General features: G+C 53.9%; 43 protein-coding genes, 1 tRNA gene and 1 CRISPR repeat array (1 of these 45 running past the window's edge). Of the genes, 11 read left to right on the forward strand and 33 right to left on the reverse strand.

Annotated elements, in window-relative coordinates; all coding sequences use genetic code 11:
* Positions 1 to 287: 287 nt before the first annotated feature.
* The 5 genes from QZ170_RS02645 to QZ170_RS02665 form a co-directional block, all read right to left on the reverse strand.
* Complete coding sequence (locus tag QZ170_RS02645; protein WP_297176678.1) at positions 288 to 2,366, reverse strand: RagB/SusD family nutrient uptake outer membrane protein; 2,079 nt, start codon at positions 2,364 to 2,366, stop codon at positions 288 to 290.
* A gap of 24 nt (positions 2,367 to 2,390) precedes the next feature.
* Positions 2,391 to 5,588: a TonB-dependent receptor gene (locus QZ170_RS02650; RefSeq protein WP_297176681.1), complete on the reverse strand. Its 3,198-nt coding sequence runs from the start codon at positions 5,586 to 5,588 to the stop codon at positions 2,391 to 2,393.
* 704 nt (positions 5,589 to 6,292) lie between these two features.
* Positions 6,293 to 7,297: an NADP-dependent oxidoreductase gene (locus QZ170_RS02655; protein ID WP_297176684.1), complete on the reverse strand. Its 1,005-nt coding sequence runs from the start codon at positions 7,295 to 7,297 to the stop codon at positions 6,293 to 6,295.
* A gap of 17 nt (positions 7,298 to 7,314) precedes the next feature.
* The gene (locus tag QZ170_RS02660) at positions 7,315 to 8,175 is read right to left on the reverse strand and encodes an alpha/beta hydrolase (protein ID WP_297176687.1); all 861 of its coding nucleotides are present in this window, start codon (positions 8,173 to 8,175) and stop codon (positions 7,315 to 7,317) included.
* 47 nt (positions 8,176 to 8,222) lie between these two features.
* Positions 8,223 to 8,819, reverse strand: coding sequence for a Crp/Fnr family transcriptional regulator (locus tag QZ170_RS02665; RefSeq protein WP_297176689.1), 597 nt, complete (start codon positions 8,817 to 8,819; stop codon positions 8,223 to 8,225).
* 780 nt (positions 8,820 to 9,599) lie between these two features.
* Here QZ170_RS02665 and QZ170_RS02670 point away from each other — a divergent pair.
* Positions 9,600 to 11,420, forward strand: coding sequence for an alkaline phosphatase family protein (locus tag QZ170_RS02670; protein WP_297176693.1), 1,821 nt, complete (start codon positions 9,600 to 9,602; stop codon positions 11,418 to 11,420).
* A 115-nt stretch (positions 11,421 to 11,535) separates the two neighbouring features.
* Here the strand turns inward: QZ170_RS02670 and QZ170_RS02675 are convergent, their stop codons facing one another.
* From QZ170_RS02675 to QZ170_RS02685, 3 genes are read right to left on the reverse strand one after another with little or no spacing between them, the layout of a single operon-like run.
* On the reverse strand, positions 11,536 to 12,477 hold the full coding sequence (locus tag QZ170_RS02675; protein ID WP_297176695.1) for a phosphoribosylaminoimidazolesuccinocarboxamide synthase: 942 nt from the start codon (positions 12,475 to 12,477) through the stop codon (positions 11,536 to 11,538).
* A gap of 44 nt (positions 12,478 to 12,521) precedes the next feature.
* Positions 12,522 to 13,493 carry a PhoH family protein gene (locus tag QZ170_RS02680; RefSeq protein ID WP_297176697.1) on the reverse strand — a complete coding sequence of 324 codons (972 nt, stop codon included), beginning with the start codon at positions 13,491 to 13,493 and terminating at the stop codon, positions 12,522 to 12,524.
* Complete coding sequence (locus QZ170_RS02685) at positions 13,490 to 16,213, reverse strand: 4-alpha-glucanotransferase (protein ID WP_297176700.1); 2,724 nt, start codon at positions 16,211 to 16,213, stop codon at positions 13,490 to 13,492. Before QZ170_RS02685 ends, QZ170_RS02680 begins: the two co-directional genes overlap by 4 nt.
* Before the next feature lie 389 nt (positions 16,214 to 16,602).
* Here QZ170_RS02685 and QZ170_RS02690 point away from each other — a divergent pair, with 389 nt between their 5' ends.
* From QZ170_RS02690 to QZ170_RS02700, 3 genes are read left to right on the forward strand one after another with little or no spacing between them, the layout of a single operon-like run.
* Entirely contained in the window at positions 16,603 to 16,893 is a 291-nt protein-coding gene (locus QZ170_RS02690; protein ID WP_297176703.1) for a DUF4492 domain-containing protein, read from the forward strand.
* Positions 16,894 to 16,918: 25 nt separating this feature from the next.
* Positions 16,919 to 18,499 (forward strand): cytochrome ubiquinol oxidase subunit I, encoded by a 1,581-nt coding sequence (locus tag QZ170_RS02695; RefSeq protein ID WP_297176706.1) that lies wholly within the window; start codon positions 16,919 to 16,921, stop codon positions 18,497 to 18,499.
* A 42-nt stretch (positions 18,500 to 18,541) separates the two neighbouring features.
* Entirely contained in the window at positions 18,542 to 19,726 is a 1,185-nt protein-coding gene (locus tag QZ170_RS02700; protein ID WP_297176709.1) for a cytochrome d ubiquinol oxidase subunit II, read from the forward strand.
* Between the two features lie 123 nt (positions 19,727 to 19,849).
* Here QZ170_RS02700 and mnmA read toward each other — a convergent pair whose 3' ends face one another.
* The 4 genes from mnmA to cas9 all read right to left on the reverse strand — a co-directional run bounded on the left by mnmA (position 19,850) and on the right by cas9 (position 29,457).
* Complete coding sequence (gene mnmA / locus QZ170_RS02705; RefSeq protein ID WP_297176712.1) at positions 19,850 to 21,031, reverse strand: tRNA 2-thiouridine(34) synthase MnmA; 1,182 nt, start codon at positions 21,029 to 21,031, stop codon at positions 19,850 to 19,852.
* A 2,887-nt stretch (positions 21,032 to 23,918) separates the two neighbouring features.
* Positions 23,919 to 24,492: direct repeats of the CRISPR family, unit length 46 nt; unit sequence GTTGTGATTAGCTTTCAATTCAGTACCTTCGTATCGCTAATGCAAC.
* Positions 24,493 to 24,581: 89 nt separating this feature from the next.
* Positions 24,582 to 24,944 carry a CRISPR-associated endonuclease Cas2 gene (gene cas2, locus QZ170_RS02710; protein ID WP_297176715.1) on the reverse strand — a complete coding sequence of 121 codons (363 nt, stop codon included), beginning with the start codon at positions 24,942 to 24,944 and terminating at the stop codon, positions 24,582 to 24,584.
* Positions 24,941 to 25,849 carry a type II CRISPR-associated endonuclease Cas1 gene (gene cas1, locus QZ170_RS02715; protein ID WP_297176718.1) on the reverse strand — a complete coding sequence of 303 codons (909 nt, stop codon included), beginning with the start codon at positions 25,847 to 25,849 and terminating at the stop codon, positions 24,941 to 24,943. The genes cas2 and cas1 overlap by 4 nt, the downstream gene beginning before the upstream one ends.
* Before the next feature lie 17 nt (positions 25,850 to 25,866).
* Positions 25,867 to 29,457, reverse strand: a complete 3,591-nt coding sequence (cas9, locus tag QZ170_RS02720) for a type II CRISPR RNA-guided endonuclease Cas9 (protein ID WP_297176720.1) — start codon at positions 29,455 to 29,457, stop codon at positions 25,867 to 25,869.
* Positions 29,458 to 29,902: 445 nt separating this feature from the next.
* Here cas9 and rpsO point away from each other — a divergent pair, with 445 nt between their 5' ends.
* Entirely contained in the window at positions 29,903 to 30,172 is a 270-nt protein-coding gene (gene rpsO / locus QZ170_RS02725) for a 30S ribosomal protein S15 (RefSeq protein WP_297176723.1), read from the forward strand.
* Positions 30,173 to 30,304: 132 nt separating this feature from the next.
* Here rpsO and holA read toward each other — a convergent pair whose 3' ends face one another.
* Positions 30,305 to 31,306 (reverse strand): DNA polymerase III subunit delta, encoded by a 1,002-nt coding sequence (gene holA, locus QZ170_RS02730; protein ID WP_297176726.1) that lies wholly within the window; start codon positions 31,304 to 31,306, stop codon positions 30,305 to 30,307.
* Positions 31,307 to 31,368: 62 nt separating this feature from the next.
* Between holA and QZ170_RS02735 the strand changes: the two genes are divergently transcribed.
* From QZ170_RS02735 to QZ170_RS02755, 5 genes are all read left to right on the forward strand, one after another.
* On the forward strand, positions 31,369 to 31,824 hold the full coding sequence (locus QZ170_RS02735) for a type I restriction enzyme HsdR N-terminal domain-containing protein (RefSeq protein ID WP_297176729.1): 456 nt from the start codon (positions 31,369 to 31,371) through the stop codon (positions 31,822 to 31,824).
* 26 nt (positions 31,825 to 31,850) lie between these two features.
* The gene (locus tag QZ170_RS02740; RefSeq protein WP_297176733.1) at positions 31,851 to 33,140 is read left to right on the forward strand and encodes a DUF2851 family protein; all 1,290 of its coding nucleotides are present in this window, start codon (positions 31,851 to 31,853) and stop codon (positions 33,138 to 33,140) included.
* 665 nt (positions 33,141 to 33,805) lie between these two features.
* Positions 33,806 to 34,510 carry a succinate dehydrogenase/fumarate reductase cytochrome b subunit gene (locus QZ170_RS02745; RefSeq protein WP_297176736.1) on the forward strand — a complete coding sequence of 235 codons (705 nt, stop codon included), beginning with the start codon at positions 33,806 to 33,808 and terminating at the stop codon, positions 34,508 to 34,510.
* A 50-nt stretch (positions 34,511 to 34,560) separates the two neighbouring features.
* Positions 34,561 to 36,504: a fumarate reductase/succinate dehydrogenase flavoprotein subunit gene (locus tag QZ170_RS02750; RefSeq protein WP_297176739.1), complete on the forward strand. Its 1,944-nt coding sequence runs from the start codon at positions 34,561 to 34,563 to the stop codon at positions 36,502 to 36,504.
* A gap of 21 nt (positions 36,505 to 36,525) precedes the next feature.
* The gene (locus tag QZ170_RS02755) at positions 36,526 to 37,281 is read left to right on the forward strand and encodes a succinate dehydrogenase/fumarate reductase iron-sulfur subunit (protein WP_297176741.1); all 756 of its coding nucleotides are present in this window, start codon (positions 36,526 to 36,528) and stop codon (positions 37,279 to 37,281) included.
* Positions 37,282 to 37,634: 353 nt separating this feature from the next.
* On the opposite strand, the gene QZ170_RS02760 is transcribed toward QZ170_RS02755, so the two are convergent.
* The 6 genes from QZ170_RS02760 to QZ170_RS02785 all read right to left on the reverse strand — a co-directional run bounded on the left by QZ170_RS02760 (position 37,635) and on the right by QZ170_RS02785 (position 41,802).
* The gene (locus QZ170_RS02760) at positions 37,635 to 38,096 is read right to left on the reverse strand and encodes an SMI1/KNR4 family protein (protein ID WP_297176744.1); all 462 of its coding nucleotides are present in this window, start codon (positions 38,094 to 38,096) and stop codon (positions 37,635 to 37,637) included.
* A gap of 152 nt (positions 38,097 to 38,248) precedes the next feature.
* The gene (locus QZ170_RS02765; protein WP_297176747.1) at positions 38,249 to 38,617 is read right to left on the reverse strand and encodes a hypothetical protein; all 369 of its coding nucleotides are present in this window, start codon (positions 38,615 to 38,617) and stop codon (positions 38,249 to 38,251) included.
* A gap of 303 nt (positions 38,618 to 38,920) precedes the next feature.
* Complete coding sequence (gene groL, locus QZ170_RS02770) at positions 38,921 to 40,555, reverse strand: chaperonin GroEL (protein WP_297176751.1); 1,635 nt, start codon at positions 40,553 to 40,555, stop codon at positions 38,921 to 38,923.
* 161 nt (positions 40,556 to 40,716) lie between these two features.
* Positions 40,717 to 40,986, reverse strand: a complete 270-nt coding sequence (locus QZ170_RS02775) for a co-chaperone GroES (protein WP_297176754.1) — start codon at positions 40,984 to 40,986, stop codon at positions 40,717 to 40,719.
* Positions 40,987 to 41,260: 274 nt separating this feature from the next.
* Positions 41,261 to 41,500, reverse strand: coding sequence for a hypothetical protein (locus QZ170_RS02780; protein ID WP_297176757.1), 240 nt, complete (start codon positions 41,498 to 41,500; stop codon positions 41,261 to 41,263).
* Positions 41,501 to 41,728: 228 nt separating this feature from the next.
* Positions 41,729 to 41,802 (reverse strand) — tRNA-Ala (locus QZ170_RS02785).
* Positions 41,803 to 42,150: 348 nt separating this feature from the next.
* On the opposite strand from QZ170_RS02785, the gene QZ170_RS02790 reads away from it, so the two are divergent.
* Positions 42,151 to 42,624, forward strand: coding sequence for a Dps family protein (locus tag QZ170_RS02790; RefSeq protein ID WP_297176759.1), 474 nt, complete (start codon positions 42,151 to 42,153; stop codon positions 42,622 to 42,624).
* A gap of 242 nt (positions 42,625 to 42,866) precedes the next feature.
* Here the strand turns inward: QZ170_RS02790 and rplT are convergent, their stop codons facing one another.
* From rplT to QZ170_RS02860, 14 genes are all read right to left on the reverse strand, one after another.
* Positions 42,867 to 43,211 carry a 50S ribosomal protein L20 gene (gene rplT / locus QZ170_RS02795; RefSeq protein ID WP_005469617.1) on the reverse strand — a complete coding sequence of 115 codons (345 nt, stop codon included), beginning with the start codon at positions 43,209 to 43,211 and terminating at the stop codon, positions 42,867 to 42,869.
* 115 nt (positions 43,212 to 43,326) lie between these two features.
* Positions 43,327 to 43,524, reverse strand: a complete 198-nt coding sequence (rpmI, locus tag QZ170_RS02800) for a 50S ribosomal protein L35 (protein ID WP_005469616.1) — start codon at positions 43,522 to 43,524, stop codon at positions 43,327 to 43,329.
* A gap of 98 nt (positions 43,525 to 43,622) precedes the next feature.
* Positions 43,623 to 44,225, reverse strand: a complete 603-nt coding sequence (infC, locus tag QZ170_RS02805; protein ID WP_297176764.1) for a translation initiation factor IF-3 — start codon at positions 44,223 to 44,225, stop codon at positions 43,623 to 43,625.
* A 37-nt stretch (positions 44,226 to 44,262) separates the two neighbouring features.
* Positions 44,263 to 46,227, reverse strand: a complete 1,965-nt coding sequence (gene thrS, locus QZ170_RS02810) for a threonine--tRNA ligase (RefSeq protein ID WP_297176767.1) — start codon at positions 46,225 to 46,227, stop codon at positions 44,263 to 44,265.
* 870 nt (positions 46,228 to 47,097) lie between these two features.
* On the reverse strand, positions 47,098 to 48,417 hold the full coding sequence (locus tag QZ170_RS02815; RefSeq protein WP_297176770.1) for an MATE family efflux transporter: 1,320 nt from the start codon (positions 48,415 to 48,417) through the stop codon (positions 47,098 to 47,100).
* Between the two features lie 91 nt (positions 48,418 to 48,508).
* Complete coding sequence (locus tag QZ170_RS02820) at positions 48,509 to 49,972, reverse strand: potassium/proton antiporter (protein ID WP_297176772.1); 1,464 nt, start codon at positions 49,970 to 49,972, stop codon at positions 48,509 to 48,511.
* Between the two features lie 320 nt (positions 49,973 to 50,292).
* On the reverse strand, positions 50,293 to 51,006 hold the full coding sequence (locus QZ170_RS02825; protein ID WP_297176775.1) for a hypothetical protein: 714 nt from the start codon (positions 51,004 to 51,006) through the stop codon (positions 50,293 to 50,295).
* Between the two features lie 65 nt (positions 51,007 to 51,071).
* Entirely contained in the window at positions 51,072 to 51,824 is a 753-nt protein-coding gene (locus QZ170_RS02830) for a hypothetical protein (RefSeq protein WP_297176777.1), read from the reverse strand.
* 43 nt (positions 51,825 to 51,867) lie between these two features.
* Positions 51,868 to 52,599, reverse strand: a complete 732-nt coding sequence (locus QZ170_RS02835; RefSeq protein ID WP_297176780.1) for a hypothetical protein — start codon at positions 52,597 to 52,599, stop codon at positions 51,868 to 51,870.
* A 546-nt stretch (positions 52,600 to 53,145) separates the two neighbouring features.
* Positions 53,146 to 53,328: a hypothetical protein gene (locus QZ170_RS02840; RefSeq protein WP_297176782.1), complete on the reverse strand. Its 183-nt coding sequence runs from the start codon at positions 53,326 to 53,328 to the stop codon at positions 53,146 to 53,148.
* Between the two features lie 61 nt (positions 53,329 to 53,389).
* Positions 53,390 to 53,725 carry a hypothetical protein gene (locus QZ170_RS02845; protein ID WP_297176785.1) on the reverse strand — a complete coding sequence of 112 codons (336 nt, stop codon included), beginning with the start codon at positions 53,723 to 53,725 and terminating at the stop codon, positions 53,390 to 53,392.
* 862 nt (positions 53,726 to 54,587) lie between these two features.
* On the reverse strand, positions 54,588 to 55,091 hold the full coding sequence (locus QZ170_RS02850) for a T9SS type A sorting domain-containing protein (protein ID WP_297176788.1): 504 nt from the start codon (positions 55,089 to 55,091) through the stop codon (positions 54,588 to 54,590).
* Positions 55,092 to 55,305: 214 nt separating this feature from the next.
* The gene (locus QZ170_RS02855; RefSeq protein WP_297176791.1) at positions 55,306 to 55,842 is read right to left on the reverse strand and encodes a hypothetical protein; all 537 of its coding nucleotides are present in this window, start codon (positions 55,840 to 55,842) and stop codon (positions 55,306 to 55,308) included.
* Positions 55,843 to 56,594: 752 nt separating this feature from the next.
* Positions 56,595 to 57,671 carry the 3' end of a polymorphic toxin type 23 domain-containing protein gene (locus tag QZ170_RS02860; protein WP_297176794.1) on the reverse strand. 5,034 nt of this gene lie beyond the right edge of the window, so the window shows 1,077 of its 6,111 coding nt (coding positions 5,035–6,111); its start codon lies beyond the right edge, outside the window — the gene reads right to left on this strand; its stop codon occupies positions 56,595 to 56,597.

Genomic DNA, 57,671 nt, shown 5'->3' on the forward strand with positions numbered 1-57,671 from the left:
CGTTCCCTCGTTTGCGGTTGCAAAGGTATATCAAATACCCAATACCAACCAAATCCTAACAAGAAAAAGTCTAAAACACTCCCCTCAGAGTTGCACACACTTCCCCCTAAATAAGACACTTACAACGATGGAAAAAATTTTGCGCCGACCTACCCAATACCCCCACCTAGCCCCTTCCTCATCCCCACCCAAGACAGCAGTAAAGACAAAAAGCGACGCCCTAGGTCGAGGATTGACCTAGGGCGTCGCCCTTTCGGTTGCATCTCTAGTAGCCCTGAGGGGGTGGACTACTTGATCGCATAGGGGTTATTCGTATTCGTTGGCCAGTTGATATTCTGGTAGAAGTACGTAGCATCGATCTGGTTGTTCGGTGCACAGAGCTCTAGGGTCTGGATAGAGACCGGATAGAGGTAGTGAGCCTGATAGAAGGTATACCCATCGAACATATCGTTGTTATTTTCCTTCGAGATGATCTGATAGGGGCGATGGTAGACGCCAAGAGACTGCCGAGAGATATTGGACTTAGAGGTACCATCGGCGATGACTCTCGTCGTCGTAGGATCAGGTACCTGTACCTCCTTCTCCTTGCCATCGGGGCCTGTGACCTTCACCTTCTTCGTTCCCCAGAAGTAGCGATACTTATGGATCTGTGTCCAGAAGTTCACACCCTCGATCACGTAGTTCTTGACCTGGTCCATAGCGCACCAGCGTACGAGGTCATCGTGGCGGATACCCTCACCGGCGAACTCACAGCGACGCTCACGGCGAATACTATAGAGTGTAGGATCGACGGCCTGTCCCTGCGAGAAGGCTCCCCAGTCGTAGGAGGGTCTGCTGACGTTGGCCTCCACAGACATATCCGTAGCAGCGATGGTCGCATCTATAGTCCCAGTGATGCCAGCACGAGTACGGAGCTGATCCCAGTACTTACGAGCATCAGCATCTAGGGTCTTATTGAGCTCATAGGAAGCCTCGATGTAGTTGAGGTAAGCTTCGGAAGCTCTGAGGATGGGCACTCCAGAGACGTCATTCATCTCTGAGCCGTGACGCATCGCAGGGTCGTAGTTGTAATACTTACGCTGAGCATAGCCCGTGACGTCTCTGACCTCAGGCTTGTCGATCATGTTTGCACACTCATACTTATTGACCACCTTCTTGGCCTCGTCATAGGTACGAGCATCGGACTCTGCGAAGAGGAAGAGCTGAAGGCGCTCATCACGATCCTTCTTCACATTATCGATCGTCTCATCATTATAGGCAGCGGTATTACGCTTGTAGTAGGGTGTACCATCCTTCATCAGGAAGGACTCTACGAGACCACGTGTCCAGCCCGAGTTCGTCCCAGAGATTAGCTGGTGAGAGACGAGGTGGAGGATACCCTTATCCTTGCTATACTGTCTCCACAGCAGGATCTCAGAGAACCCGTCTAGGCTCCTAGAGGCGAACATCTCGTAGTAGGGATTCCAGCCGCTGAAGGTCGGGAGGTTAGGATTGATCTGGTGCGAATTGGCCGTAAGGGGCACAGCATCAGCCACGACCTTAGCAGAGGCCATAGCCTGCTCGAGGAAGAACCTCACCTCAGCATCCTGATCGAAGGTCTTACCCTTGTTCCACTCCTTGTCCTTACCAGGCCAAGTGGCATCACCTGGGACACGACCTGTACCTCGGTGGTGCTTCTCGAAGGTTCCTTCGTAGAGCGCCACACGGCTCTTGAGTAGCTGAGCAGCGTTCTTGGTCAGACGCTGGTTCATTGGGAAGGTAGGCTTCAGATACTTGATAGCCGAGTCTAGCTCACTGAGGATAAAGCGGGCTACCTCATTACGAGGACGTCTCTGTGAGGCCTTCTGTAGGGTCTCCTGCTCTATAGGCAGAGTCTGTGTAATGATAGGGAAGTCCCCGTAGGCCTGCAGAGCATCATAGTAGAGCAGGGCACGGATGGCATAGGCCTCTCCGATATAGTGGTTGATATCGTCCTGATTCCCGACGATCTTACCTGCGTAGAACTTGGGTAGGACTTGCTCCATATACCAGTTCACGTTACGGATCGAGGCGATCGAGGGCTGACCCGTACTCTCTACCTTCCACACCGTGTTGCTGAACATCGTACGGTTAGGATTGGTCGTAGCCTGATTATCCGTCCCATTATCATGGGTAGCTATCCCTGCGTTATAGCCTCCACTACCATGCCCAGGGAAGAGGGAGGCATAGTAGTTGATCGTGAAGGTGCCGATCTGCTCGGCGGTCGTGTAGTAATCTCCAGGGGCCACCTGATCCAGAGGCTCACGGTCGAGGATGTTACATGAAGAGAGCGCGAGAAGGCCAGAGGCGAGGATGAGCGTCCGTCTCCAATGATTATGTAGTCTCATAATGCTTGTTCGATTAGATACCGATTAGATATTGACATTGAGTCCGAAGGAGATCGTACGCTGTAGTGGGTAGATCTTACCTGGTCCCCAGTCACCCCCCGTAGCTTCGGGGTCGAAGATCTTAGGTAGCTTGGTGAAGGTCACGAGATTATCCGCTGAAGTATAGACACGCAGACGGCTTACTCCGAACTTCTTCGACAGGGTGGCTGGGAGCGTATAGCCTAGCTGGATATTCTTGATACGTAGGTAGGCAGCATTGACGACGTAGCGAGACTGCGTCTGCATGTTCTTGCCACCCTGACTGAAGAGGGGACGTGGGAAGCGAGCATTGAGGTTAGCCCCGTTGGGGTCACCCTCGGGACGGAAGAAGTCCCAGTGTTCCTTGAAGCCCACCGACTGCCACTGACCCAAGTTGGTAGCTCCAGTCGAATAAGGAGAGTTGTCGAACCAGTCACGACGACCAATACCCTGTAGGAAGAAGCTAAAGTCAATACCCTGCCAAGTAAGATCGGCGTTGAAGCCGAACTTATAGCGGGGGACGTCATAGCCGAGCTTACGTAGGTCTCCGTGGTCCGCGAGTGTGTTAGCACCGCCGTTGACCTTGCCGTCCCCATTGAGGTCCTGGTACATGATGTCCCCGGCCTGCCAGTTGCTGCCCCATGCGGGCTGGTTGGACTTGAGGTGCTCGTTCATCTCGTCGTTGGTCTTAGCGATGCCTCGGGTCGTATATCCCCAGAACTCACCCATACGACGACCCGAGTACCAGGTCGAGAGTGTCCCCGTGGGGTTGTAGTACTGCGTGACGGTCTGGATGTCATCCGAGAGGACGAGGCGTAGGCCGTAGCTCACCTTGCCGATCTGGTCACGCCACTTCAGCTCAGCTTCCCATCCCTTAGATACGAGCGTCGCATTGTTCACCTGAGGCTGACCGACACCGAGGGTGAAGGGCAGGGGTGCAGGAGGGCCGACCATATCCCGGGTCGTACGGTTGAAGTACTCGAGGTTCCCCTGCAGTCTATTGTTGAAGGCAGCGAAGTCGAGACCGAGGTTCCAAGACTCGATACGCTCCCATGTGAGGGAGTTCGAGACGATACCTGGAGCACCCGAGGTATTCTGTCTTTCTCCTCCGACGAGCCAAGCAGAGTTAGCCGTACCGACAGGCTGTGAGAGGAACCAGGGATAGAGCGCCTTTACCTCGGTATTGCCCAGAGTACCCCACGAGCCACGAAGCTTCAGCATCGATACCGTGCTCTTGAGTGGGGCGAAGAACTTTTCGTTGGCGATGTTCCATCCAGCAGAGAAGGAGGGGAAAGTAGCCCAACGCTTGTCGCCGATGAAACGAGAAGAGCCGTTGGTACGTACAGATACCTCTAGGAGGTAGCGCTCATCATAGGCGTAGTTCAGACGAGCGAAGCCCCCCATCGTAGCCCAGTGGTTGTAGCCCGAGTAGAGAGTAGGCTTGTCGTTCGTCGCTGTATTGATCGTGGGGACGGCGTTCGAGATCAGATCCTTCTTCGTACCACTGAGGTCGTGATACTTATTGACCTCGAGGTCGAGACCAGCGATGAGCTTGACATCATGCTTCTCAGCGAAGAGGCGGCTGTACTCGGCGTAATAGCGTCCGTTGAAGTAGTCATTCTTCCAGGTGCTCTCGCCGACGCTCGTCTTCCCGTCGTCACCGCCTTCGCGCGAGGTGAGGCGAGGGATCCCCTTGTTATCGTAGCTGTAGATAGCTAGGACGTCCCAGTGATTCTGGTTGTAGGTCGTATTATAGTTGTTCTCAGCACGCAGTAGGAGTCCCTCCATAGGACGTGCCTCTAGGACGAGCTGCTGATTGATACGATCCTTCTGGTTACGGTCTATCCCGCCATCACGCATCTGTATCGTCTCATTCCCAGGGATGAGATGACCATTGACGTCACGCACGGGGTTGGTCGGCCAGCGACGAGCGATATTGTGGAAGAAGAGACCCGTCATGTAGCTTGGGCGAGAGTATTCTTCACGAGACCAGCGGTTGGTATAGGAGATAGTCAGCCAGGGAGTAATATCGGTACTGATCTTGGCGGTGAGGTTGTAGCGCTTGAAGGTGTCACGCCCATAGCGGATCAGCCCCTGTCGGTCGAGCAGAGCACCACTGAGGTAGTAGTTCGTCTTACCACTCCCACCAGAGATGGAGAGGTTGTGCTCCTGAGTGGGGACGTTCTTGCGGTACATCTCGTCGAACCAGTTGGTATTGGCCCAGGCGCCCGTGTAGAGATCCCAGGCATTGGTGCGGTCGTTCCATGCTGTCCCAGAGCGGTACTTCTCTTCGATCGTCCCGTTCTTGTAGTCGATGATGCGCTTCATGATCTCGTCGGTGAAGACGGTACCGTTCCCGGAGTTGGTACCAGCGATATTGAAGTACTTAGCGAACTGCTCCGAGTCCATCATCTCAGGCACCTGTGTAGCGGTGGAGAAGCGGACGTCCCCTGAGTAGGTGACACGTGCACGTCCCTCACGACCACTCTTGGTCTTGATGAGGATCACCCCGAAGGCTGCTCGTGAGCCGTAGATCGAGCTGGCAGAGGCATCCTTTAGGATCGAGATGCTCTCGATATCGCTAGGTGCTAGGGCATTCATATCACCCTCCGAGCCGTCGATCAGGACGAGCGGGCTAGAGTTCGACCCACTACCGATGGTACCTGCACCACGGATATTGAGGGACATGGTGCTATTGAGCGCCCCACCCGAGTTGCCGACGGAGAGGTTAAGCCCAGGGATCATCCCCTGTAGAGCCTGCCCAATATTCTGTACTGGACGAGCAGCTAGGGACTTGGAGTCGATGGAGGAGACGGCGCCCGTGAGGTTCACCTTCTTCTGCGTACCATAGCCGACGACGACGACCTCCTGGGTCACCTGTGCGTCATCCTCTAGGACGACATCGATAGTCGTGCGTCCTGAGACGGGGATCTCCTGCTTCTTCATCCCGACGTAGGAGAAGATGAGGGTAGCTGTCCGAGGGACCCCCTGTAGGGTGTAGCTCCCCGAGGCTGTAGTCGTAGTCCCCATTGTGGTCCCCTTGATGCGGATAGAGACCCCAGTGAGGGGCTCCTTCTCGACATCAGTGACGACCCCCTTGATGGTAATCGTCCCCTGTGCCCAGGCGATCAGCGGACTACTTAGGAGCATCGCCAGAGTCAGTAGTACGACCCTAGCGGTAAAGTACTTGTAGAAATACTTCATCTTCGTAAGTAAGTGTTATTGAAACGTGATTATTGGTTAGATTCATTCCTTCGGATCTCGGAGGCGTATGGGGATAGGGGCTGCGCCATGGTCCCCACTACGTCTACACTATATATAGTGGTATAGGTCTTCATCGGTAATATACGGATATACTCTGGGGGGTATGCCCAGATAGCTCGTAGGCCATGCTACGAAGAGCGGAGGATCTCCAGGGGATCTCCCCCTCTCTAGGATCCATCCTATGGTCGGGGCGACACCCGCCCCACTGATACCTATTCAATAGAAGTATATTATTTACAATCTTCGTGGGGAACTATCACGCCCCAACAAAGGCAAAGTTATACACAAAAGTCGAAAGAACAAGGAATAATCCGCCCACTTACTTAATAAATTATTTAAGTAAATCAACTTACTGAAACATAGACTACTGTACAACCATTCCACAAGATGTTTAGATACATGCCTGAGGGGTTCATTCAGCAAATAGACCTAGTCCGACAACCATTACTCAATGATCGAACAGACAACCTTACCATACTTTTTTATCCTTTCCCCCGACCTACCCTCAGTCTCCACCCCACATCCTCACCACGTTTTTGGCTTGCACCGACCCTCTTCAGGCTGACAGAAAGGGATTGGGTTAAACGATAATCGTCTTGCCCCCTCAAGCTAGGGACAAGACGATCATCTCAGATTCATACGACCTACCGATCTAGGGTCAGCACTGTTTTACCTGAGGAGCTGGATCGATCTATATACATCAATGCATCGTTTGCCTGCTCCAAGGTGAAGACTTTATCTATCGTGGGACGGATACCTAAATGCTCTACCAGTCTCGTGATCTCTTTTAGCTGAACACCCGAGGCCTTCACAAACAGAAAATCATACACAGCACCTCTACGCTTGGCCTGCCTATCTAGGCCTGCCCCGACGGCAGTGAGTAGCCACTGCTTCCACTTCGGGAGACCAAAGGAGCGAGCGAAGCGACCATTAGGCAACCCATTGAGAGATACTATATGTCCTCCTTGGGTCAAGAGATCCATTTGCTTGGATAACTCACCCCCGCCCACTGTGTCTATCACGTAATCTACGTGCCTTAGCTCCTTCCGATAGTCGTCCTTCCGATAGTCGAAGTACTGATTAACCCCAAGAGCCAAGACTCGTTCTCGACTAGCAGCATTGCCACTGGTATACACAGTGAGTCCCATAGCCTTGGCTAGAGGTATAGCCATAGCACCAAAGCCTCCCGAACCTCCAGCGATAAATATCGACTTACCCCTCTGCACCTGCATCAGCTCTAGCGCTTGGTAAGCAGTGAGAGCCGTAAGAGGAATACTCGCGGCCCCTATATAGTCGAGCCCCTCGGGGATAGGTGCTAGGACAGAGGCTGGTGCGGCGACCCACTCAGCGAAGGCACCCGCCTGAGCCGTAGGCATGAGCCCATAGACTCTATCTCCTATGGATAGGCCTTGCACCCCTTCTCCCACAGCCTCTACTGAGCCAGCGAACTCATGTCCCATCGTTAGGGGTAGCTGATGCGGTATAAGTAGCTTGATGCCTCCTCTTGTGATTTTATTATCCAGCGGGTTCACCCCTGCTGCCTTGACTCGCACAAGCACTTCGCCGGCTTGTATCACAGGCTTTACCACCTCGACAACCTTGGCACGTATGTCCTGCTTGTTGTACTTAAATATCTGAACGGCTTTCATCTTATACTCCTATCTTATCAATCTACTAAATAAAAGGCTATTGCCTGATGAACAAACGACTCTGCTCTCTGGAAGATAGCTCCATGACCAGCCCCATCATATATAGATAGTGAGGCATTGGGCAGACGCTCTGCTAGCTCATAACTACCCTCTGTAGGGAGCATTCGATCATTATCTCCATTGACCACCCAAACCCGATGGTTAATCCCCAAGAGATCTTGCTTCTCTGCCTTGGCCCATCTACGCACCGCTTTGAGCTGCGCTAACAATGCCGACAGTCCGACAGCTCGGTCTCGATCCTGACGCTCAGCCGTCCGAGAGATGAAGGCTTGACCTGCCTCCCGAGCCTCTGCACTTACGGGGAAAAAGAGATAGTAGCGAGGGTCTCGACCTGTCAAGCCCCCTCGAAGCATATCATAATAGGTGATGCGAGCCACTCGCCCAGTCCCCCGATTACCCCTTGGAGACGTCCCTGCTAAGATGACATGAGCCACTAGGTCCGGTGCTATACGTAGTAGTTCTTGTGCCACAAAGCCCCCGAAAGATAGCCCCAGGAGATGTACTCGGTCGTAGCCTAGAGCTCTAATGAAGGCAGCTGTATCACGTACTACCTCTTCTATATTGTCCGCAGTTGAGCCCCCAGATCCTCCGACTCCTTTATAGTCAAAGCTTATGACTGTAAAGTGTTGGGCTAGGCTGTCCATGATCAGAGGATCACAGTTATCCAGGTTTGCAGCTAGGTGATTCAGATAGACAATAGGTATACCAGCCTCATGTCCTATTCGCCTGTAGGTATATCGGATACCTGAGGCCTCTATGTAAAGTGTAGGTGTCGTCTTGTAACCTACGTGCATCACGTCTTTAGTCTTCTCGTTCATGATGCAAAGGTCGGGAAATTAAGTGGGTACCACCTGACAAATATTTGTCATTCTACAAGGAGACGCTTGCGTATCATCGTTAGACTTTGCCTACTTATCCCAAGATAGCTAGAGAGGTCTGTCACAGATATACGAGACAAGACACTACCAAACTCCCGAATAAAAAGTCTATAACGCGCCTCTGAACTATGTGTCAGCAGGGTCTGTAGGTGCGCAAAGGCTCTAGCATACTCTACTTCTATTAGCCTACGTAAGAATCCTTCGGCATCATCTCTACACCTACACAGCTCTCTCAGATGGTCATAGCTAGTCGCTATGGCGACAACGGGCTCCAAGGCTTGGAAACAGTAGGCTGAGAACATCTCACTCTCAAGGCTCGTGTAGTGCGTAGCGAACTCCCCCTCTTTGATGAAGTTCACAGTCACATCTCTCTCCACATCTGGATAATATGCTTTTACCAGACCTTGGACTACGAAGAAAGCACGTACCTGCCTCTCCCCCGCCATGATCAAGTGTTCACGTGTGGCAAAGTGCACCACTTGCCCACCTAGAGATAGCTCCTCGATGAGCCCTTCTGAGAGCGTTGGACACAGACCTAGTAGTCGCTCCCTATAGTATGTATAATATTCACTGTGCTCTGCCATCGAAGCTTCTTTCCATAACGACAACACAAAATTCGGTATTTCTCTCCATTTCTACAGTCATAGAGCTGAGCCGACGCATGAGCTCGCTGGGTATTCACCTCTCTTTGGCTTCTTAGGGGGCATTTCATTCCCAAGGGAAGTCTCTTAGCCATATCTCTGGAGTGCCTAGGTGTTAGCCCCGAGAACTGCACCCATGAGAGCCCTAGAGCGAACATACTTAGAGCGAAGGTGTGTACACGCGTGTACACTCTTGTATACACGTGGGTACACTGATGTATACACACGTGTACACTTTTCCCTCCTAGATAGCAGGTATATCCTTGGGTAGTCTATACCTAGGATAGAGATGTTTCTACCTTCAGTACATGCTCCTCGACTACTTGGTCCTAGACCACTAGTGATGTCATAGCTCTGCCCTGAGTCATAGCGAAGGGAGGAGTGTCTCCCCCCTCTCCTTGCTACTTCATCGTCTACACCCCATATCGTTGAAGCCTAGGCTTGGGATCTGGGCTTAGCTTGCCAAAGGCGGGATACACGACCAGCACAATACATACCATCGACATACCGCCCCAATGCCTATATAGCTACCCAACGAATGCCTCTCCAGAGGGTAGCCCGGAGAACACCTATGCACAGACCTCTTACACAGGACTTGGTCCGAAGACAAGGCGAATAGACTCTTTAGAAGAGACGACACGAGCCAGGATACCCTGCAAATACCCTACTTTTGTACTATATATAATGTATCCTTACGCTATGCGAAGACCTATAGATAGAATAATGATTGGGCGACTTGCGTATCTCCTGCAGTTCGTAGCCGTCACCTTCGGTAGCTTCCTACTGGGGAAGACACTCTTCATCCTCTACAATCACAAGCTCAGTGGCACGATGAGCCTAGGGGACTTCCTCGGGGTGCTCTTCCACGGAGCGAGCCTAGACTTGGCTGTCGTGGGGTATCTCATTGCCCTACCACTGCTCGTAGTGCTGGTGAGCTATGCCTTCACTTCATTCCCTGCCCGTAGAGTCTTGCTCGCCTATCATCTAATCATATCAGCCGTCCTTGCCCTCGTCTTCGTAGGGGACACTGCGCTGTATCCCTTCTGGGGTTTTAAGCTTGATGGCACGGTCTTCCTCTACCTAGACTCTCCGAAGAATGCCTTTGCCAGCGTCCCCCTAGGCTTCACGCTCCTTGGGGGGCTCATCGCACAGCTCTGGGCCTTTGGGCTCTTTACCCTCCTACAGAAGAGCACGCCTCGGAGATGGGAGCGGGGTAGCCGTCCTATACTCGGAGCTGTGGGAGTGCTCGCTCTCCTGCCTCTAACCGTCCTCGTGATCCGAGGTGGCCTAGGGCGCTCGGTGACCAATGTAGGACAAGTGTACTTCAGTCAAAATCAGTTCCTCAACCACGCTGCGGTCAATCCTGTCTTCAGCCTCTTCTCCTCACTGGACAAGGTGGAGGACTATGATGCCGAGTACAACTTCTTCAGCGAGCAGGAGCGAGCCCAGCTCGTAGCAGGGCTCTATCCCAAGGAGGCTCCTGCTGAGATCGAGCTCCTACGCACGCAGCGACCCAACATAGTCCTCATCATCCTCGAGAGCTTCGGAGCAAAGTATATCGAGAGCTTCGGAGGTATGCCCGACATCACCCCCAACCTCGACCGCCTAGCTCGTGAGGGAGTGGTCTTCAGCCAATGCTATGCCAATAGCTACCGCACAGACCGAGGGGTACTCTCCACCCTGAGTGGCTACCCGAGCTTCCCCACTCACTCGGTGATGAAGATGCCCGCCAAGAGCCGTACCCTCTCGGGTATCGCACGGGAGCTCCAGCGTGTGGGCTATGCGACCGACTTCCTCTATGGAGGCGATGCCAACTTCACGAACATGAAGGGCTACCTCCTCGGCTGTGGCTACGAGCGAGTGACCGATGATCGGGATCTCGACCGCAGTCTCCCTCGTCAGAGCTGGGGGGTACAGGACGGAGCGACCTTCGACTACCTCTATCGTGCGATCCAGCAGAGGGAGACAGACCGCCCCTGGCATACGGGCTTCCTGACCCTAAGTAGCCACGAACCCTTCATCGTCCCCTACCAGCGATTTGCGGAGGAGGTACCGAATGCCTTTGCCTACGTCGATGACTGCATCGGGCAGTTCGCCGACCGACTAAGGAAGACCAAGGCCTGGGATAACCTACTCGTGATCTGTGTCGCCGACCACGGCTACTCGACTGGGCCGAGCAAGGAGCGACACACCTCACGGATCCACCATATCCCCATGCTCTGGTTCGGTGGGGCGATCAAGGAGCCACGGCGCATCGACCACCTCATGACCCAGAGTGACCTAGCTGCTACCCTGCTGGCTCAGCTCGGGCTGTCGTATCGAGACTTCCCCTTCAGTCGGAATATCCTAGCAGCCAACTACACCTACCCCTTCGCCTACTATACCTTCAACGATGGCTTTGGCTTCATCGACTCCACGGGTGTAACCGTCATGGAGAACGTCGGCGAGCAACTCCTCGAGCAGCACCCCTCTCCCTCCGCCGAACGTATCGCCCGAGGGCGTGCCCTCCTGCAGACGACCCACGACGACCTCGCTCGCCGATAGCATCTAGCTAGCCCAAGTAGGCATACACACGAGCCTCCAGCAATAAGCCCCCTCTGAGCAGTGTACTCAGAGGGGGCTTATTGCTGGAGGCTCTATTGAGCGTAGTAGGCTCGTGCTAGAGAGCGGCGAGGAGGTTACGCTCGATGCGCTGCGAAAGGTTCTCCGTAGGCTCCTTGACGAAGGTACGCCCTGTCACCAGCTCATAGAGCTCGATGTACCGATCGGAGACACTCTGGCAATACTCGGGCGTCATCGTGGGGACGACTTCACCGGCACGCCCCTGGAAGCCCTGCTTGATGAGCCACTGACGGACAAACTCCTTGGAGAGCTGCTTCTGCTCCTCTCCTCGGTCGAAGCGTTCCTGATAGCCCTCGGCATAGAAGTAGCGAGAGGAGTCAGGCGTGTGGATCTCGTCGATGAGGAAGATCTCCCCAGCTTCGTTCTTACCGAACTCATACTTGGTATCCACGAGGATCAAGCCCCGCTCACGTGCCATTTCCTGCCCACGGCGGAAGAGGGCATACGTATAGGCCTCGATCTGTCGGTAGTCCTCCTCGCTGACGAGTCCTGTACGGATGATCTCCTCTCGGGAGATATTCTCATCATGCCCCTCATCCTCCTTGGTCGTCGGGGTAATGATGGGCTGGGGGAAGGCTTCGTTCTCCCTCATTCCCTCGGGTAGAGGCACACCACATAGGCTGCGCTCACCTGCCTGATAAGCTCGCCATGCAGATCCCGTGAGGTAGCCACGGATGACCATCTCTACACGGAAGGGCTGGAGACGATGCCCAAGGCTGACCATCGGGTCGGGAGAGCACAGGAGCCAGTTGGGGACAATATCCCTCGTAGCTTCGAGGAAGTAGGTAGCGATCTGATTAAGTACCTGCCCCTTGTAGGGGATGCCCTCGGGGAGCACGACATCGAAGGCCGAGATCCTATCCGTAGCGACCATCGCTATGCGTCCATCTCGTAGGAAGTAGACATCGCGTACCTTGCCATGATAGACATGATCTTGACCTGGCAGATGCAGGTCGGTGTGCGTGAGTGTATGTACCATAAATGCTAGGAATGTATTGTTGTGATTGAGATTCGTTGTCAGAGTTACTTCTCGGTATGCTCCTCTTCGTCCTTGCGGTCATAGACCTCTACAATCTCGGAGACGAGTGGGTGGCGGACAATATCTACGGTAGAGAAGTGAATGAAGCTAATGCTCCTAAGCCCATGGAGCTTGTCCACGGCATCACGCAGGCCTGAGCGTACCCCTCGGGGAAGGTCCACCTGTGTGAAGTCCCCCGTGATGATCATCTTGGAGTTAGCTCCGAGGCGAGTCAGGAACATCTTCATCTGCTGAGGAGTGGTATTTTGAGCCTCGTCGAGGATGACTACGGCATCGTTGAGGGTACGTCCTCGCATGAAGGCCAAAGGGGCTATCTGGATCACACCCGTATCGATGAAGTCCTTGAGCTTAGGCGCAGGGATCAGTTCCCCGAGAGCATCATAGAGGGGCTGGAGATAGGGATCTAGCTTATCCTTCATCTCTCCGGGCAGGAAGCCCAGCTTCTCTCCAGCCTCCACGGCAGGACGAGAGAGGATGATACGTCGGACTTGCTTTGCCTTGAGCGCCTTGACCGCTAGGCAGATGGCGATGAAGGTCTTGCCACTACCCGCAGGTCCTGTGGCGAAGCACATATCCCGAGAGGCAAACTCTCGTACCATCTGACGCTGGTTCTCCCCTCGGGGCTGGATCGCCTTGCCATGCACTCCATAGATCAGTACGTCGCCCGACTCGGGAGTAAGCGTGGAGGTAGCTTTAGGTGAGCGGTGACGCTGTACCACCTCGATGAGCTGTGCCTCGGTGAGCTGGTTGTGTCGGGAGCATACGGCCTCCAGTTCGCTAAGGATCTGGAGCATCTCCTCAGCAGCCTGTGGCTCTCCGAGTACCTTGATGACGTTCTGATGCATCCGTAGCTTGGTCTTAGGGAAGAGGGCGGAGAGGGTCGCGAGGTTGGTACGATTGATCCCAACGAACTCCTGCACATCGGCTTCCTCTAGGACATATAGTCGCTCCATCATAGGCTCTGTAGTCTGATTGTATCGTGTATATATCTGCGTATGAGTGTCCGCCACTGGGGGGCGGTAATGCATAGTTGGTCTGCTGATAAGGGCAGGCGATAGCACCAGTATTGGTCCGCCTGCTCGGGATGGTTGATCTGCTCCTGCTCGGGGCTTTGGATCCAGAGACGTGGATCGATACTCATCCAGTCAGCGAGGGGGAGGAGGACACCGAGCGAAGGAGCAGCTAGGTGACGCTGTAGGATGAGTCGATAGATCTGCTCCTCCTGAGCTCTCAGGGCGGACACCTCCTCGGGGCTACGTCCCAGCTCCTGGGTGAGATACTGTCCCTGATGCTCCTCACTCAGGCTATGCCACCATCCTCGGAGGGAGGGCATATCATGCGTGGAGGTCGTCCCGATGCTCCGATAGGGGAAGCCTAGGGGATCAGCCCAGCCCGTGGGTGTAGCCCCCTTCGGCATGCGCTCGAGCTCTAGGCTGAGGATCTGAAGCTCATCGAGCACGGCAGGGACAGTAGCGGGGATCATACCTAGATCCTCGGCACAGAGTAGAATCCCTGAGTGACGGGCTAGGCTACTCAGCCGATGTAGCCCCGTAACTCTGAAGAGCTCATCGTGTCTGCGATAATAGTAGTCATGGCTTAGCTCCATCCACCGACTCTGGAGTGTCTCATCCCAGTGGCCATAGAGGCGACTACGCTCCCAGGCGATACGTGGATGATAGCCCCCAGTGTAGGGATCCTCGATGAGTGCCGTCTCCGTACAGAGACTAGAGAGGGCGGTAGCTACCTCGACTCCCCCGACAGCCTCGATGACCTCTGCTCGCTCATAGTCCTGCTGACTTGTATAGCTCAGCTGGTAGAGGTCTGGCTCTGCCGTCGGTAGGAGAAGCCCCGAGGCAAGGAGGTTATCCACCTGCTCCCTGCCAAGGAGCTCGTGGAGGTCATTTATGTGGATAAGGGGGTGAGTAAGTAAGGGGACAAGGCCTTCCTCTCCGAGCATCATCTGCCACTCCTCTAGCGTGTAGGGCTGGGCTGGGTGGAAGTGTCCGAGTAGCCCTGAGTGTTCACTGCGAGGCACCTCCCAAATACGGAAGAAGCCCAGCACATGGTCAATACGTAGCGCATCGAAGTAGATAGCGAGACGCTCCATCCTCCTACGCCACCAGAGGAACTGATCCTGCTGCATCACCGCCCAGTCATAGGTCGGGAAGCCCCAGTTCTGCCCATCTATGGCGAAGTCATCAGGTGGTGCGCCTGCACTCTGCTCTAGATGAAAGAGTTCGGGAGTCGTCCAGACCTCTACACCATGGGGGGAGACCCCGATCGGTAGATCACCCTTGAGGAATATACCCAGCTCCCGAGCATGATCTCTCACCCTACAGAGCTGTACGTGTAGGAGCCACTGCACCCACTGATAGTAGCGGAGTAGGTGCTGCTCCTCGCTCCCCGAATAGGTCGCGCGCAGACGACCGAGGTCATAGTGGCTATCCATCCCCCATTCTGTCGGGGGGAGTCCCTCATGCCGATCACGCAATAGGCAGTAGTAGGCATAGGGCTCTAGCCAGCGCTCCTGCTCCTGTCGGTAAGCCTCGAAGTCGCCACCGAGCCCATCCCCTGCACACTGCTCGGCGAAGAGCTGACGCAGATAGGCCTCCTTGAGCTGGATGACCCGAGGATAGTCCACCGTCTCCCCTACTCGGAGTGCTGCCCCAGCCTCCTCGAGCCTCCTCTGTAGCTCTACATCTCGGAGAGCTGGTAGCTGAGAGAGATCTAGGTAAATCGGGTGTAGGGCATCTACAGAGATCGCATTATAAGGGTAGGAGTCCCGTGGCGAACGGGTAAAGGTCGTATCATTGATCGGCAGGAGCTGTAGGGCATTCATCCCCAGCTCATGCACGAGGTCTACTAGTTCATGGAGTGTCCCGAAGTCCCCTATGCCCCAGTCCCGCTCTCCCCTAAGGGCGAAGAGAGGGACGACGCAGCCTGCTAGGCGAAGGTGCTCCGAGGGAAGGCGGACAAAGCCATCGGTAATCGTACAGCCACAGCCCTCTCCGAGAGCGATCTGTGGCAAGGCTCTATTAGCCCCCTCCTCCCACTGGGGCTCACCACCCTCCTCGTCAGCGACGAAGTACTTGTACTCTACAGCCTCTCCTGACTCCCCTAGGACGGAGAGGGGAAGGATGATCCCCCAGCGGCCTCTCCCGAGGTAGCGCATCGGCACAGCAGCACGGGTATCCCATGCACCTAGCTCGTTAGTGCTCCCGACGAGATAAAGCCCTCGCCCCCTGCCTACGGAGGAGGTGAAGGTCTGAAGGCAAACATAGGGGGAGTCTCCCGCCGGTAGCTCCAGCGGTGATGGTCGATGTCCTCTCAGGGTATCGAGTAGTGCTGTGGTATAGCTCGGTGCGTCCTCGGGGCTCTGCAACCAAGCATCTAGGATCATTATCCTGCTAGCCCCTAGGGGGAGGTCAAGGTGATGCTGGAGCATACCCTCACGGCGGACGACCTGGCCTGCCGCATTACGCACGAGATAGGAATAGGAGAGTGTGGGGGGGATAGGCTCTGGTAGATCGAGTTCGGTCCGCCATATATCACCCTCGGCGCAGGTTAGTGGACATGCCTTGTCCTCATCCCAGAGGCCGAGGATGGAGCCTTCGCCTGAGATATATAGGGTCTCGCCCCACTGGGCATGGTAATGGATAGCGAAGGTGAGTCTCATTGCCGTCCCTCCGCTTGGCTTTGCCCCCGACGAGAGGGCTGTAGCACGCTCGTGCTATCGATCGCTATAGCTGTCAATGCTCTCTGTAGTGATGGATGAAGGGCGCTAGCTGGGGGAGCCCCATACACACCCTTGGACACAAAGGTACAACTAAAACTACCAAGGTGACCTACACAGCCCGCCGTACAGCCCTAGAGCATAGCCTCTAGGATGGTCTCCCCACCGTGGGGGCGGCCTCACTACGAGTCACATGCGCCCTCTGGAGTGCTAAAGCTGGGGTGGCGTGGAGGCCCTTTAGGCTCCTTTACATTTGCTAGTTATTTCCTACCTTTGTCGCCGATTTGCGTTTATCACTTCATTACTAACATTATAAAGACTCCGCCCCCCTCATGAGTAACGACCCGGGCAGACCGAACATCCTCATACGTACCTATCGCTTCTACCGCGATGGCTTCAAAACCCTAACCCCAACGAGCCGTAAGCTCTGGCTCATCATCGGCATCAAGCTCTTCGTCATGTTCGCTATCCTAAGAGCCTTCTTCTTCCCCAACGTGGTCAAGCAGGAGGCAGAGCGACAGCATATGTCCCGCTCGGAGTTCGTCGAGCAGGAGCTCCTCCAGCGCCGAGCAGTATCCCCCACTGATACTCTTCACGGGGGAACGGACGAACCAATCAAGTAATCATAAGGACTAAATACTATATACAATGGATCTAGAATCACTCGTATTGTGGTCGAGGGCACAGTTTGCCCTGACGGCCATGTACCACTGGCTCTTCGTGCCTCTGACACTAGGGCTGGGTATCATCATGTCGCTAGCGGAGACGAAGTACTTCCGTAGTGGCGATGAGTTCTGGAAGAAGTCTACCAAGTACTGGCAGAAGCTCTTCGGGATCAACTTCGCTATCGGTGTCGCCACCGGGATCATACTCGAGTTCCAGTTCGGGACGAACTGGTCGAACTATAGCTGGTTCGTCGGGGACATCTTCGGGGCTCCTCTGGCTATCGAGGGTATCTTGGCCTTCTTCATGGAGAGTACCTTCATCGCTGTGATGTTCTTCGGCTGGGGTAAGGTCAGCCGAGGCTTCCACCTCGCCTCCAGCTGGCTCACGATCGTCGGGGCGACGATCTCGGCAGTCTGGATCCTCGTGGCCAACGCCTGGATGCAGAACCCCCAAGGGATGGTCTTCAACCCCGAGACTATGCGCAACGAGATGGCAGACTTCTGGGCAGTAGCTCTCTCCCCTACGGCCATCATCAAGTTCCTCCACACGATCACGACCTCCTGGACGCTGGGTACCTTCTTCGCCCTCGGGGTATGTGTGCTGTACCTACTGCGGGGTAAGAACCTCGAGTTCGCTCGGCGCAACATGAAGATCATCGCCCCCTTCGGCCTCATCGCCGCTATACTCTCTGCAGCTACTGGACATAGCTCCGCAGTCGATGTCGCCAAGAACCAGCCGATGAAGCTCGCCGCTATGGAGGCCCTCTACGATGCTGGTACCTCTACCCCCGAGGGAAAGACAGCTGACGGCAAGGGGCTCCCCCTAGGTATGGTAGGTGCACTCAACCCCAGCAAGGGTCGTCCCGATGACGGGAAAGCCTCCCACCTCTTCAGCATAGAGGTCCCTCGTCTGCTCTCCTATATGGTAGACGGCACACCCGACCGCTACGTCCCCGGGGTGAACAACATCCTAGAGGGGGGCTACCACAAGCCTGACGGGAGCGTAGCCCTCTCCACCGAAGAGATGATGCGCCGTGGACGTATCGCTATCGACGCACTCAATGCCTTCCGCTCAGCACGCAAGGCTGGGGACAGTATCGGTGCCGCCCAGCACAGAGCTGTACTCGAGGAGAACTTCCCCTACTACGGCTACGGCTACTTCACGAGCAAGTACGAGACGGTACCCAATATCCCGCTGACCTACTACTCATTCCGCATCATGGTGGGTCTAGGGGGTGCCTTCCTCCTGCTCTTCCTGCTACTGACGTGGTATGCCTACAAGCGTAATGAGAAGCTCACCCAGGCCAAGTGGCTCCTATGGGCTAGCCTCGTCCTCACCCCCTGCGCCTGGATCGCTAGCGAAGCTGGCTGGGTCGTAGCAGAGGTCGGTCGCCAACCCTGGACGATACAGAACCTCCTGCCCGTGCAGGCGGCTATCTCCAAGATCGAGGCTTCGTCGGTGATGATCACCTTCATGCTCTTCTTCCTACTCTTCACGATCATGCTGGTGGCAGAGATCAACATCATGCGCAAGGCCATCCGCCAGGGTCCTGATGCCCATTAAGCACTCCGTCCATCTCATTCAATCCAAACTACAACACGACAAATGGACTACGCATTCTATCAAGAATACTGGTGGCTACTGATCTCCATCCTAGGAGCACTCCTAGTCTTCCTCCTCTTCGTACAGGGCGGACAAAGCCTCTTCTTCAGCCTCGGCAAGGAGACACTCGAGCGCAAGCTCCTGGTGAACTCGGTCGGTAGGAAGTGGGAATTCACCTTCACGACACTCGTCGTCTTCGGGGGTGGCTTCTTCGCCTCATTCCCTCTCTTCTACTCGACGAGCTTCGGGGGCGCCTACTGGGTGTGGATGCTGATCCTCTTCTGCTTCATCATCCAGGCTATCTCCTATGAGTATCAGAATAAGAATGGGAATGTACTAGGGAGCAAGACCTATCAGACCTTCCTCTTCATCAACGGCCTACTCGCCCCGATCCTCCTCGGCGCAGCTGTCTCTACCTTCTTCACCGGCTCGACCTTCACGGTCAATCGTGAGGCCATCGCCGATATGTCGGGTAGCAGCCAGGTGATCTCGCAGTGGCTCCCCTATCGAGGGCTACAGCTCCATGGGCTGGAGGCTGTGCTGAACGTGTGGAATGTAGTCTTCGGGCTAGCCGTCTTCTTCCTCTCACGTACGACGGCACTCCTCTTCTTCATCAACAACATCGAGGACGAGACGATCTACAAACGTTCGCGCAGTGCACTGGCCTGGAACGCAGCAGCCTTCCTCCTGCTCTTCCTCGCCTACCTTTTCTTCCTGCTGACGAAGAAGGGCTTTGCCTACTCCCCCTCGAACCCCGAGCTAACCTACCTCGTGGACTACAAGTACTGGTACAATCTCGTGGAGATGCCCATCGTCTTCCTTATCTTCGTCATCGGGGTGCTCCTCGTCATCGGAGGTATCCTGCTGACGCTCCTGCGGGAGGGGTACAAGAAGGGGATCTGGCTCGAGGGAGCAGGTGTGGTGCTCACGGCACTCGCACTCTTCCTCATCGCTGGATGGAACAACACCTCCTACTACCCAGCCTACAGTGCCGATATGCCCGAGCTCATCCACCACTCGCTGAATATCCGCAATAGCTCCTCCAGCCCCTTTACCCTCAAGGCTATGAGCTTCGTCTCCCTACTCATCCCCTTCGTCCTAGCGTATATCATCTATGCTTGGCGAGCTCTTGACCTGCACAAGATCACGAGGAAGGAAGTACAGGACCCCGAGTCACACAACTACTAGCCCCCTACCAGAGGCTAAGCAACAAGAAGAGCGAAGGCTCTGTGCGGTATCCTGCACAGAGCCTTCGCTCTATTTTATGCGTCCCCGAGAGGGGAAGCCGAGGTGTTTACGAGGGGCTCGGGGTCAGTAGCCCCGAGTGATCATACCGCTACCGAAGCAGATGCGATGCTCCTCATCATAGAGGACGGCATACTGCCCCGGGGCAATGCCCTGTATCTCCTGCTCGCTATCGATGCGATAGCCACAAGTGGGATCATAGTGGAGGGTGCCTCGGGTGAACTCAGGGGTATGACGGATCTTGAAGGTGATGGCGATCGGCTCTCGATCGGCCTCCGCCACGGGGGTATCTATACCCGTGCTCACGAGACGAGCATAGCTCCAGGGATCGAGACTGATGAAGTCCGCCCCCTCCATCTCTATATGCTGTCCATACTGATCTCGTGGGTCGTAGCCCTGAGAGACGAGGATGATGTTGCGACGGATGTTCTTCTTGACGACAAACCAAGGGCCCCCACTTAGCCCCAAGCCCTTGCGCTGTCCGATCGTATGGAACCAATAGCCCCGATGCTTCCCGAGGACACGCCCCGTCTCCCGCTCGATGATCAGTCCCTCCTTCGTACCTAGGGCACGCTCGATGAACTCATTATAGTTCACCTTCCCGAGGAAGCAGATCCCCTGGCTATCCTTACGGCCTGCGCTGACGAGGTGTGCTGACTCGGCAACGGCTCGCACCTCACTCTTGAGGAGGTGCCCCGAGGGGAAGAGGAGCTTACGGATCTGTGCGAAGTTGATCTGTGCGAGGAAGTCCGTCTGATCCTTCACAGGGTCAGGTGCAGTGGCGAGGAAGAGATGCTCACCGACGAAGGTCGTCGTAGCGTAGTGCCCCGTAGCGATAAAGTCGTACTCATGCCCCCACTTCTGCTCGAAGCAGCCGAACTTAATGAGCTTGTTGCACATCATATCGGGGTTCGGGGTCAGCCCTCGGCGCACCGTATCTATCGTGTACTGTACGACACTCGCCCAGTACTCCTCATGGAGGGATACGACCTCTAGGGGACAGTCATACTGACGGGCTAGGTGACGCACGATCTCTAGGTCATCCTCCCACGAGCAGTCCGTGAAGCCTCGCTCCTCCATACCTATCTGTATATAGAAGAGCGTAGGACGATAGCCTGCCGTACAGAGCAGGTGCACGACCACGGAGCTATCGACCCCGCCAGAGACGAGGACGGCGATACGTGGGTCAGAGAGACCACTACGGGCGATACGCTCCTGCAGTGGAGCGATGAGATGAGCTGTATCCATAGACTTACTGAACAATCCACCCCTCAGGATAGATCACGAGCGCAAAGATAGGGCATTCGCCCCTACCCTTCCCCGTAGGCTATCCCCCCCTAACCCTCTTTTCCCGTGGGAATACTTCCCCCTACCCTATGCTACTGAAGGTAGCGACAGCAAGCACCAATACGAGAGCAGAACTACCGATAACAATCCCCCACCCTACGAGAATAGAGATAGCCACAGCACGAAGGTAGATAATCCGAGGGGGATTGACAGGGCTAATTCCCCTAATCACTGCGACATATCGCCCCCCTTCATACTCAGCATACCGAGGGGCCACAAACGAACATACTAAGACCTCTCTTACGCTCCTATAAAGAACGCTCCCATCACCTATGTAAGGTGATGGGGACGCTCTTACCGAGAGCGCAAGTGCGCTCTCGGTAAGAGCGTTTCAGCCCTCTCCCCATGTCTGATACAGAGCGAATTACACACGGAGAAAAAAGTCCCCCTCGTCGGGTGTGATCAGCCCTCAATTCAATACCTTCGTATCGCTAATGCAGCTGAGTGTATACTGATATTGATACCTCAGGTGGTTATGTCGTCACAGAGCAGGAGTGGATAGGAGAAAGTCAGAAGAGCTAGCAAGAGCTCTAGGGGTACCGCAAATAGTTATTTCCTGACAAGCATATCTCCTATTACCACGAAGATGACAAGTACAACGAGAGCTATAAAATACAAGAGGCAAGCACCCTTGATGCCTGCCTCAGGAATCGGTACGCAGTTTTACCCGCATCCCTAGCTCTTTCGAGCCGACACAAAGGTAACCAATTATCCTGACAATGTAATCTGACTACTTGTGTTCCATCACACAGTGTAATCAAAGAGGGCTAGACGGAGCTCAATACCCGTCCCATAAGGTAGTAGTCATCACCAAGCATCACGATAGAGACGACTTTTGTTCGTAGTTAGCATTCAATTTAGTACCCTTATATAGCTAACACAGCGGTAGAATGGTCGTTCTGAAGGCCGTACCGTTGTGATTAGCTCTCAATTCAGTACCTTCGTATCGCTAATGCAGCATATGGTGGAAGGTATTACCACCTTGGCTCGATAGCTTCTATATACAAGGCTTTTACTCTTGATGATCTTGGGGTGCCCATCCACACCCTCTGGGCGTATAGAAGTACGGAGGATTGCCCCTACATAGGAAAGCTGTGTGAAGTGCGGATGGGTGAAATAAGACGAAAAAAAGAATAAGAAATAGAACTTAGAGGAGAATTTTGAGATATGCCTACAAAGGAAGAGCTAATCAAGCAGTGCAGATACTATAAGGGAGAGGAAGAGAGCCCATACGAAGGCATGGATCAAGACAAGGATATGCTTTGGTTCTATGAGTCACACTGGGTGATGTCAGGCACAAGTGAAGATATGCTATCTGACTATCACAGGTTACATATCAGCACTGACAATATCTCTATACCCACATCACTGAAGGCGTTACTCTTTAATCGATTTGCGAAAGGGTACCAGAGTACCCAAGAAGCTAAGATTGCATTCCCTAGTTTTCTTGCTCGACATTACAGTTGAAGGCCTTGCTCTACAATCTTGAGGTAAATTGTCTGCCCTTCGATTTTGAGGGCTCTCATCTTTGTGCCCCGTTGTCCTATCCACTCCATCTCTTGTTTTAGTCTTTCCTTATCCGAACCATCCCATAGTGTATTATTCTCCCATTTAAACGTCCCAGAGTCCGCATAATGTGAGAGTGTTTCGGTTCTAATTAGCTTTCAATTCAGTACCTTCGTATCGCTAATGCAACCTCCCATTTCTAGTTTGTTCGCTTCTTCACGTTGTGATTAGCTTTCAATTCAGTGCCTTCGTATCGCTAATGCAACCAAGCTCACAAACTTTGCGCAGCGCAACGAGTTGTGATTAGCTTTCAATTCAGTACCTTCGTATCGCTAATGCAACCGGCCTCGTCCATGATCTCATACAGATGTGGTTGTGATTAGCTTTCAATTCAGTACCTTCGTATCGCTAATGCAACTTCTTGAGGGTGAGCATGACCTCACGCATCGTTGTGATTAGCTTTCAATTCAGTACCTTCGTATCGCTAATGCAACCGAGGTAGCGATGGTGCGCTTCTGCGTCTGTTGTGATTAGCTTTCAATTCAGTACCTTCGTATCGCTAATGCAACCAAGGGCTCCATTTCCCTCTAGTGTACTGTGTTGTGATTAGCTTTCAATTCAGTACCTTCGTATCGCTAATGCAACCTCCTCCTCAGGATCACTCACCACGACGTGGTTGTGATTAGCTTTCAATTCAGTACCTTCGTATCGCTAATGCAACCTAAGGTACTCAGTGAATTCGTACACTACAGTTGTGATTAGCTTTCAATTCAGTACCTTCGTATCGCTAATGCAACCCTCCTCTTTGAATGTCACAAGTGTGAACAGTTGTGATTAGCTTTCAATTCAGTACCTTCGTATCGCTAATGCAACAATTGTCTGGTGAACGTAGCGACTCCAAAGGTTGTGATTAGCTTTCAATTCAGTACCTTCGTATCGCTAATGCAACTTAGATGAACCGACGCACGAGTGGTAGCCAGTTGTGATTAGCTTTCAATTCAGTACCTTCGTATCGCTAATGCAACTTGAGCACGTCCAAAAAACGCTCGCCCTTAGTTGTGATTAGCTTTCAATTCAGTACCTTCGTATCGCTAATGCAACGCGACATTCAGGGACTCCGTATGCTCCCTAGTTGTGATTAGCTTTCAATTCAGTACCTTCGTATCGCTAATGCAACGAGAGCGAGTAGAGGGCGTAGTCGCTCTAGGTTGTGATTAGCTTTCAATTCAGTACCTTCGTATCGCTAATGCAACCTTGGCAATGATTTGAGCTCTTCCGTTAGGTTGTGATTAGCTTTCAATTCAGTACCTTCGTATCGCTAATGCAACTATGCCGTACTCGATGTACTTTGTTAGTAGTTGTGATTAGCTTTCAATTCAGTACCTTCGTATCGCTAATGCAACGATCATCTTGGAGCGTTTTGTTGAATATAGTTGTGATTAGCTTTCAATTCAGTACCTTCGTATCGCTAATGCAACCAAGTTCGTTTACTATTTCAACGTTCATATGTTGTGATTAGCTTTCAATTCAGTACCTTCGTATCGCTAATGCAACCAAAGTAGTCGCTCAATACGTGGAAGCCTGGTTGTGATTAGCTTTCAATTCAGTACCTTCGTATCGCTAATGCAACCCCTAAACCAAAGCTTCGTCTTCGGTATCCGTTGTGATTAGCTTTCAATTCAGTACCTTCGTATCGCTAATGCAACTGAACCGACGCACGAGTGGTAGCCAGTTGGTTGTGATTAGCTTTCAATTCAGTACCTTCGTATCGCTAATGCAACAGTAGAGGGTACAACACCTGAACGACTGTGTTGTGATTAGCTTTCAATTCAGTACCTTCGTATCGCTAATGCAACTGATCTCGCATAGTGACCTAGGCATGAGTAGCTTACGAAGATTTATAGAAAGAGAAAAGCCGGTGGAGTACCACCGGCTTTTCCTTTGGTTAGAGGAGAAAAATATCTTCGTCAGGGAAGAGATCAAGGGGAGGAGGCGCTTCCGGGGGCTTCGTCGTACAGTGAGACGAGAAGTGCTCCATCATCCCAAACTGCTTGTCCGTGATCGTCATGATCACTACTTCACCCTCGTCGGGGAGCATACTCTTCACCCGTCGCACATGCACAGCGGCATTCTCGGCACTAGCACAGTGGCGGGTATAGATAGAGTACTGAAACATCGAAAAGCCATCCTTGAGGAGGCTCTGTCGGAAGCCCGAGGCTGCCTTACGCTCCAGCGACGTATAGGTAGGAAGATCAAAGAATACAAAGACCCACATAACACGATATTCACTTAGACGACTTGCTTTCATCGGAGTATAGGATAGGATAGTTTACGGGCCTCTCCCTGGAAGCAACGCAGTAGAGAGCCCGCCGTCAGGGAGACAGCGACCATCAGAGGATGACGCTGTCCCTCTATCTCGACGTCCAGAGTAGGGATGGAGAGGAGCTGTACCTTCAGCTCCTTGGTGAGCACCGTAGGGATCTCCTCCTCACAGAGCTCGACGACCAACTGATCCACATAGGGGCGGTAGGGCTCCATGATATCATCCGCTAGGCAGTAGGCGTTGTACTTGTTGTGATGGTGGATACCCAGCGTCGGGAGGAGACCGCAGCTGACGAGTGCACGGGCGACGATAGCCCTTAGGATCGCATAGCCATAGTTGAGGAGGGCGTTGGGCGCAGCCTCCTCACGCTCTCGGACGAAGCCCGGCAGAGAGACGAAGAGGTTGCGCCAATAGAAGGCCGCAGCTCGAGCCTCTAGGTTCTCCGAGTCGCCACTCTTCACCTGCTTGGCCCAGGCAAGTAGGTTCTTCGTAGGTTCCCCGAGGACTTGCCCGAGGAGCGTGGCTTGATTGAGGATCTTTGCCTGCACGGTTTGTTGCCAGAGTTGCTTCCGCAGGGGAAGGGAGGCCTCCAGCTGTGTGCGGAAGCGCTCATTCTGGAGTGTGTGTCCATCGAGGGGAAGTAGAAGCCCTGCAGGCAGGTGACTAGGAGAACACGTTACTACGGCGCAGTTATTCTCCAGAAGTGCATGCAGGAGCCCATGGGTGATGGTGATCTGCTGATGGTCGAGTAGGACGACCCCAATATCTTCTATTGGGATCGTCCGTACTGGACGCTTAGCTTCCCCCTCACAGAGCTGACGTACCTCGATCTGCTTATTCCTAAGGGCGAGGTAGGCAGGGCTCCCGAAGTAAAGGGTATGCTTCATCATGATACTAGCCTATTGACTCAGGCAAGAGATATTCTCCCAAGGAGGTCTATCTTCACCTTGCGAGGGTTAAGCTTCCTATATGTTTTTAAGCCTTGAATCCTATAAGACTTTGGGATACTCCCCACGTTATCTTTGCCATCAAGTGTTGTCTCTAAGTGATACCTAAACATATAGTCGCCTGCTGCTAGACTCTGCACCCTGTAGAGGTGGCGGCCCAGAGTAGTATAATCCTTGGTCTCCATTGCCCTATCAATTGCCTCATCAGTCATTCCCAAAAGGAACATTTCATCTCCTTGCAGAAATTCTTCTAACTGCCAATCTTCCTCTGGTAGCGACAAAAGGACAGATTCTGGTAGGTTAGGATTAGCTCGTGCCTGCTCTCTTGCTTTGCTTGGATCTGAAATAATCATAGGAATGCCATAGCGAGCTCGCTCAACTGCTCTAAAGAACGGCACAACTGATTCTCTTATGTTCCCTACCCCATCCCTATACAAAGCCACATGGTGGTTCAACCCTGGCTTAGTAAAACCAATTGCCTCTCCATCCGCATTAAATCGAATAGGAATAAGGGTATTTGACCTCACTAGACAGCGAACAGACCTCACCACCCTCCTTCGAGAGTCATCTAGATACAACTCTGTAGGAAGAACTCCTTTTCGACCTGAAAGAGATAGCAATGCAGCTTGAACAACTTCTCTAATCTGAGAGTCTACAATATTTTTGACATTACTCTGATTAACCTTGCTCAGCGGTATTCGCTTGACGTAGGATCTCACTAGTTCCGTACCACTTCTATCCTTTCTATGGAGCTGTATCGTCCCATAGATGGTCTCCTCGGAGAGTGCACCTCGTGGGATAAGCACATTCCTCTGCACATCGGTCTTGCCCGAGCGCTTGTAGACATTACGCCCTCGAGTCACGGTGCGCTTGCCTGGACGGAAGGAAATGAGGATTTCTTCTACATGCTTCATCACCTCTTTGGTCGTGAAGTGTGGCTGTCTAATGAGCCAATGCTCCAACAGGGAGAGTTTCTCTTTCTTAGAGAGTTTCTGCTCTTGCTGCTCCTTGATAAACGCATCCATCTCTTCACGATCAGCCTCTGCATTCACCGTATTGAGCCGCTGTATGTATCTCGGCTGGGTACAAGCGACGACGAGGGCATCGATGGCGTGATGACGATGATCCTTTCGCTTAGACCAATCCTTGATACGCTCATCGGTGCGCTCTCCATCCCGATGCTCTACCGTAACGACCTCTGTCTCGCCCATAGATCTGTATCGATCTAGGTTGAGGTCTCGCAGGATATTGTCATAGCCCCACAGCTGACGAAGCTTAGCGGTGACACTGCCCTCGGAGGCACTCACCAGTCGTATCCCCTTACGGAGAATACCCTGTGCCTCACGGGAGATATACTGAGTGAGTCGAAGGTGACGCTCGATGAAGTCTTCGGGTAGATCCTCAGGTAGCATTAGGAGGCGCTGACGCTTAGAGTAGGATATATTCTTATCCTTCTTAGCATGGGAAAGACTATCCACTCGCTTGATGTAGTCCAGCTCCCATCCCTTGGACTGAATGTACTCCATCGCAAAGCGATTACCTTTCTCTTGGTTACAAGAGCGACAGGCACAGGCCTTATTCGACATAGAGTCATCGAAGAGGATCGACCTCGGGATGATGTGCTCTACCTCAATCTCTTCACCTCGGAGGAATTGCACGACATCTACGTGCTTACCACAGTAGATACAGCTCTCGGCAAACTCTTGCCACAAGCGATACTTTTGGATGCGTGACTTCGTGGGAGTAAGGCCATACTCCGTTATACGCTTGGCTATAGCCTTGTTTTCTTCCTCTCGTGAGCTATTATTCTTAGTGGCCTCTTCACGCTCTTCACGGCTCATCTTTAGCTCGCGAGCTAGCTCGACACGCACCTCATCGATCTCACCATGTTCCCTCTTGAGCGCATTGACGAGGTTGATCATCTGGTTTAGGATCTTCTCGACCACAGGCTGACGAAGGGCATTCTTCTGCAGGAGAGGGATTTCCTCCAGCAGGCTACGCTCATCTCGCTCCTGAGCAGTCATACTATCGGAGTGTCGTACTCCAGCAGCTTCGGCAGCCTCGCTATACATCTTCCCTTCTTGCAGGTGAGGAAGGAGCTTACAGATAAACTTGGCAGACTTGTTCCCATAGCCCTGCTTGACGAAGTCGATTTTATAGAGGGCGTCCATCAGTCCATCGTCTAGGTCTTCTTCCTTGATCTTGAGCTGCCTGACTAGGGCACGATACATATCAGCTCTATCCTCGATGGAGTAGAGGATGTGCCAAAGCTTGTAGAGCGGTTCGTTCTGATAAGACTCGTCAATGATTGGACGAATAACACCATCCTCATCAGCCTCGTGAGAATCCCTTGTCGTTAGATTAAACCTGAGTAGACCCTCATACTGCTCATATCCCTTCAGCACCTTGCGCAAGATAGTAGCAGTTGTATTCCCTGCTATCCCATTCACTAGCAGCTTATCACACCAGAGCTTATCCTTTGGCTTAATCTTGAGCACCTTACGCAGTGCCGTAAGGCTAAGCTTATCGTTCTTCTGGAGATAGTCGAAGAGCTTCTGCTTCTCCTCTTGCTCCAGCACTCGCTCTGTGCCATCAGGATAGTAAAGGCGGATGTTTTGGATGGACTCCCAGACCTTACAAACCTGAAAGATAGGGGAAGACTTCGGGGCTACCTTGGGACCAATGGTGATGGTTCTCTCGACGAGCTCCTCGACACCATCCTTGTTGATGCGCTTCACCTGTACGACCCGCTCTTTCTTCTCAAACTCGCAGGTGGAGACCAGCTGCTTGCACGACTTCAGAGGACGCTGATAGAAGATAATGCGGTCTCGTATCCTACCAATCAGTGCGTCCGTAAGGAGCTTTGGGTAGAATGTCCTTTGTACCGCCATGATGCGGTTATACTCCTCGAGGTAAGCCTCTCGGGGATAGACCTGCTCCTTGATGCGGTAGGTGTAGTAGACTCCCTTGGGGTCGGTCTGTTGATTTGCTCTTAGCTCCTCAGCGAAGTGCTGACCGATGGTCTGCCCCTTCTCCTTTAGGGCTTGGTAACGTCCTTTGACTTGAGCTACATAGCCCTCCTTTTCCTTCTTGGCCTTGCTCTCGGTCTCAGCCTCGGCAGCTTCATCGGCCTTTGCGTGCTTGTAGCCTCGCTTCTGGTTGATGTGTAGTAGCACGCGTCCCAGTTCGGCTAGGCTCAGCTGCTCTCCGGGGGTAGCAGCTCGTGCCCGTAGCTCCCAGAGCTCCAGTAGGGGGAGCTTGATGAGGGACTCGTCGGGGAGCATCCCATGCTCACTGAGCACCTTCTTTAGAGCCTCTCGGCGTAGCTGATAGCGGTCCATACCCTTGCGGATGGTGCGTGCCACCGTACGCATCTTGTTCTTGGAAATCGCCTCGCCCTTGGTAAACTCTTTAGCATCACCCGCAGAGAGAGGCACGATACGACTCCCCATACCTAGGATACTCTGTGGTTTCTCATCTTTGTCTAGGGTGATTAGGCACCACCCAATAGACCCGACACCGAGGTCTAGACCAAGTACTTTTCTTGTCATTGTACTCTGCGTTTAGTTTGGATTATAAATATTTTGGCTACCTTTGTGGTACTGATTTGAAAAGCTAATCACAATAAGGATTATTCCGTTGTGAAAACATCCAAGGCGGGGACTTCGGTCCTCGTCTTTTTTTGTGCCCATATGCACCAGCCCTTGAGGTCTCCTCGTTACGCGGGCTAAGTTACTGACTTCCCAGCTAATTCACAAGTTACTCTCCACGCTCCCGCCTGTAACATCGCCCAGCCCCCAGGCATCGTGTACTGACCTCTGCCACCGAGACCCTCATCTTCGCCACGGAGTAGCCCCCGGGAGGCATATCTCCTTCTTTCTTTGTATCTTTGCGCCACGATCCGATGCGTCGTCTGTCTTTCCTCCTCCCTGCGAAGGGGTGGGAGGGATAGCTTGCGACGGCGGTATTTTGTTTCACTATATAAGTACAAGTAATATGTATCTTGATTCAGCTAAGAAGGCCGAGCTCTTCGAAAAGCATGGTAAGGGCGCTAAGGACACTGGGTCTCCTGAGAGCCAGATCGCACTCTTCACCTTCCGTATCGCCCACCTAACGGGTCACCTACAGAAGAACAAGAAGGACTACAGCACCCAGCGTGCGCTACGTATGATCATCGGTAAGCGTCGTCGTATGCTCGACTACCTCCAGAAGATCGACATCGAGCGTTACCGTGCCATCATCAAGGAACTCGGCATCCGCCGCTAATCCCCTAAGGTGATCCACTAGGCTATCTCGTATAGCCTACCAGATAAAGAGGCTACCCCCCGACTGGGAGGTAGCCTCTTTAGTTATCTGTTGGGTAGACCTAGGGCGAGATAGCGCTCGCCCTGAGGGACACTAGGCGGTGAGGATGAGGGAGACGAGCTCCTTGTAGAGCTCCGAGGCCGGTAGAGAGGCATCGACCCCCTTGGAGGCGGCATCGACCATCCTCAGATGATGGACTATGGCAAAGACTTGGCTCGCTGTATAACTACGGCGAGCGAGGTCATAGTCCTTGGCTGCATAGGGAGAGATCTTCAGCGCCTCTGCTATCGAACGTTCGTTGGGCTGGGGAATGTAGTAGACCGCCATGAGGTTGGAGAAGAAGCCAAAGAGCGTAGCCAAGGTGACCTGGATCGGGTGGGTACGCTCGTTGGCTGCAAAGTAAAAGGCTATACGGTAGGCACGAGCCGAGTCCCGCTTGATGAGGCTGGAGAGGAGCTCAAAGTTGTTGTACTCCTTGCTCACCCCCACATAGTACTCTATATCCTCGGGGCGCACGATGGTACTCTTCCCCTCGAGGGCTAGAGCTATCTTCCCGACTTCGCCTAGGATCTTCTCTAGGTCATTACCCGTAGCCTCAGCCATGAGGAAGGCCGTACGCTGGTCGATCGTTAGGTTATGCTCAGCGAAGGTACGTACGATGAAGTCGGGGACCTTGGAGTCGTAGATCTTGGATGACTCGTAGACAGCCTTGCGCTCGTTGAGGGTCTTATAGAGGGTCTTACGCTTGTCGGGCTTCTTCTTGTGACAGAGCACGAGGCAGGTACTCTGGGGTAGATCATCTAGGTGGCTAGCTATCTGATCAAGGTCTCGCACCTGCTGTGCCTCCTTGACGAGGACGAGCACACGCTCCCCCATCATCGGGAAGCGCAGAGCATCGAGCAGGATGTCTCGGCTGGTGACCTCTGCCCCATAGAGGACGGTGAGGTTGAAGTCCCGCTCCTCCTCGGGGATGACCTTCGTCAGGAAGAGCTCGGCAAGGCGGTCAATATAGAGGGGTTCGTCCCCTGCCAGGAGGTACACGGGCTGGAGCGCACCCTTCTTGATCGCCTTGGCGATATCATCGTAGGTAGCCATATCGGTATTTATTGTCTAACTTCGTGGGCGTGCCCTAGGGGACACGTACGACAAAGATAAGAATGATCAAGCTAAATCTCCCGGATTACCGCCTACGACTGAGGAAGGAGGAGGGTAAGACCTATATCTACGATGACCTCCGCCAGCGGTTCGTCTCTCTCACCCCCGAGGAGTGGGTGCGCCAGCACTTCGTGCACTACCTGATGGAGCACCTAGGCTACCCCCGAGAGCTGATGATGAACGAGGTGACCATACAGGTGGGCTTGACGACCAAGCGGTGTGATACCCTACTCTATAGTCGCCAGCTCACCCCTCGGGTACTGATCGAGTACAAGGCTCCCCACATCCGTATCACCGACCGAGTACTCCAGCAGATCCTCCGCTACAACTATACGCTCCGTGTCCCCTACCTCATCCTAAGCAACGGGATGGAGCACTTCGCCTGCCGGATTGACTATGAGCAGGGCTCCTATACCTTCCTCGAGCATATCCCGCCCTACGACGAGCTCAGCGACTGACCTTCACCCTACGACCGACGACCACCATGAGACACCGAGAAGCCTACCTACACTACATCTGGCGCTATGGCCTCTACGACCGACTCATCCCGACTGGGGAGCTCGCAGGGGCTCGCATAGAGGTGCTGGAGCCCGGAGAGCTAAATACGGATGCAGGCCCGGACTTCTTTGCCGCTAAGATTCGCATCAATGACCTCCTCTGGGTCGGCTGTGTGGAGATCCACCATGCCTCAGCCGAGTGGTACCATCACCACCACGACAGCGATCCTGCCTACCACTCGGTGATCCTACACGTCGTGGAGCAGGACAATCGCCCCATCACTCTAGCCAGCGGAGCCTCGCTCCCGACCTGCCTAGTCATGGTACCCCATCGGTCGGAGGGCGAGGACATCGCCAGAGAATACTCCCCCACAGCACTCCCCTGCACCCAGAGCACCGCCCGAGGGGGAGGACTAGCCCCTCTCGGACAGCTCCCCCACGAGGCTCGTCGTGCCTGGCTCCAATGCCTCCTACATAGTCGGCTCAGGGAGAAGGTGCAGGCCGTCGAGGATCTCCTACAGCGCTGTGGAGGGGACTGGGGACAGACCTTCTACACTCTGCTCCTGCGCTACTATGGCTTCGGGCTCAATAGCGAGTCCATGGAGCGACTCGCCCTCAGCCTACCCTACACCACACTGATGAAGCATCGGGATCACCCCGAGCAGGTCGAGGCTCTACTGGTGGGGCAGGCCGGTCTGCTCGGCTACCTCGCCGAGGGAGAGCACACCGAGCTCCTGAGGAGCGAATATCACTTCCTCTCCCATAAGTATACCCTGAGCCCCCTCCCGCCGGGTACGTTTCGCCGAGCACGTACCCGCCCCAGCAACCTCCCTGAGCGTCGCCTCCTACAGCTAGCGGGACTGCTCTGCCAGAGGGAGAGCCTAGCCGAGGAGAGCCTCCGTGTGGACAGCCTAACAGAGGCCTATGAGCTCCTTCGCCCCTCCCGAGAGGCTCGCAGGGAAGAGGGCGAGGTAGGCACCTCTAGCGTCCTCAGTCCTGCGAGCTGTGAGCTACTGATCATCAATGTCCTCATCCCCTATCGCCTCACCTGGAGGCGACACTATGGGGGCGAAGGAGAGGAATACGCTCCTCTCTCCCTGCTGGACGGACTCTCGGCAGAGAGCAATCGCATCACACGTCTCTTCGCCTCGGCTGGGCTCCCCGTAGAGACCGCTTCGGACAGCCAAGCCCTACTCTACCTACATCGCCACTACTGTAGCCAGCAGCTCTGCTCCTGTTGCCCCTGGGGTACCCGCCCCTCGGAGTCTACGACGTAGGCCAGAGCCAGCACATGTACCCCTCCTGCATACCCCCCTCGGGGATATCCATTGTATACCCGAGGGAGCCTCGCCCATAGCTCTGTAGCGCCAGCGTTATCCCCTATAGTTATTCCCTCCTAGAGCACCCTCCGGGGCTCATACCGAGAGCGCATGAGTGTACACGCGTGTACACAAGTGTGTACACGTGGGTATACTATAGTGTACACACGTGTATACTCCATCCTCCTCGGGCATAGGTGTACGCTAGGGTAAGCTGCCCCTAGGGGATAGATACACTGTATCTGGGGGCGGCTCCTTGGCGCCCCCGACCTTGACCTCCAGCCCTCTGTCCTAGTGTCTTCACACGTCATCCCATAGGCTCCTTCGGGGAGCAGGGGACGTGATATACAGCGATATGGTTAGCTCCTTTTAGGTAGAGATTTGGGTACACAAGTCAGATTTATGCCCTATCTATACCTACATATTGGGAGGTTAGTTCGTACGATTATGCCTTTTTTTCGCTAATAATAGTACTTGATATACCTAATTGAGCTATCTTTGTAGGGCGATAGGGATACCCTAGAGGAGGACTTTACCAGGGAGCGCGAAGGGTGGAGGCTGTAGTCTCCGTCTCTGTGGCCATGTGTCATGTGTATCAACAGATCATAAAAAATAGAACTTGTATGTCGTGGTTAATCAAATCTTCGATCGGGCGTAAGCTGGTCATGAGTATCTCAGGACTAGCTCTTATCCTGTTCTTGACCTTCCACATGTCGATGAATCTCGTGGCGCTCTTCTCTGAGGAGGGGTACAATGCTGTCTGTGAGTTCCTCGGTGCGAACTGGTACGCTCTGGTGGCGACGGTAGGGCTCGCTCTGCTCTTCGTCGTACATATCGTGTATGCCTTCATCCTAACGATCCAGAACCGCCGGGCGCGCGGTAACGACCGCTACGAGGTCGTCGATCGCCCCAAGGGGGTCGAGTGGGCATCACAGAACATGATGGCACTAGGGATCGTGGTCATCCTCGGGCTCGTCCTACATCTCTTCAACTTCTGGGCCAAGATGCAGCTAGCAGAGATCACGGGGCAGCATGACCTCGGGATCAGTGGTGTCACAGGTCCTACGGATGGCGCAGGCCTCATCCGCTACACCTTCTCTAACCCTATCTTCGTCGTGCTCTACCTCGTATGGTTGGGAGCCCTATGGTTCCACCTAGCCCACGGCTTCTGGAGCTCGCTACACACCATCGGGTTCAACAACAAGGTGTGGTTCGATCGTCTGCACAAGATCTCGAACGTCTATACTACCCTCATCGTCCTCGGCTTCGCTGCCGTCGTGGTGTATTACTTCCTCCTTTCCCTCTGTGGGGGGGCTTGTAGCCTTTAGTCCAGACTCTAGCGCATAAGCAAGTATTCCGTATCAGCCCTATCCATATTATGTCACAGATAGACTCTAAGATCCCCGCCGGCCCATTGGCCGAGAAGTGGACAAACTATAAGGACCACCAGAAGCTGGTCAATCCAGCCAACAAGCGCCGCCTCGACATCATCGTTGTCGGTACAGGGCTGGCTGGTGCCTCTGCAGCTGCATCACTGGCAGAGATGGGATTCAACGTCCTCAACTTCTGTATCCAGGACTCCCCTCGCCGTGCACACTCTATCGCCGCTCAGGGGGGTATCAACGCTGCGAAGAACTACCAAAACGACGGGGACTCCGTCTACCGTCTCTTCTATGATACGATCAAGGGGGGGGACTACCGTGCCCGCGAAGCCAACGTGTACCGTCTGGCAGAGGTCGCCAATAACATCATCGACCAGTGCGTAGCACAGGGTGTACCCTTCGCCCGTGAGTACGGCGGTCTACTAGACAACCGCTCCTTCGGGGGGGCACAGGTCTCTCGTACCTTCTACGCCCGAGGCCAGACGGGGCAGCAGCTCCTGCTCGGCGCCTACTCCGCCCTCAGCCGTCAGGTCGGCAAGGGGACAGTGAAGCTATACACCCGCCACGAGATGCTCGACGTCGTCCTCATCGACGGCCGTGCCAGAGGGATCATCGCCCGTAACCTCATCACGGGCAAGATCGAGCGCTTCGCAGCCCATGCCGTAGTCATCGGCACTGGGGGCTATGGCAACGCCTTCTTCCTCTCGACCAATGCAATGGCCTCCAACGGCTCTGCAGCCTGGCAGTGCTACAAGAAGGGTGCCTACTTCGCCAACCCCTGTATGGCGCAGATCCACCCCACATGTATCCCCGTACACGGAGAGTTCCAGTCCAAGCTCACGCTGATGTCCGAGTCCCTGCGTAACGATGGTCGTATCTGGGTACCCAAGAACATCGAGGACGCTAAGAAGCTCCAGGCCGGCACACTCCGCCCCACCGAGATCAAGGAGGAGGATCGTGACTACTACCTAGAGCGTCGCTACCCTGCCTTCGGGAACCTCGTACCTCGTGACGTGGCTAGCCGTGCCGCCAAGGAACGCTGTGATGCGGGCTATGGGGTGAACAACACAGGGCTCGCCGTCTACCTCGACTTCTCCTCCGCTATCCAGCGTCTAGGGAAGGACGTCGTAGAGGCTCGCTACGGCAACCTCTTCCAGATGTACGAGAAGATCACCAACGACAATCCCTACGAGACCCCGATGATGATCTACCCCGCTATCCACTACACCATGGGCGGTATCTGGGTAGACTACGAACTGATGACCTCCGTACCCGGGCTCTTCGCTATCGGGGAAGCCAACTTCTCCGACCACGGAGCTAACCGCCTCGGGGCTTCGGCACTGATGCAGGGGCTCGCAGACGGATACTTCGTCCTCCCCTACACGATCCAGAACTATCTGGCAGACCAGATCCAGGTACCCCGCTTCAGCACCGACCGTCCAGAGTTCGACGAAGCAGAGAAGGGGATCAAGGATCGTATCGCCCGCCTGATGAGCATTCAGGGGAAGCAGTCCGTAGACAGCCTCCACAAGAAGCTCGGGCACATCATGTGGGACTTCGTCGGTATGGGACGTGAGCGCGAAGGCCTCGAGAAGGCTATCGTCGAGCTCAAGGCACTGAAGAAGGAATTCTGGAGCGATGTCCGCATCCCCGGTAAGGCCGATGACCTCAACGTAGAGCTCGAGAAGGCCCTTCGCCTAGCAGACTTCATCGAGATCGGTGAGCTCATGGCTCGTGACGCACACGACCGTGAGGAGAGCTGCGGTGGTCACTTCCGCCTCGAGCACCAGACCCCCGAGGGTGAAGCCCTTCGTCACGACGATAAGTTCGCCTACGTCTCCTGCTGGGAATACCAGGGCGAGGATCAAGACCCTGTGCTCCTGAAAGAACCACTCGACTACGAGTTCGTCGTACGTCAGCAGCGTAACTACAAGAACTAATCCCTAGCCAACATCGGTACAATGGATAAGAATATCAATATAAAGGTAAAGGTCTGGCGGCAACGTGGTCCCGAGGAACCAGGGGCCTTCGAAACCTACGACCTACAGAATATATCGCAGGGTAGCTCGTTCCTAGAGATGCTTGACATCCTCAACGAGCAGCTTGTCCGTGAGGGCAAGGAGCCCGTGGTCTTCGACCATGACTGTCGCGAGGGGATCTGCGGTATGTGCTCCCTCTACATCAACGGGCATCCCCACGGACCCGATGAGGGCATCACCACCTGCCAGCTGCACATGCGTCGCTTCAACGACGGCGACACGATCACCGTCGAGCCCTGGCGCTCTGCCGGCTTCCCCATCATCCGTGACCTCATGGTCGATCGCTCAGCCTACGACAAGATCATCCAGGCTGGGGGCTTCGTCTCCGTGAATACAGGTGGTGTACCCGACGCCAACGCTACGCCCATCCCCAAGGCTGATGCCGATATGGCTATGGACGCTGCGGCCTGCATCGGGTGCGGAGCCTGTGCTGCAGCCTGCAAGAACGGCTCTGCCATGCTCTTCGTCTCGGCTAAGGTCAGCCAGCTCGCACTCCTCCCTCAGGGGCGCGTAGAGGCTGCTCGCCGTGCTAAGGCTATGGTAGCGAAGATGGACGAACTAGGCTTCGGGAACTGTACGAATACCCGTGCCTGCGAAGTGGAGTGCCCCAAGAACATCTCCATCACAAACATCGCCCGTCTCAATCGTGAATTCCTGGCTGCAAAGTTCAAGGATTAGTCGCTGAGCCCCCGAGACGGACGACAAAGTCCAAGTATTAGAGGGAAGCACACCTCCCTCCCCCAAGACCGGTCGTCTCGTGCGATACCCTCTCCCGAGGGTATCCGAAGGCGAGACAATGGTTAGATTGGTGTAGTTATCGCCCGCCCCCAGAGCCCTAAGCTCTCTCGGGGCGGGCGATCTCATTTGGCTATGCTGCCACCACAGCTACAGCCAGCTCGTAGACTACTTGTCGCTGTCGTATCTCAGCTATGCTCCATGAGGGGGGCATCACAGCGCTCCCCTATGGGCAAGCCAAGACAGTCCTAGCAACAGCTCGCACTCAGCACTCGGGGGACACGCCCCTATATCCGTCACAATGCATGGGGATAGAGTGCCGAATAGAATGAAGAGAAGCTATCAGAAACGACGTATTGTCCTTCGGGGACACCATACTCTGAGTCGATAAACAAGACCTCTCCTGAGACTAAATCGATCCAGTACATATTCCCCGCCGCATCATTGGCTATCGGCATATGCCCAGTTGTAAAGGCTTCAGGATAATCAGGGTTCTCCTTAGCTATAGCCCAATAGCGTTCGATTCGCCCCCTTAGATCATACAAAGTCTCGACCTCTAGCCCCATATATAGATCGCTCTTCAGACAGAGACCTTCTGGGAAAAACAGCCCATTGGACTCACATAAGAAATCCATATAATCATCCTTCCCCGGGAAGTCCCAAGGATGGAGAAACTGAGCAACCTCCGTATGTGACACGCTGGATCCAATCACCTCCTTGCGGAGAGCACCCTCCTCGATTAGCAAATTACTTAGCATAGCTAGGACCTTTATATTTCTTAGTTATTTATCTCCGTACTCTTTCGCTCCACATCTACAGCGGGGGAAGCCCCCCTTCTTCTCTAACGGATTATTCCCCCCACGTAGCTGTGACGGGCTAGACATTCTCATAGGGGATGACAGATAAGGGCTCAGAATACGGCATCTCGGGGGTAGGTAAAGAGGCCGAGGACCCGCAGTGAGTCGGAGAGAGGTAGATACCAAACGGCCAGTAGACCGTCCTGATCCAAGCCCCAGGTATACTCTAGGATCTGTGTCTTATGCGCCCTACGCTCCTCGGCAGAAAACAGATCTTCGATGGGAGCTCTAAACTCATCATGCCCCACCGATAGGATGAACGTATCCCTCCTCAGTGGCCTGTAGAGCCGATCCAGTTCGTCTACGGAATAGGTAATAGGAGCCTCCTGACCGAGCGACTCTTGGCTCTGCGCCGCTGGCCTAGAGGTACACGATAGCCCTACCCCGAGGAGGAAGGTGATGTATGGGAGCCTTGTACTCATACAAAAGAATTATGGAAGGGCGAAGCCTTGGGGTATCGCTCTCCAGGGGAAGCTTCTACTTCTAGTGGATCAGGGGGCTAAGCTCGCCTAGGGCACTCCCCACTGAGGATACTTAGGCTAGAGGGTAGACGTCTGCAGGCGATACCTTTTGCCCTCTATAGGGACACCGTCGGGAAAAGGGGAATAAAGGGGAGATAGGGAAAGCAAAAAAAGATCCGCCAGAGGAGGCTTAGGAGTCTCTCTAGCGGATCTATTTTCTTGTGGAGCTTACGCTCCCCTACCGGTGAGGGAGTGGCTTTAGGCCTACATCATGCCTCCCATGCCACCCATACCTGGGTTCATAGGCATAGCGGGAGTATCCTCCTTCTTGTCAGCGATGACACACTCGGTCGTGAGGAACATACCAGCGATCGAAGCAGCGTTCTCGAGGGCGACACGAGCGACCTTAGCAGGGTCAATAACCCCCGACGCATAGAGGTTCTCGAAGCTGTCCGTACGAGCGTTGTAGCCGAAGTCAGCCTGCCCCTCCTTCACACGCTGTACGATGACGGCACCTTCCTTACCAGCGTTGGCAACGATCTGACGGAGGGGCTCCTCGACAGCACGACGAACGATCTCAATACCGGTCGTCTCATCATCATTCTCACCCGTGAGGCTATCTAGGGCCTTGACAGCTCTGAGGTAAGCCGTACCCCCACCAGGGACGGTACCTTCCTCTAGGGCTGCACGTGTAGCACTGAGGGCATCGTCTACACGGTCCTTCTTCTCCTTCATCTCGACTTCGCTAGGAGCACCGACGTAGAGGACGGCTACACCGCCAGAGAGCTTAGCTAGACGCTCCTGTAGCTTCTCACGATCGTAGTCGGAGGTGGTGTTAGCGATCTGTGCCTTGATCTGTGCGGCACGTTCGCGGATAGCCTCCTTGTCACCAGCACCATTGACGATGGTCGTGTTATCCTTGTCTACGGTGATCTTTTCTGCCTTACCGAGCATATCGAGGGTAACGGCATCGATCTTCATACCGGTCTCTTCGCTGATCACGATACCACCGGTCAGGGTAGCGATGTCCTGCAGCATAGCCTTGCGACGATCACCGAAGCCTGGAGCCTTGACGGCACAGACCTTGAGGCCACCACGTAGGCGGTTCACGACGAGGGTAGCGAGGGCTTCGCTATCGATGTCTTCGGCTACGATGAGCAGAGGACGACCCGTCTGTAGGGTTTGCTCTAGGATAGGGAGGATCTCCTTGAGGGTAGAGATCTTCTTGTCGTAGATCAGCAGGTAAGGGTTCTCCAGCTGAGCCTCCATCTTCTCAGAGTTGGTGACGAAGTAGGGAGAGATATACCCACGATCGAACTGCATCCCTTCGACGACTTCGACAGTGGTCTCGATACCCTTAGCCTCCTCGACGGTGATTACCCCCTCCCGGCTGACCTTGCGCATAGCCTCAGCGATGAGCTGACCGATCTGCTCGTCTCCGTTGGCAGAGATCTTGGCTACGTGCTCGATCTTCTCGAAGTTATCCCCGATCTCCTGAGCCATAGAGCGGATCTCGGAGACGATCTTACCTACGGCCTTGTCGATACCACGCTTTAGATCCATGGGGTTAGCCCCTGCGGTGACGTTCTTCAGCCCGACACCGATGATGCTCTGGGCAAGGATCGTCGCAGTGGTCGTACCATCACCTGCGTCGTCGTTGGTCTTAGAGGCCACCTCCTTGACGAGCTGTGCCCCCATGTTTTCGAATGGATCTTCGAGCTCTACTTCCTTGGCTACAGAGACACCATCCTTGGTGATGTGTGGGGCGCCATAGCTCTTGGAAAGGATGACGTTGCGTCCCTTAGGGCCGAGGGTTACCTTGACAGCGTTGGCGAGTGCATCTACGCCACGCTTGAGGCTTTCGCGAGCCTCTATATCGAACTTGATTTCTTTTGCCATGATACGTATTATACGCTATATGTCGTGTTACTTCTTACTTGGGGAGGAGGGATTGTTTGTTCTATTACCCCCACTAGGGTTACCTGTCCGAGAGGGCCATCCGGCTCTAGGATTGGAAGCCCCAGGTTTAGGTTGTGTCGCCATAATGAACTTGGGCTGATTTAGATGGTCGCCAGCACGTCACTCTGACGCATGATGAGGTACTTCTCGCCCTCGTGCTCGATCTCGGTGCCTGCGTACTTGCCATAGAGGACGGTATCGCCAGCCTTGAGGACCATAGCCTCATCCTTGGTACCATCACCGACGGCTACGACTTCGCCCTTGAGGGGCTTTTCCTTGGCGGAGTCAGGGATGATGATCCCGCTCACGGTCTTCTCTTCCTGTGCTGCAGGGCGTATGAGTACGCGGTCTGCCAGTGGCTTAATGTTCATTGCTTTGCTAGACTATTATAGTTCGTTATTTGTACACTTCTCTGTGGTGGGCGAAGTGCTCACCAGCGACAAGGAGAGAGCAAAGGCTATGCCAAAGCCCTCGGGGAGCTGTTATTTTGTCAGTCTATCTGCCAGTCCTTCGTCCTAAGTCCTACGGGTATCCCTACAAAGGAGGTGCGCCTCACACCCTAGTGGGTATGAGGCGCACCTACGATTTTGTTTCGCAGACTCCTTTTCCGGAGCGTGCTGTTAGCTCTCTAAGGAGAGCCTACACTTACTTGACAGCGTTCTTGACTTCCTGAACAGCGCCTTCAACCTTGTTAGCGCCTGCCTGAGCAGCAGAGTCAACGACAGCAACAGCTGTGTCAGCGACAGCCTGCACCTGTTCTACAACGGGAGCAACTACAGCTGCAGAGTCCATAGCAACAGAGTCAGCGTTGGCGTTCTCAGAGTTACCGCCACAAGAAGCAAGTGTAGCAACAGCTACAACTGCGAATGCGAAAAACTTCTTCATCTTTCTTCTTACGTTTAATTGGTTATAAATTCCGTTTTCGTCATTTAATAACACCGCAAAGATACACCAACTTTTCGACTCACCAAATGGTGCATCGACTCGCTCGCGCCTAATACGCCTCTAGGTCTATGTATAGATCTGACGTATGCCCATCGCTCACACCTGGAGAGTGATAGGTCTTCCGGTATTACATGGGGCAGATGGACACGCTTGTCTCTCTACCGCATGTGGAGTATAGCGGACTCGAACCGCTCACCTCGACACTGCCAGTGTCGCGCTCTAGCCAGATGAGCTAATACCCCAGTTGATATCTTTTTCCTTTGGAGGCCTCTTGCCACCATTTGGCTACAAAGGTAATGAATATTTCATTACACACGACATCTTCGCCCAAATTTATCTCTTTTCCCTCCCCCATGACCGCCTTCGCCCCCCCAAGACACCCGCCGTCTAGGAGGGACTCCTATACCATATAATATATACGGGATGGTCTCCGAGACCATGGGTAGGATAGGATACCGAGCGGGCTCTGGGCGTGATAGTCTCTAGTTATTTGAGTATAGATAAATTCTGTTGCACTATTTTGCACGTATCGCTAACTTTGCAACGTAATAAAAACAAACAACGAACTAACTAATAAGCAAACAACGATTATGAGTGTTCTATCAATCACGGGTATCGAACCCGCACACGCAGCTAAGGTTATCGAAAGCCTCCACCAGCTCCTCGCAGACTTCCAGGTCTACTACACGAACCTCCGTGGTTACCACTGGCACGTACGTGGCCCTCAGTTCTTCACCCTACACGCTCAGTTCGAGAAGATGTACGACGAAGCCGCTGAGCATGCCGACGACATCGCAGAGCGTCTCCTACAGCTCGGTGCTACGCCTGAGAACCGCTTCAGCCAGTACCTCCAGAAGAGCCAGATCAAGGAGCAGACGGGAGTATCCTGCGCCTCTGAAATCATTCCTCAGATCCTAGACAGCCTGAAGGTCCTCATCGCCCAGGAGCGCAAGATCGCTGCTCTAGCCGACGAGGCTGGTGACATCGCTACGGGCGACCTAATCTCCGACCTCCTAGACGAACAGGAGAAGTCCGTATGGATGATCTCTGTCCTCCTCGGATAGTCCACACTGCCCTAAGGCAACGGGAGTCCCCCAGAGAGCCTCGCCTAGAGCGAGCCCTCTCTGGGGGACTCCCGTTCTACATCCTCCTACCCCACCCCTCCTCCCTTATATCTGCCATTACATACTCGAGCCAGAGGGGGGACGCTTCTATGGCATAGGGCAAAAGATAAGCCTCATCTGTCGCTCCTCGGGGGAGCTAGACAGATGAGGCTTGTCCGTTGTAGATAGCTCTGTGGCGAAGACTACTTCACCTTAGCTACGATTGCCTTGAAGGCTTCAGGGTGATTGACAGCTAGGTCAGCGAGCACCTTGCGGTTGATCTCGATACCCTGAGCGTGTAGCGCACCCATCAGACGGGAGTAAGAGAGTCCCTCCAGACGGGCAGCGGCATTGATACGCTGGATCCAGAGTGCACGGAAGTTGCGCTTCTTGTTCTTACGGTCGCGGAAGGCGTAGGTAAGACCCTTCTCCCAAGTATTCTTGGCGACGGTCCAGACGTTACGACGAGCACCGTAGTAGCCACGAGTGAGCTTGAGGATGCGCTTACGCTTCGCACGCGAAGCTACGTGATTGACTGATCTTGGCATGATTGTTTCTTCTTTGTGATTGGTAGCGACCTGCCTCGGGCGAGATAGCCTCTGCAGATACTTGGCTTTTGCTTACCTCTCTGTTACTGAATGATCGTTGTCTAAACTTGCCGGATTAGCGAAGGCGGAGGAGCTCCTTGACTTCGCGTTCGTCCACCTTGTCCACCGTGGTGAAGTAGGTGAGGTTACGCTTTTGCTTCTTCGTCTTCTTCGTCAGGATGTGACTCTTGAAGGCATGTTTGCGCTTGATCTTACCAGAGCCAGTGAGCGCGAAACGCTTCTTAGCGCTGGAGTTTGTCTTCAGCTTAGGCATTTTCTTTCTATTTATATGAGTTACTATATGACCCTACTCCACTGACGCAGCCTATGCGCGAGGTGCAGGGATGGGGATTATCTACTCTCGGAGCGGGCTTAGTCCTCGCTGGTGGTCTCTTCGCTCTCCTCGGCATCGGCTCTAGGAGCCTTATCCTTCTTGGGCGCAGAGGAAGCCGTCTTCTTAGGAGCGATCATGATGGTCATGCGCTTACCCTCTAGCACGGGCATACTCTCTACACGTCCATAGTCCTCGAGGTCGTTGGCGAAGCGCAGTAGGAGCACCTCCCCCTGATCCTTGAAGAGGATGGAGCGACCACGGAAGAAGACATAGGCCTTGACCTTCGAGCCCTCGCTAAGGAAGCCCTTAGCGTGCTTGAGCTTGAAGTTGTAGTCGTGGTCATCCGTCTGAGGCCCGAAGCGGATCTCCTTGACGACGACCTTGACGCTCTTAGCCTTCTGTTCCTTCTGCTTCTTCTTGAGCTGGAAGACGAACTTCTGGTAGTCTACGACACGACATACTGGAGGGTTGACGTTAGGGGAGATCTCCACGAGATCGAGCTCTTGGTCATTCGCGATGCGCAGAGCCTGCTGGATCGTGTATACCCCCTGCTCTACATTGTCCCCGACGAGACGAACCTCCTTGACGCGGATGGCTTCGTTCGTGCGGTACTGGAACTTTTGTTTGTTGTCTACTGCCATTCAGTATTGTTACTTGTAAACTACCCCTCGGGGGTCACTACCCCTTGTTCTCAGCATGCCAGGCATTAAGCTGACGGGTGACCTCCTCGGTGATTTGTTCGGCAAAGGTAGTGATTTTCATCGAACCCTTATCTCCCTCACCCTGCACGCGGACAGAGACTTCGCCCTCCTGAGCCTCCTTCTCGCCCACGATGAGCATATAGGGGATACGCTTGAGCTCGTTGTCACGGATCTTACGGCCGATCTTCTCATTACGGTCATCCACCTGAGTGCGGACATCCCGTGCGTTGAGCTGGGCAGCTACCTGGTGAGCATAGTCGTTGAACTTCTCACTGATCGGCAGTACGACGACCTGATCAGGTGCGAGCCAGAGTGGGAAGTGTCCAGCCGTATGCTCGATGAGCACAGCCACGAAGCGCTCCATAGACCCGAAGGGGGCACGGTGGATCATCACTGGGCGGTGCTTCTTGTTATCTGCACCGGTGTACTCTAGGTCAAATCGCTCAGGCAGATTGTAGTCCACCTGGATCGTACCCAGCTGCCAGCGACGGCCTAGCGCATCCTTGACCATGAAGTCGAGCTTAGGCCCGTAGAAGGCGGCCTCGCCGTACTCGATCTTGGCTGGGAGTCCCTTCTCGGCACAAGCCTCGATGATGGCCTGCTCGGCACGCTCCCAGTTCTCCTCGCTACCGATATACTTATCACGATTGACTTGGTCACGCAGCGAGATCTGTGCCTCGAAGTTCTCGAAGTCCAGCGCCTTGAAGATGATGAAGATGATGTCCATCACCTTGCAGAATTCCTCCTTGATCTGGTCTGGACGACAGAAGAGGTGAGCGTCGTCCTGCGTGAAGCCGCGGACACGGGTCAGCCCATGGAGCTCACCACTCTGCTCGTAGCGGTAGACCGTACCGAACTCAGCGAGTCGCTGGGGAAGGTCTCGATAGGAATGGGGGCCAAGAGCCTTGAAGATCTCGCAGTGGTGAGGGCAGTTCATGGGCTTGAGCATGAACTCCTCACCCTCCTGGGGAGTCGTGATCGGACGGAAGGAGTCTGCTCCATACTTAGCCCAGTGCCCCGAGGTCACATAGAGCTGCTTCGACCCGATGTGTGGGGAGATGACCTGCTGGTAGCCGAACTGCTTCTGGATCTGCTTGAGGAACTCCTCGAGGCGGAGGCGAAGCTGTGTCCCCCGAGGGAGCCAAAGGGGCAGGCCTGCCCCGACGTTCTGAGAGAAGGCGAAGAGCCCTAGCTCCTTACCGATCTTGCGGTGGTCGCGCTTCTTAGCTTCCTCGAGGAGGGTTAGATACTCATCGAGCATCTTCTTCTTGGGGAAGGTGATCCCATAGAGGCGGGTAAGCTGCTTGCGCTTCTCATCTCCACGCCAGTAGGCACCAGCTACACTCAGGAGCTTGATGGCCTTGATATAGCCCGTATTGGGCACGTGGGGTCCACGGCACAGGTCGGTGAAGTCTCCCTGCGTGTAGGTTGTGATAGACCCATCGGGAAGGTCGGCGATGAGCTCGAGCTTGTACTCGTCATTCTTCTGCTTGAAGAACTCCGTCACATCGGCCTTGGTAATGTCTTTGCGAATAATGGGCTCCTTGCGGGCGGCGAACTCGGCCATCTTGGCCTCGATAGCTCCGAGGTCTGCGTCCTTGAGCTGTACCCCTTCGCCCAGATCGATATCATAGTAGAAACCATTCTCGATAGCTGGCCCGATACCGAACTTCACGCCCGGGTAGAGCGCCTGAAGTGCCTCGGCCATGAGGTGGGCGCTGGAGTGCCAGTAGGCATACTTACCCTCTGGATCCTCCCACTTGTAGAGCTTCAGCTCGGTGTCCTCCTTGAGGGGGCGCATCAGATCCCAGATCTGGCCATTGACACCGGCCGCCAGCACGTCCTGCTGTAGGCGGGGGCTGATGTCCCCGGCGATATCCCAGGAGGTAGTCCCTACGGGGTATTCTCGCTGACTACCATCAGGGAATGTTACTTTGATCATTGAGCTCATTGTGATATGATAAGTCTGTATGAGTGATTGTTCTGAATACCTTGTCTATTTCACAAAGATACGACATATCTAGCACACAGTGTCCTCCACACTAGGGGATGTGCAGGGCTGACGCATGAAACCACCATAGTGCGAGGGCAAGGTCGTGGGGGAGCATACGCCGAAGATAGAAGTGTCTAAGTCCTAGCCTAGATATCCCATGCGAATACCTCCTACCTAGGAGGGATGAGTATACACGTGTGTACACAACCGTATACCCACGTGTACACAACAGTATACACGCGTGTACACTACCTCGCTCTAAGTATGTCCTCTGTAGGGCTTGCTTGTATGTCTATTCCTTGGGGATAATGCCTAGGATCTTCAGTGATGGGCTAAGGCTCCCTGGGATATGAAATAATACCCCCGAAGATCCAAAGGCAGGAGTGTGCGATCGAGATCATGCGTCGGCCCTGAGGGGACATGTACCAGAGCCGACCCAGAGAGCGAAGAGTCTGTTAAGGGCGGGGGAGATACGTGAGACGGCGTCCACCTCGCTAGGGGACGCCGTCACATGCTGGTTTACATGGTACCCTACCCCCAGCAAGGTATATAGACGCTGGAGCATAGAGTAGAGAGGGGGATGAGGAAAAGCTATCCCGAGCCAAGGCACAGCAGGCTAGGCATAGAGCCGGGAGCTCCATACCACCATCCATACATGGGTCACTGACTATGTAGCGTGCTTGGCGTGTGCATCGTAGTGTGTGTGGTGTTATTCATGGGCAAAGGTACAAAATATCTCCACCTATTATCCCACACCCCGACGAGCCTCCCCTAGCCACTAGATCTGCGGGTCACCCAGAGGGGAAGGGAGGCTACTCCTCAGCCCCGACAGTGGCGCCTCCCTAGTGTCCAGACCAGCGCACTGCGTACCCCTAGGTAGCTGAGGAAGGCTACCCAGAGACCATGAGCCCCGAGTGGCCCGATCACAGCGAGGTACACGACGAAGAACGCCCCCCCTGCAGCCAGCATCGAGAGCCCCATCGTACGACTATCGGTGGCTCCCACGAGGATGCCATCCCACAGAAAGGCGGCAAACGACACCAGCGGTACGAGTGCCATCCAGTAGCGGAACTCTAGCGCTCGCCCCAGGACCTCCGCCTTGTCCGTCAGTAGAGCTAGGAAGGGCTCTGGGACAAAGGCATAGAGTACGGCACCGACCACGGCTAGCCCCCCACCGATACGGAGCACTGCCGGGATGATACGTCTCAGCCGAGCCCGGTCCTGAGCCCCGATAGCCTCCCCGACAAGGGCCTCCGCAGCATAGGCGATCCCGTCCATGAAGTAGGAGAAGAGCGTGAAGAGCTGCATCAAGAGACTATTAGCGGCCAAGGTCGTCACTCCGATCATCCCCCCAGCTCGGATGAAGAAGAGCGTCACGGTCTGTAGCGTGAGCGTGCGGATGAGGAGGTACTTCCCGACGTGGAAGTAGCGGACGAGCGTCGGTGGATGCCAGAGATAGCTCCGAGAGAAGAGCCTGAGGATCCGCCGATGATAGTGCCAAGCCCCCACACCGAGAGCTAGGACAGCAGCATACTGCGCGAGTGCCGTACCGAGGGCTAGCCCCCCTACCCCCATCCCGAGGGGAAAGGCCAGAAGGTAGCTAAAGAGGATATTCGCCAGATTGCTCCCGATGCTCACCGCCATGACGAGCTTCATGCGCTGTACCCCGATGAGCCATCCATTATATACGTATAGGAGCAGGGCTGCGGGCGCCCCTAGGAAGGAGTAGCGGAGATAGTCCCGAGCCTCTAGGGAGAGCGTCGCCGAGCCCTCCTGCAGTAGATCTGCTGCCGGGCCTATATAGAGCGGACGAAGGAGGACGAGTAGTAGCCCCACCCCGAGGGCAATAAGAGACCCCGAGGAGAGCTGGCGCAGGAGGGCGCGCACGTCTCCCGCCCCCCAGGCCTGAGCCGTGAAGCCCGTCGTCCCCATACGCAGTAGGCTCCAGAGACCGATGACGAAGTGGGTCACGGCCGCTCCGATCGCTACGGCTGCGATGCTCTCCGCACGAGCCATGCGCCCTGCCATAGCCATATCGCAGAGCATCAGGAGCGGGACAGTGACGTTGGATAGGATGTTGGGCAGGGCCAGTGCCCAGATCTTGCGCCCTATAGGTGGTGGTAGCTGTTCTTGCTTCATGAGTGGGTACGGATCTCCCTATCCACACGCTACGGTGGTGGGACTTCACGCTAGTACTGCTCTTCGCTATATCATAATGGAGGATGGGGGGTCAAGCCTTGGAGTGCTGTTCGAAGACGATGAGCAGGACATCCCCAGCCTGTAGGGCGAGCTTCCCCTTGGGTACCATATAGTCATCCCCTCGGCGTACGAGGATGACGAGCTCCTCCTCTCGGAGGTCGATCTCCATCAGACGACGTCCCGAGGCGAGCATCTCCTCGGTCACCTCCCGCTCCACCATCTTAGCCCCTGTGTGCTGGGGGATCTCGACCCCGAAGAGGCTCACCTCATTCTTCACCTCCTCATCTAGCCCCAGCAGGCGTGCCACTGCGGGCATAGTACTCCCCTGGATGAGCAGGGAGAGCAGGGTGATGAAGAAGACGATATGGAAGAGCGTCTCTGCCCCCTCTACCTGGCTCATCAGCGGGTACGTGGCGAAGATGATCGGCACAGCACCCCTCAGCCCTACCCAGGATAGGAACCACCGCCCTCGCATGCTGATACTTGGGAAGAAGACGAGGCATAGCTGGACAGCAAGTGGACGGGCAATGAAGATCATGAAGAGCCCTGCGAGCAGAGCAAAGCCTGCGATCGGTAGGAGGTTATGTGCATCGACGAAGAGCCCGAGGATGATGAAGAGGGCGATCTGTAGGAGCCACGTCAGCCCATCGAAGAAGGTAACGATACTCTTCTTATGTACCACCCGCTTGTTCCCCACCAGTACGCCCATGATATAGACAGCGAGGTAGCCGTTGCCCTGCAGTAGTGTCGTGGCCGAGAAGGTCAGGAAGACGACGCAGAGGAGGAGGATCGGATAGAGGGCTTCGTTGCCGATATTAGCCTTATTAAGGAGCTTGACGGTCAGCCAACCCATCACATAGCCCAGCAGTCCCCCGACGGAGAACTGTAGGAGGAAGGTCACGAGGATACTCCCTGCCGAGCCTTCGCTCCCCCCCGTGACATACTGGATGAGGGCGATCGTGAGCATGTAGGCCATCGGGTCATTACTCCCACTCTCTAGCTCTAGGATCGGGCGGAGCCCCTCCTTGAGGTGCATATTCTTCGAGCGAAGGAGCGCAAAGACCGAGGCCGAGTCCGTACTTGACATCGTGGCAGCCAGCAGTAGGGCGATCGGGAAGGAGAAGTGCACCGGAGCCCAGCCTAGCTGATCGAGCCCATAGAGGAAGGCTCCGAAGCAGAGCGTCGTCAGCAGTACCCCCAGCGTAGAGAGTGTGATCCCAGGCCCCAGGATCGGACGGATCTCAGCGAACTTCGTCTCCAGCCCCCCAAAGAAGAGGATCACCGTCAGGGCGACCATCCCGACGAACTGTGTGTGCCCAGCATCATTGTACTGTATCCCTAGCCCTGAGCTACCGAAGAGCATCCCCGTGATGAGGAAGAGGAGTAGGGCGGGGACGCCAAATCGTGTCCCGACCTTGCCGGCCATGATCCCGGCCAGCATTAGGACAGATCCGACGAGGAGGATAGGTTCGTATGCTATTGAGGTTTGCTCCATATGTGATATACGGTGTTATTTAGTCTGCCTTTGCTCGCTTAAGTAGCGAATTTAACAAAGATACAGAATAAACGCGTTTTTTCAAAGGCACTCCCCTCATGATCGCCAATAGGTATGCCTGCCACATACGAAGCAGCTCTAGGGTGAGGGTGGGAGCAAGCGAATGAGCAAGGGAGAGGGGCGAGCGAGGCGAGCTCTCTCAGGCTCCTCGTTTCCTCTCTTAGGCTTATAAGCCTCTAGCCTCAGAGCACAAGCCCTATGCCGAGGGCTCTAATAGGGGGACGGGTGGATACGATCAGCTGACCAACCAGAGCAGCGAGCTACTCACAGATGGGATTAGGATACTTGGGCTGCTTGCAGAGGTCTATGCCCTTCGGTACACTCCCTCGGCGTATCCCCTTGAGGTAAGACTCCTCGAGCACAGAATCAACGGGCACCTCGAGCACAGCATCGGCGGGCACCTTACCGAAGAGCCCCTTGGTCTTGTAGGCCTTGAGCTCCTTGCTCTCTAGGTCATAGACTACGAGGAAGGAACCTTCCCACCCATCTATATAGAAGGTATAGACTGATCTCGTAGAGCTTAGGATGGGGATCATGGGATCTCTGGGATCTAAGGGCTGGGGATCGTGCTCCAGTGACCCACCTAACCAACAGTCATACCATACGGAGTCGTAGTCCTGGAGGTAAGCCATACCACCGACCACGAACTGGGGATCAAGCAAGCTCCATATAGAGCCGAGCGATAGGGTGTCACGCACCGCATCAGGTAGCTCCCGATAGCTACTCCGCACACCGACCTCTGGGACGAAGACTACCCTTAGGAAGCTGTCCGCCGAGATCCACTGCACGGCTAGGTATTCATCCCGGTGCTCCTCTGCATGACGCTGCAGTTCGTTCACGAACTGAGCTAAGGACAGATAGGGCTGGAGCTCCATCTTCGTCCTCACAGCGGGTCTAGAGAAGTAGCAGGAGGTAATACAGCAGAGGATGAAGAGCACAAAGAAATACTTGGAGCAATGGCGAATAGGCATCATAGGTGAGCTCGATCTTATATTCAGATTCTGACGGCACAAGGATAATCGCTTATCCAGCATCCCGCTTAGCGTCTAAAGGATTTGCCCCGTCCCCGATAGTCTCGCCCTCGGAGGTAGTCAGGATAGATCCCTTGGAGGTCTCTAGCCATCGTCTGGAGCACCGCTGAGAGATCCATGCATTGGTCTCCTTGGCTAGTGGTACGACGGTCATATACCCTCAGCTGTCCATCCGGGGAGATAACAAATCGCCTATTATAGGCAGCGATATCAAACACGAGTGGAGCATCCCCTGACGAGAGCTCCTCCAAGGGGACACTCTTGGGATCTAACGGCTCAAGCGTCTTCACCCTCAGAGAGAACGAGTACCTATACCAGCCCCCTCCCACAAGCTGGACAAGCACATCGACAAAGCGGAAGCTCTCTGTATCTAACAGCCCCAGGAGCTCCTCCCATGTATGGAAGTAGGGACGACGCCCAAACTTATTGTAGTACTCATACTCATAGATCTCCGCTCTGAACCGAAGAGACGGGACAATGATCATACGCTCTACCCGCTGTCCCCGAGGGATATGCCTAGCGACCTCCCATCGTATTGTGGGGCCCTCCCATGTGAGTGTGCGATGGAGCGCTCGGGCAAATGCTCCGACCTCCATCCTGCGACGTTCCTTCGGAGGTGTGAAGCTCCTCGGCCGTCGCAGTGGTGCAGTACTACACGAGCTGAGGATGTAGAGCCCAAGGAGAGTTCCAAGGAACAGGGTGTATAGAGCCCGAGGGCGGGCACCTCGCCCTTGACGATTATTGTATTTACTCTCCTTCATACTAGCCATCTCCTTATCATCCGATGAACCTATCCCCTCCCATTCAAGGATTGGGCACCTCCCGAAGGATCTTTTTCAAGGCCTTGATGCGTCGGTTACCAGCTGCTCGATGGTGCTCGTAGTCACTCCCTCGGAGGATGTAGGGGGGATGCTCCGAATAAGCCTCGACGACCACAGGGAGTACCTCTGAGGGTTGCCTTATCCTCCCATGAGAAAAGTCGTAGGCCTCTAGCTGCCCATCCTGAAGTGAGTAGCTATACCGCCCCGAGAAAACAAGCCTAAACGTCAGCGGTGCTCCCCGAGAAAGGAGTGTCTCTAGGAATGGCCGATACTTCGCATCGTAGAGCATCGAGTCAATAGGGACAACCCGCCTATCTAGACTCTCAAGCATGCAGGTGTACCAGTGTCCATCTCCCTCCTCGATGAAGGCTTGTACGCCACAGAAGCTCTCCATATCCAGTAGCCCAAAGAGCTCCTCCCAGCTATGGAAGTAGGGCTGACGACGGAACTTATTGTAGTACTCATATCTCTCGATCCCTCTCTTAAAACGAAGAGTGGGGACGAGGAGTACTTGACGCACCTGAGTGCTAAGATTAGGGATCTTCCGTAGAAGGGCTGCCCTCTGCCTATTGAGCGAGCGATGGAGCTCTTGCGCACATGCTCGGACATCCATTTGAGGACGTTCCTTAGGCGGCACAAAGTTCCTTGGTCTCCTCTTCGTGCCACAAGAATAGAAGAGACCGATCCCGAGCAGTATGATTAGGATTTCCCTCATAATACCTTTCTTTACACTCTAGATCACATCAGACCTAGGGCTCTAGTAGACATAGATCATAGGGAGCCTTTTCTCCCTGCGTATATCCTTTCTGTTACTTGTGACTCGCAGGCGTATCTGTCTGAGGACTTGATCCTCTAGGAGAGAATCAACAGGAAGCTCCTCATACGGAGGATAGGAATCATAGACCCTAAGCCTCGTCCCCTCTGGGTCATAGACGAAGAAGTAGGGAGCGACCATCTGGCCTAGATAAAAAGCCCTGAGAGGCTTTGGCGAAGCTAGGAAGGCACGTATAGGCAGAGTGCAATCAGAGGAGTCTAGGGGATGAGGTTCTTGGTCATATGGACCTCTAAGCGACCACTCATACCATACGGAGTCGTAGTCCTGAAGGTAAGCGACTCCTCCCACCACCACTTTAGGGTCGATCAGGCTCCAGACGGAGTGGAGCGATAGGGTATCGAGTACGGGATCAGATAGGCACCTTTTGCTCCTATCGATATTGACCTCTGGGACGACGACTACCCTCAGGAAGCTGTCTGCCGAGATTCACTGTACCGCTAGGTACTCATCGCGATAGCGATCCATATGATGCTGCAGTTCGTCCACGAACTGAGCCAAGGAGCGGTAGGGCTTGACGGAGAGCTTCCTACTGAGTAGACAGCAAGAGCACAAACCGTAGAGCAAGAGCAGTATGCCGAGGCTCCTAGTGAGGTAACGAGGGTAGGTCATTATTCTCTCTCCATAAAATTCAATAGGTCTCTCCTTCAGCTCCAGAGGTTCTCTGGGGTATCTAATTCCTATCGTGAGGGGTAGAGAGGTAGTCCCGTAGATGCTGTGGGATCTCTATCTGCCAAGGACTATTCGTGAGGATCGTGTAGCGGGGCCCATCCTCTTCCAGATTAAGGTACTTGACCACGTAGTCCTGACCCACAACGGCCTGGGCAAAGGTACGCTGTGAGACTTTTTCCGTGATCCACACCCTGATAGGGCCAGACTCAAGCTCCCCTTCACTATTGTGGTAGTATCCTCGCTGGAGCAGTGTATACTGCAGGCAGTAGCTAGCGCCCTGACGATAGGCTCGAGTGCACGTCCCCCGTAGGTTCGCCCCATAGAGTAGGACGTCCACACCTCGATGACGAGCAAGTTTATAGGGCACTACGAATGAGAGAGCCGCTAGCCCGATAATCCCAAGCCATAGGAGTCCTTGAACAAACAAAGGGGGTTCTTTACTCCAAATCATAGCCATCTAGTGACACATTAATTGGTCCGTAGGAAAGTACAAATGGACGATACATCCATCTGTAGAGTCGTGAGTAGGAACTTAGCAAGCGGACGTCAGGGGAGTAACATCGATAGAAGCCATACCCTGGGGCTCCATACGACGTCGCCTCTCTCCCATAGAGACTATTATTCTCTTTGGTGATACGACCTTGATATTCTAGGGTGAACCCTATTGCGTGATAGCTATAGCCACCCTTCCCCCCAGCACTGATTCGGGCGGGTGGCTCATCGATCAAGCACACTCGAGGCTGGCCATACCGGATACAGTCCTCTTTATAGGAAACATTCCGTACGTCGATAAGAACTATTATCCCTACCAGAATATAGAAGACTAAATAATGCCAGTACTTCATACCTATTTACTTATATAGGAAGCGCCTCATCCGGGTACAATCCTTCGGCCTGAGACAACTGAGGGAAGGTACCAAGATCCACCTTATCCTTTGGCTTACTAGATACACTTGTCCTACAGCCACCAAGAATGACACATAGGATGAACAAAAGCAAATATTGCTTCATAATGCACATTACATTATGGTTCATACAAGCGATGATATAGAAGTGAACTGGGCTCTATCTTTTACAACCGCACACAGAAAAGATGGAAGGGGGTAAAGGCATAGAGACGAAACTTCTGATAGGAATAAGCACCTTAATGGGGGCGTAATAGATAGGATGACATAGCCATCTAGTATTAGCTAGGCATATTAGTTCTTCCGGATCTTCCATGCAGACCGATCCTTCCCCACAATGAGATGTAGGACGTAGAGACCTGCACTCTGGGCTGAGAGATCAAGCATGGTCGTCACGGAGGCAACCTCCCGTCTCACGACCACTCGACCGAAGAGGTCATAGACCACCAGGACTGCACGCTGCTCAGGGCGATAACCAAGGAATTCGATCGTCAGCTCGCCTTCGGTGGGGTTGGGGTAAATACGAACCTGACCTCGGTCGATGGTCTCTGTAACATAATCCCGACCACTTAGGTGACGACGATCCGCCTCATCCCTTGGGTCAAGGTAAGATGTAGCCTGTTGCGTACTATCCGTACTCAATGTACGGAGTCCCTCGGGCTTCTTCGAGCCAACAACTAGCTCACGACGGACTCTATTCCCGGCGGCATCATAGGCGAAACGTACCCGTCCCTGTCCCATGAGGGGGAGGCTACCCACGGAGAGTAGCAATAGAATAATAAGGTATAGGTTCCTCATAAAGATCCTTGTTATAGTTAGTTATAGTGAAGCAAATGTAGACATTTCGCCGTAGATGTGACGGGGTTCATCTTATCTCTGCCTAGAAGTCGTCTTGCATTAGTCCTCAGATGAGTGCTTGCTATTGTGGCTTAGTCACCGAAGAGTACAGTACACATAGATCACGTTTATGTGATTGCTCTTCCCTTCGGCGTCTTCGATGTCAGGCTGACTATCACCACTTGATCTCGCCATGATACTCCCGAAAGAGGAGGGTTATACTCCTCCGGAAGGGTCTGAGCTCTTGGCCTCGGTACTCGATGGTAGTGATACTTCCATCGCGATTAACTTTTGCTCTAATTTCATAGGTCGTATACTGCCGTCCCACATATTGTCCCGTGTAGCCCGGAATTTCGAAGTGTAAAACTCGCCCTTCTAGCCAGAAGACACCATATGGGTTGAATTTCTTCGTAAACAAGCCTCCGGGAGCAAGTTTCTTCTGCTCAACGTACTCGAAATCGTCATAAGACTCCGGCGGTATCGGAATATCTTCATAGGCTAAGCAACGTCCATCTCTAAAGAAGGCTAAGACGGACATCGTCGATCTTTCTGTATACGTATCATATCCGAAATGATAATAATACCCATCTGTTCGTATGAGTGACCCAGTATAGGGCTCTTGTCGATGTCTTAGAACTGGAGGAGTAAAATCCTTCTTACAGGAACTCAGTACAACGATGATGAGCAGAGCCCTGATAATCTTCTTTACCATAATGTGTAGGGATTAGGTAAGTAGTATCCGTCATAGAAGTGGCAGGGGCCATCGTGTTTGGCCCTGAAGTGGGGGGGCACCAAATAGGTCATGAAAGTCGTTTTGCATTAGTCCTCAGATGAGTGCTTGCTATTGTGGCTTAGTCACCGAAGAGTACAGTCCACATAGATCACAATGCGATTATTCTTCCCTTCGGAGCCTTCGGTGTCAGGGTGACTATCACCACTTGATCTCGCCATGATACTCTAGAAAGCGGAGGGTTATTATACTATTCCGGAAGTATCTGGGCTCTTGGCCTCGATAGGCGATGGAAGTGATACTTCCATCGCGATTAACTATTGCACTATTTTCATAGGTCGTATACTGTCGTCCCACATATTGTCCTGTGTAGCGCGGAATTTCGAGGTGTAAAACCCGTCCTTCTAGCCAGAAGACGCCATATGGGTTGAATTTCTTCGTAAACCAGCCTCCGGGAGCAAGTATCTTCTGCTCAATGTACTCGAAATAGTCATAAGACTCCGGCGGTATAGGAATATATTTATAGGCTAAGCAACGTCCATCTCGAAAGAAGGCCAAGACGGACATCATCCATCCTTTGGTATACTTATCATGTTCGAGATGATAATAATACCCATCTGTTCGTATAAGAGACCCGGTATAGGGCACTTGCCGATGTCTTAGAACTGGAGGAGTAAAATCCTTCTTACAGGAACTCAGTACAACGATGATGAGCAGAGTCCAGATGATCTTCTTTACCATAACGTGTTGGGATTAGGTAAGTAGTATCCGCCATAGAAGTGGCAGGGGCCATTGGGTTGGGCCTTGAAGTGGGGGGCACCAAATAGGTCATGAAAGCCGTTTTGTATGGGCTCTCGGATATAGCGCTCGCTATTTAGGCCCACTCGCCAACCCTTATATCCTACATAGATTACACCCATGCGATAGTTATCTACAGTACCACCTATGTAATAATTCCCATCTAAACTCGTCTCTGCTGCAGCTCCTGTGTATAGGAGCATACCGAGGTTTGCACCCTTGAGTTTTCCTGAGGTGATATCGAAGCGTAGGGCAGCCGTTCGGTACTTATCTCGCTCATGCCCCCCTGCCCTCCAGAGGCCTGGGACGGGAGCCCAAGTATCATTCTCGTAGGTAAGGCGTCCCCCCCAAGCGCCTGCATACATTTGTCCCGTTTGCTGCCCACCATGGTTATCCAGAAAATAGGTACTTCCAGCACCCAACTCAAAGGACTTGTGCTTAACTCCAAGACCATAACCGAAGCGGAACTCATCCATGGTCTCGCCCGAACCTGGTGCTGAGCCATAGACACTCGCCCCATAGCTGAGGCCAGCATTAACGATTCCTGAAGCATAGCTAAATGTGACATTCCAGCCAATGCCGACACCATCCGTGCCGAAGCTTATCTGGGGCATGAATCCTAGACTAAAGTTACCCCATAGAGGGAGACTGACAGTGCTAAAGTTGAGTGCTCCATTGACTGCACCCGAGAGCATGGCAAAGACCAGATTGGGGAAGCTGAAGTGCTTCAGCCCACCAGGAGTAAGGAGCATTCCTGCTGTGTAGAAGCCCCCACCCATGAGGGCACCCCAGCATGCAGCATCAAGGATGGCTCCAGCTGGTCCTAGGATAGCTGTGAAGAAGAACTTCCCATTGCGGTCAGTGAAGCGCAACGGATTATTGAGGCAGTAGGAATATCGGTTGAGACTCTGCGTGAAGTCTGGGAGCTGTATATAGGGATCGGGGCTAAGGAAGCACCCTGTGTAGGGATCATAGAGACGGGCATTCATATTGATGAGCTCAAACTCGGGTAG

The sequence above is a fragment of the uncultured Porphyromonas sp. genome (assembly GCF_905372525.1).
Classification (GTDB): domain Bacteria; phylum Bacteroidota; class Bacteroidia; order Bacteroidales; family Porphyromonadaceae; genus Porphyromonas.

Coding starts and splice junctions, on each gene's coding strand:
- QZ170_RS02645 (WP_297176678.1), bottom strand. CDS start 2,366: ATGAGACTACATAATCATTGGAGACGGACGCTCATCCTCGCCTCTGGC.
- QZ170_RS02650 (WP_297176681.1), bottom strand. CDS start 5,588: ATGAAGTATTTCTACAAGTACTTTACCGCTAGGGTCGTACTACTGACT.
- QZ170_RS02655 (WP_297176684.1), bottom strand. CDS start 7,297: ATGAAAGCCGTTCAGATATTTAAGTACAACAAGCAGGACATACGTGCC.
- QZ170_RS02660 (WP_297176687.1), bottom strand. CDS start 8,175: ATGAACGAGAAGACTAAAGACGTGATGCACGTAGGTTACAAGACGACA.
- QZ170_RS02665 (WP_297176689.1), bottom strand. CDS start 8,819: ATGGCAGAGCACAGTGAATATTATACATACTATAGGGAGCGACTACTA.
- QZ170_RS02670 (WP_297176693.1), top strand. CDS start 9,600: ATGATTGGGCGACTTGCGTATCTCCTGCAGTTCGTAGCCGTCACCTTC.
- QZ170_RS02675 (WP_297176695.1), bottom strand. CDS start 12,477: ATGGTACATACACTCACGCACACCGACCTGCATCTGCCAGGTCAAGAT.
- QZ170_RS02680 (WP_297176697.1), bottom strand. CDS start 13,493: ATGATGGAGCGACTATATGTCCTAGAGGAAGCCGATGTGCAGGAGTTC.
- QZ170_RS02685 (WP_297176700.1), bottom strand. CDS start 16,213: ATGAGACTCACCTTCGCTATCCATTACCATGCCCAGTGGGGCGAGACC.
- QZ170_RS02690 (WP_297176703.1), top strand. CDS start 16,603: ATGAGTAACGACCCGGGCAGACCGAACATCCTCATACGTACCTATCGC.
- QZ170_RS02695 (WP_297176706.1), top strand. CDS start 16,919: ATGGATCTAGAATCACTCGTATTGTGGTCGAGGGCACAGTTTGCCCTG.
- QZ170_RS02700 (WP_297176709.1), top strand. CDS start 18,542: ATGGACTACGCATTCTATCAAGAATACTGGTGGCTACTGATCTCCATC.
- mnmA (WP_297176712.1), bottom strand. CDS start 21,031: ATGGATACAGCTCATCTCATCGCTCCACTGCAGGAGCGTATCGCCCGT.
- cas2 (WP_297176715.1), bottom strand. CDS start 24,944: ATGAAAGCAAGTCGTCTAAGTGAATATCGTGTTATGTGGGTCTTTGTA.
- cas1 (WP_297176718.1), bottom strand. CDS start 25,849: ATGATGAAGCATACCCTTTACTTCGGGAGCCCTGCCTACCTCGCCCTT.
- cas9 (WP_297176720.1), bottom strand. CDS start 29,457: ATGACAAGAAAAGTACTTGGTCTAGACCTCGGTGTCGGGTCTATTGGG.
- rpsO (WP_297176723.1), top strand. CDS start 29,903: ATGTATCTTGATTCAGCTAAGAAGGCCGAGCTCTTCGAAAAGCATGGT.
- holA (WP_297176726.1), bottom strand. CDS start 31,306: ATGGCTACCTACGATGATATCGCCAAGGCGATCAAGAAGGGTGCGCTC.
- QZ170_RS02735 (WP_297176729.1), top strand. CDS start 31,369: ATGATCAAGCTAAATCTCCCGGATTACCGCCTACGACTGAGGAAGGAG.
- QZ170_RS02740 (WP_297176733.1), top strand. CDS start 31,851: ATGAGACACCGAGAAGCCTACCTACACTACATCTGGCGCTATGGCCTC.
- QZ170_RS02745 (WP_297176736.1), top strand. CDS start 33,806: ATGTCGTGGTTAATCAAATCTTCGATCGGGCGTAAGCTGGTCATGAGT.
- QZ170_RS02750 (WP_297176739.1), top strand. CDS start 34,561: ATGTCACAGATAGACTCTAAGATCCCCGCCGGCCCATTGGCCGAGAAG.
- QZ170_RS02755 (WP_297176741.1), top strand. CDS start 36,526: ATGGATAAGAATATCAATATAAAGGTAAAGGTCTGGCGGCAACGTGGT.
- QZ170_RS02760 (WP_297176744.1), bottom strand. CDS start 38,096: ATGCTAAGTAATTTGCTAATCGAGGAGGGTGCTCTCCGCAAGGAGGTG.
- QZ170_RS02765 (WP_297176747.1), bottom strand. CDS start 38,617: ATGAGTACAAGGCTCCCATACATCACCTTCCTCCTCGGGGTAGGGCTA.
- groL (WP_297176751.1), bottom strand. CDS start 40,555: ATGGCAAAAGAAATCAAGTTCGATATAGAGGCTCGCGAAAGCCTCAAG.
- QZ170_RS02775 (WP_297176754.1), bottom strand. CDS start 40,986: ATGAACATTAAGCCACTGGCAGACCGCGTACTCATACGCCCTGCAGCA.
- QZ170_RS02780 (WP_297176757.1), bottom strand. CDS start 41,500: ATGAAGAAGTTTTTCGCATTCGCAGTTGTAGCTGTTGCTACACTTGCT.
- QZ170_RS02790 (WP_297176759.1), top strand. CDS start 42,151: ATGAGTGTTCTATCAATCACGGGTATCGAACCCGCACACGCAGCTAAG.
- rplT (WP_005469617.1), bottom strand. CDS start 43,211: ATGCCAAGATCAGTCAATCACGTAGCTTCGCGTGCGAAGCGTAAGCGC.
- rpmI (WP_005469616.1), bottom strand. CDS start 43,524: ATGCCTAAGCTGAAGACAAACTCCAGCGCTAAGAAGCGTTTCGCGCTC.
- infC (WP_297176764.1), bottom strand. CDS start 44,225: ATGGCAGTAGACAACAAACAAAAGTTCCAGTACCGCACGAACGAAGCC.
- thrS (WP_297176767.1), bottom strand. CDS start 46,227: ATGATCAAAGTAACATTCCCTGATGGTAGTCAGCGAGAATACCCCGTA.
- QZ170_RS02815 (WP_297176770.1), bottom strand. CDS start 48,417: ATGAAGCAAGAACAGCTACCACCACCTATAGGGCGCAAGATCTGGGCA.
- QZ170_RS02820 (WP_297176772.1), bottom strand. CDS start 49,972: ATGGAGCAAACCTCAATAGCATACGAACCTATCCTCCTCGTCGGATCT.
- QZ170_RS02825 (WP_297176775.1), bottom strand. CDS start 51,006: ATGATGCCTATTCGCCATTGCTCCAAGTATTTCTTTGTGCTCTTCATC.
- QZ170_RS02830 (WP_297176777.1), bottom strand. CDS start 51,824: ATGAAGGAGAGTAAATACAATAATCGTCAAGGGCGAGGTGCCCGCCCT.
- QZ170_RS02835 (WP_297176780.1), bottom strand. CDS start 52,599: ATGAGGGAAATCCTAATCATACTGCTCGGGATCGGTCTCTTCTATTCT.
- QZ170_RS02840 (WP_297176782.1), bottom strand. CDS start 53,328: ATGACCTACCCTCGTTACCTCACTAGGAGCCTCGGCATACTGCTCTTG.
- QZ170_RS02850 (WP_297176788.1), bottom strand. CDS start 55,091: ATGAGGAACCTATACCTTATTATTCTATTGCTACTCTCCGTGGGTAGC.
- QZ170_RS02855 (WP_297176791.1), bottom strand. CDS start 55,842: ATGGTAAAGAAGATTATCAGGGCTCTGCTCATCATCGTTGTACTGAGT.